Genomic DNA, 54,956 nt, shown 5'->3' with positions numbered 1-54,956 from the left:
GCGGCTGCTGCGCGGCGTTACGGCGAGCAGCTCAGCGGTTGCGGGGGCATCGGCCTGCAGCTTCTGGGGCTCGGCAGCAATGGACATGTTGGTTTCAACGAGCCGCCTTGCCCTCCCGATCAGCACTGTCATGAGGTGCAGCTGACCTCTGCCACCCGGCAGCAGAACGCGGTTCTCTTCGATGGTTGCGTTGAGGCTGTTCCCCAGCGGGCTATTACCCTTGGCCTGTGGGAGATCCTCGAGGCCGCTGAGATTCATCTTGTGGTGACCGGCGCTGCCAAGGCCGGCATCCTCAAGCGGCTGCTGGCTTTAAGCGAGCCGGATCCTGCGCTGCCCGCCAGCTGGCTGCTAACCCATCCAAATGTCTGGCTCTGGTGCGATGCAGCGGCTTTAGCTTGAGCAGCCGAGAGCAGTGGCGATGAGCATCGACCCCGTGGAACGGCGCCTTGAGCAGAGTTTTGAGGCGGAACGCTGGACGCGCTTGATTCAGGACTGTCAGGACTTAGAGCAGCTGCGCGAGATGGCCCTGGCTTTGGTGCAGCAGTTGGCCCAGCAGAAGGCAGCCAGTGCCTGGATGGCAACCCGAGCCTCGGAATCGGAGAACGCCAAGTTGGAGATGCTGGCGCGGCTGATTCGACAGCAACCCGATGGAACGGGGGAGGCGGCGGCTGGGACCCCCTGAGGAATCCCGCCGCCGGTTGTGGCGGGTCTTCAGTGTTCCTTTTGCCAGCGGCTCAGGTGTGATGGGGAGAACTTGTGGCCGTGTTTGGCGCCGACCTTGACCACGCAGGAGTTGTCCTTGCCGCATCGCTGCACCTCATCGCGTAGTGAGTCGTTGCTCTGCACCCGCGACATGAACGTCTCCAGCTGTTTCATGGACATGGCGATCCTCCAGAAGGGATGCCTTCTGCCTAGCGCTGGCATCGCCCTGGGCTCACGGGCACAAGCTTTGGTGCGGATTTGCTGACGATGAACTTTAAGGAGGCTCAGTCGAGCTCTATCCCTTCGGCTAGGTCAAGGTTGGCGCTGACGCTGCGCACATCGTCGAGCCCATCGAGTGCATCAAGCAGCTTGAGGCAGCTGCGGGCGGTGTCGGTATCACTTACCGAAACGCTGGTCTGGGCGGACCAGTGATGGCCCCACTCCCGCACATTCCAGTCAGCACATTGCAAGCCGTCCTGAAGGCTCTCCAAGGCCTCGTACGGACCATGCACCATCACGGTACTGTCCAAGAGCTCATAGCCATCGGCGTCCATCTCCAGGAGGCTTTCCAGCAGCCGTTCCTCGTCCTCGCGGCCGGCGTTGAGGATCACTTCGCTGCGGTGCTCAAACAGATAGGCCACGCAGCCGTTTTCCCCAAGGTTTCCCCCGTTCTTGCTGAAGGCCAGTCGTAGATCTGCAGCGGTGCGGTTGCGGTTGTCAGTGAGCGCCTCCACCAGCACCGCCATTCCGCCGGGGCCATAGCCCTCGTAGCGCACCTCCTCCAGTTGAGCTCCATCACCCGCCTTACCTGAACCTTTGGCGATGGCGCGATCGATGTTGGAAGCGGGAACCCCTGCGGCGCGGGCTTTGCTGATGGCCGTCCGCAACTGAAAATTCCCGGCGGGATCGGCTCCGGTACGGGCCGCCACCATGATTTCTCGCCCCAGCCGGGTGAACACCGCACCTCGTTTGGCGTCGACGACGGCCTTGGTGCGTTTGATCTGGGACCATTTGCTGTGGCCAGCCATCTCGTCAGGGCAGGGCGGGATGCGCTCGGAGAGTACTAACCAAAAAGGTGGTTTCAGCCTGCTGCATCGAACACCACCTTGGGACGCAAAAGACCTTCGCTCTCGCGGTGGCCGATGCCGGCCATGCTCCCATCCGCGTTGCACACCACTACCGCCTCTCCAGCACCGGGATCCATCGCGATGCGACGGCCGCAGCGCCAGTCGTTCTGTTCGGCTTCGCTGAGATCACGCCGGGGCAGGGCCCCCAGGGCCAGAAGCGGGGACAGGGGATCGGGCGGAGCAGCATCTCGTTCCGGCAGCGGATGGGCCTGGTGTGCATGGAACCCCAGGGCCTGGGTGCGGCGCAGCGAGGCCAGACAGCCTCCACAGCCGATGCTGGCCCCCAGATCCCTGGCAATCGAGCGGATGTAGGTGCCAGCGGAGCAGTGCACCTCGAGGCTCAGCTGCCCCTGGGCCGCATCCCACTGCAGCAACTCCAGCCGGTGCACGGTGACGGCCCGCGGCGGAAGGTCCATGGCTTCACCGCGCCGGGCCCTGGCATGGGCCCGTTCGCCATCCACATGGACGGCGGAGACCTGCGGCGGACGCTGCTCAATCGCGCCACGAAACGCGTCCAGGCTGCTGTTGAGCTCGGCCTCATTGAGGGAAGGCCAGTCCTGCTGCTCCAGCAGCTCTCCATCCAGGTCGTCACTGCTGGTGCGTCTGCCCAGTTGGATCACACCGGTGTAGGTCTTCTCCCCGGGGAGGTAGGGAAGCAAACGGGTGGCCGGCCCCAGGGCGATTGGGAGAACCCCAGTGACGGCAGGGTCGAGGGTGCCGCCATGGCCCACGCGCTTGAGCCCGTAGCTTCGGCGCAGGCGGCTAACGCAGGCATGGGAGGTGAGGCCTGCGGGTTTGTCGATCACCACGAAGCCGAAGGGGCCCTTCACCGGAGCTGGAGCGGGATGCCCTGACTGTTGCATTCCGGCGGCTGCGTAGGTTGGCCGCGCCCTGAAGCCCATCCATGCCCCAGCTCCGCAGCAGCACGGATGTGGACGTCTCCGCTTTCCTGGCGGACGGTTTGGGCATCAAGCAACACCTCAGCCATTATCTCGACCTGACGCTGGAGCAGCTCGAGCAGCGTCTGCCCAGCAGCACCGACGACTTGGCGGACTTGCACCCGGGTGCGTTCCGGCCGGAGGACGCCACCGCCTTCTATGAGGACACGGTGGGCACTGGGCACCTGCTTGAGCTGGCGGCCTGGCATCTCTCCAGTGCGGACTACATCGCGGACACGCTGCGGCTTCAGGGCATGGCGGTGCAGGGCCAGGTGCTGGATTTCGGCGGTGGCATCGGCACCCATGCCATCTCGGCTGCGGCGCTACCGGAGGTCGATCACGTTTGGTTTGTTGATCTCAATCCCCACAACCAGGCCTTTGTGCGGCAACGGGCAGAAAGCCTGGGTCTGGCGGACAAGCTTTCGGTGCATCGTGATCTGAGCAGCCTGGGCGATGTGCGTTTCGATTCGGTGGTCTGCCTCGATGTACTTGAACACCTGCCGGATCCCTCGGCGCAGTTATTGGAGTTTCACCAGCGCATGGCGCCCGGGTCCATCGCCCTCCTGAACTGGTACTTCTTCAAAGGGCATCAGGGGGAGTATCCCTTCCATTTCGATGATCCGGCCTTGGTGGATGAGTTCTTCCGCACCCTGCAGGTCCAGTTCCTGGAGGTGTTTCACCCTCTGTTGATCACCGCCCGTCTGTACCGGTGTTCCTGAGGCGGGGCGACAAAAGGGGGCATTAAAAAAGCCTCAATGCCAACAGGCATTGAGGCTTTGGATTGATGCTGGTTTGAAAAACTCAGACCGCTGCAGTGATGTTGATGCGCTTGCGGTTGCGTAGGCCGCGGCGGATCGATTCAAACTTCACGATCCCATCGGTCAGAGCAAACAGGGTGTCGTCCTTGCCTTTGCCGACATTGACGCCGGGCAGAACGGAGGTGCCGCGCTGGCGGATAAGGATGGATCCGGCGGTGACGGTTTCGCCGCCGTAGGCCTTCACGCCCAGGCGTTTGGCGTTCGAGTCGCGGCCGTTACGGGTTGAGCCTGTGCCTTTTTTATGTGCCATGAGAAGAGATGCTGGTGGGGCGGTTGATGGAGCGAGGGGGGAGGTCAGCTGATGGCCTTGCCGCCCACGGAGATGGACTCAACCATCACCCGGGTGAGTTCCTGCCGGTGACCATTCTTGCGGCGGGTTTTCTTTTTTGCGCGCATCTTGTAAACGATCACCTTGGGACCGCGGCGATGGGCCATCACCTTGAGTGACACGGTGGCATCTTTGACGTAAGGCTGGCCGAGGGTGGTGCCCTTGCCGTCCTTTACCAGGAGCACGTTTTCAAGCTTGATGGTGTCGTCCACCTCGGCCTGAAGCCGATCGATGTCGTAGTAGCGGTTGGGCTGCAGCCAGATCTGGGTGCCCGACGCCTCAACGATGGCGTAGGTCCCGCTCTGTTCCTCGGCTGGTTTGGTGTCGGCCATAAGGTGAAAAGACGCGTTCAGGCTCGGCGAACCGATTCAGGCCTGACCCGCAATCGAAAGACAAACAAAGATCTTCGTCTCTGACGCGCCCCATCGTCAAGATTCAGATGCTTCGACGTTGCGGATGTACGGATGGCCAGGCCGGCCCTCACTGTTGCTCTCATGCTTGCTAGCCCAGCTTTGGTGGAGGCCTGCCGCCCATGGCTGCCGGCCAATCGTTATGAGTCTGTTGTTCTGACTGTTGATCCTGAAGAGACCCTGGCGGCTGTTCTCGGCCCCAGGAAGGATGATTTTGACGCTGTGGTGCTCGAGCAGAGCCTGCTCGATGCTGAGGCCAAGGAACAATTACTGGCGGCGGGTCTGCTCTTCCCCGCCGTAATCGTTGGGGATCTGAAGGGGCAGGTGGATTACCACCCCGAGGAGTTGCATCTGCCCGAGGACCAGCTGGCCCAGCTGGGATACAACGTTGACGCTGCCATTTCGCGTTTTCTGCGCCAGAGTCGGGTCGATGGACGGCAGGACGACAGCAGCTCTTCCCCCCGTGCCGTCAGCAACCTCTCCGATCGCCTGCAGGAGCGACTTGGTTACCTCGGGGTCTTCTATAAGCGAGATCCATCCCGCTTCCTGGGCAGCTTGCCCCCCGAGGAACGACGGGATCTGCTGCTGTCACTCCAACGCACCTATCGGAACCTGCTGGCGAGTTATTTCAGCGATCCGGCCGCGGCCAATCAGGCCTTGGAAAGCTTTGTGAACACCGCTTTTTTCAGTGATCTGCCGATTACCCGCACCGTTGAGATCCACGTGGATCTGATCGATGAATTCTGGAAACAACTGAGTTTGGAGGGTCACAAACATGACTTTCTTCAGGATTACCGCCTTGCGCTTCTCGACGTGATGGCCCATCTGTGTGAGATGTACCGGCGTTCCATTCCGCCGGACCTTCCTCTATCGGGCACGGCCTCCAGCCGTGTACGTCGCTCGATGGATCAGCTCGATGCCTCGGAGGAGTCGTCATGAGCCCACGCAAGACCTACATACTCAAGCTCTACGTGGCGGGCAACACGCCCAACTCGATGCGGGCGCTGAAAACCTTGCGCAACATCCTTGAAACCGAATTCCGGGGCGTCTATGCCTTGAAAGTGATTGATGTGTTGAAAAATCCGCAACTGGCGGAGGAGGACAAAATTCTGGCAACGCCAACGTTGTCCAAGATTCTTCCCCCGCCGGTGCGCCGCATCATTGGTGATCTCTCGGATCGGGAACGGGTTTTGATCGGTCTCGATCTTCTCTACGACGAGCTTTCCGACACGGCTCTCAACTCGAGTTTGATCGACGCTGTCGATGAGGAGACCGACACGACTATCACTTCGGATCCTTAAGCGACATGGTGCGCTCCAGCACGGTTCAACTCCCGCTCACTACGGTCAAGTCATAGGTGGTTGTCATGCAGTTCCCTCCGACCAGCGGTCAGCCTCAGATGCAGGTTCAAAAGCTCCCGACGGGGATCGAGGGCTTTGATGATGTGTGCCAGGGCGGCCTACCGATCGGTCGCAGCACGCTGATCAGCGGCACGTCCGGCACCGGAAAGACAGTGTTCTCTCTCCACTTCCTTCACAACGGCATCAAAGATTTCGACGAACCAGGGATCTTCGTCACCTTCGAGGAATCGCCCCTAGACATCCTGCGCAATGCCGCCAGTTTCGGTTGGAACCTGCAGGAGATGGTCGAGCAGGACAAGCTATTCATTCTTGATGCCTCGCCAGACCCCGACGGCCAGGACGTGGCTGGCAGCTTTGATTTATCGGGTCTGATCGAACGAATAAATTATGCCATCCGCAAGTACAAGGCCAAGCGCGTCGCCATTGATTCGATTACTGCGGTGTTCCAGCAATACGACGCAGTCTTTGTGGTGCGTCGTGAAATTTTTCGCTTGATCGCCCGGCTTAAGGAAATTGGCGTCACCACAGTGATGACCACCGAGCGCATCGACGAGTACGGCCCGATTGCCCGTTACGGCGTTGAAGAATTTGTTTCCGACAACGTGGTGATCCTTCGCAACGTGCTCGAGGGAGAGCGGCGTCGACGCACTGTTGAAATTCTCAAGCTGCGGGGCACCACCCACATGAAGGGCGAGTTCCCTTTCACCATGGGGACACACGGCATCAGCATCTTCCCGCTGGGGGCCATGCGCCTCACCCAGCGGTCGTCCAACGTGCGGGTCAGCTCTGGTGTGCCCCGTCTGGACGACATGTGTGGCGGTGGTTTCTTCAAGGATTCGATCATCCTCGCCACCGGAGCCACAGGAACGGGCAAGACGATGCTCGTCTCCAAATTCATCGAAGACGCCTGCCGCAACAAGGAACGAGCGATCCTGTTTGCCTATGAGGAATCGCGCGCCCAGCTGCTGCGCAACGGCACCAGCTGGGGCATCGACTTCGAGCAGATGGAGCAGGACGGTCTGCTCAAGATCATCTGCGCTTACCCCGAATCAACGGGCCTTGAAGATCACCTGCAGATCATCAAGACGGAGATCAGCCAATTCAAGCCATCGCGGATGGCGATCGACTCCCTCTCTGCCCTGGCTCGTGGTGTGAGCCACAACGCCTTCCGTCAGTTCGTGATCGGGGTGACCGGTTACGCCAAGCAGGAGGAGATCGCTGGTTTCTTCACGAACACCTCCGAGGAGTTCATGGGCAGCCACTCGATCACCGACTCTCATATCTCCACCATCACCGACACGATCCTGCTGCTGCAGTACGTGGAGATCCGCGGGGAGATGGCCCGGGCCTTGAACGTGTTCAAAATGCGTGGCTCATGGCATGACAAGGGCATCCGCGAATTTGTGATCACGGGCAATGGTCCGCAGATCAAGGATTCCTTCTCCAACTTTGAGCGGATCATTTCCGGTGTGCCCCATCGGGTGACCACCGATGAGCGCAGCGAGTTGTCGCGAATTGCCCGTGGTGTGTCGACCGAGGACTGACCTAGAGCTCGACGGTCTCGGCGATGGCATTGCGGCTTCGTCGTTCCGCCTGCAGTTGCAGCTCATCCTTGTCGGCTTCTGCTAGCGGAAGCTCAAACCAGAAGGTGGTGCCGATCTCAGGCTCGCTCACCATTTGCACTAGAGCACCGTGCTTCTCGAGGATGCCCCTCACGATCGAGAGACCCAGTCCGGTGCCCACTTCCGTGTGAACGGCATTTTCCACTCGGAAGAAACGATCGAAGATTCGTTCCTGATCGGAGCTACTGATGCCGCAGCCCGTGTCTGCGATCTCCACCCTCAGCTTGGGCAGCGGTGAGGTCAGGGCGCAGGTGGGTCCGTCATTTCCAGTGATCGCTGTCCCCTCTACTGAACAGGTGTCGGGCCAGGGATAGGCCCGCAGCGCCAGGGGGCCACCGGGTCGGCTGAACTTGAGGGCATTGCCAATCAGGTTGTCGAGCACCTGGAGCAGAAGGTCCCAGTTGCCCAACACTTCAGGCAGATCCTCGGGAGCATCGAGAACCAGTTCCACCTGGCGATCCTCCGCATTCAGCCGGTAAGTGCGCAGGGTCTGCTCCATCGCTGGTCGCATGCTGATCGGTTCGAACTGCAGGGTTCGACCCGACTCCAGCCTGGAAAGATCCAGCACATCGTTCACCAGCCGGGTGAGCCGATCGGTTTCATCGTTGGCAACCCCAAGAAACTCTTTCTGCTCATCGGGGCTGAGCTGGTCGCCGAGGTCGTGCAGGGTTTCTACATAGCTCTTGATGTTGAACAGCGGTGTGCGCAGTTCATGGGAGACATTGCTGATGAAACGGCTCTGGGCTGCATTCAGCTCCACCTCGCGAGTGAGGTCCTGGATGGTGACGGCGATGCCTTTGAGGGTTTCACCACTGGCATCACGCACAGCCTGCAGAACAATGCGCAGGGTGCGGGCTGGTTCCCCCACGCTGCAGCGAAGGTCTTCACTATCTGAGCCGCCACCGAGCAGGGCATCGAGTGGGCTGTGCAGCTCGATCGCCAACAGTTCGGGCAGTTCCCCAACTAGCTCCTTGCTTTCCAGGCTGCGCCCTTCCCAGCGGAACAGGCGCCGCGCCGTTGGATTGGCCAGCACGATGCGGCCGTCGGCATCGAGCAGCATGGCGCCATCGGCCATAGTGGCGATCAACGATTGCTGCTTCACTTGCGCGGCCGTGAGCTCTTCGATGTTGGCTTCGTCATAGGCCTCGAGCTGGGAGGCCATGGCGTTGAAGCCGGTGAGCAATTCCCCCAGTTCTCCTCCCACCGGCAGGTCAACCCGGGCACCGAAGTTGCCGGAGGCGACGGAGCGCACCCCCCGCAGCAGTTCCTTCACCGGTCGGGTGATGGTGAGGGCATTGAACACCGCTCCCAGGATCACCAACACCCATATTGAGATGAACACCGCCACGGTCACCTCCCGGGTGAGGGCGGCACTGGCCAGGGCGGTTTCGTTCGGGTTCACCCCGAGGCCGAGAACGCCGTAGTAATGCCCCCCCCGGATCAGGGGGACGAACACATCGGTGACGGCACCCTGGGGCGTGAGATGTTGTCGCACCAGGGGGTTCTGGGGGCGTCGACGCAGCTCATCGGGCAGTTCCAACCGTCGGTTGAGACGGAGCTCGCCATCGCCACTGCTGGGGGTTGCGCTGATGGGTATTCCTAGGTAAACAACGCCTTCGGGATCGGCGAAAAAGATGTAGCGGACGCTGCGGCTGGAGCGCCAGAACTTTTCGGCGACGTTGGCCAGCTCACGGTCCTGGCCCTGCGCCACAAGCTCGGTGACGTTGCCGGCTAGTAGCAAGCCCAGATCCCTGGCGTAGCGGGTGTCGTTCATCACGGCATCGCGCTGAATCCCGTTCAGTGCGAAGAAGGTGATACCCGTCATCATCAAGCTCACCACAAGCGTGGCAATCGCCAGCAGCTTGGTCTGAAGAGTGAATTCCGCCCACCAGGCGGTGATGCGGTCCCAGAGGTTCTGGTCTTCCCCTGGCGGTTTGCCATTGGGGGGAAGTGCCCAATCAGCGATCGCTGCTCCGCTGCTGCTGCTCATCCTCCCGAGCGCACCTGATGGCCTATATCTCGACGGTAGGTGATTCCGGCGTAATCCAGCTGATTAAGGCCGTTGTAGGCCCCGGCAAAGGCTGCATCGAAGTCATCGCCCTGGGCGACGACGGCCAGCACCCGGCCCCCTGCGGTGAGCAGGTCGCCGGAGCTGTCGCGGCGGGTGCCGGCATGAAACAGCTGATGGTTTGGGCTGGGGGCAAGGGCGATGCGAATCGCATCGCCCTTGCGGGGAGCCTCCGGGTAGCCTTCTGCAGCCGCCACAACGCAGGCACTGCAGCATTCGGCAATGCTCAGTTGCGGGGCCAGATCGAGGCGGCCCAGAGCACAGGCCTGCAGCACGGCTCCAATCTCAGGGCCAAGTAGAGGCATCAACGTCTGGCATTCGGGATCCCCGAAACGACAGTTGAACTCGATCACCTGAGGGCCATTGGCCGTGATCATCAGGCCGGCATATATCACCCCACGGTAATCAATACCGCGTTGGCGCAGGGCCTTGAGGGTGGGCTCGAGCACGATGCGGCGTACCTCCTCCAGCCCCTCGGCATCCAGAAGTGGGGCGGGGGCATAGGCGCCCATACCTCCAGTGTTGGGACCGCGATCGCCGTCGTTTAGCCGTTTGTGGTCCTGCGCCGGTGGCAACAGCACCATCCGCTCCCCATCGCAGAGGGCGAAAACCGACACTTCAGGGCCCTCCATCCGCTCCTCTAGCACCAGCTGGGAGCCCGCAGCACCGAAACGCCCTTCAAAGGCTTCGCGGATGGCGGTTTCCGATTCCTCCACGTTGTTCGCCACCGTGACGCCCTTGCCGGCGGCCAATCCATCGGCTTTGACCACCAGAGGACGTTGGACCTCCTGCAACACCGCCAGCGCTTCGGCTTCACTGGTCACCGCCCAGTGGCCAGCAGTGGGGACCCCCGCCTCTTGCATCAGCTGCTTGGCCCAGGCTTTGCTCGCCTCTAACTGGGCACCCTCCGCTCCAGGGCCGAACACGGCGAAGCCCGCATCACGCAGGGCATCGGCGACGCCATCTGCGAGAGGAGCTTCCGGACCCACAACCACCAGGTCGACGGCGTTCTGCTGGCAAAGCGCAATCAACCCAGCGCTATCGGTTTCGCCCACCGCCAGGGTGCTGCCTTCAGCGCCACCGTTGCCAGGGGTGATCCAAACCGTGTCTAGGTCTGGACAACGGCCCAGGGCCCAGGCCAGGGCCTGTTCCCTGCCGCCGCCGCCGACGACGAGGGCACGTTGGAGCATGGGCAGCGTGTTGGGACGGGTGGACGAAATGGCCATGGTTGCGGGAGGAACGGTTTGGGCCTCGTAGGTTTTCCTTTGTAGAACGCAGCCCGCCATGGGGAACCCCCTTTTCCCCTTCGCCCTCACCCTTCTGGCTGTTGTCACGTCAGCCCCTGATCCCCAGGTGATGCGCGAGGAACCTTTTCAGACCGCGCTGGCCTCCATGGATGTGGCCGCAGAGGAGCAGGCCTGTCTCGCCCCCCGCATCGCCAACTCCGATGGCCGTCGCCAGGCCTTGCGTGATCGGCTTTTGGCGCTCCATCCTGTCATCGATTCGTTGGAGCTCGTGCTGGAGAACGCCGAAGCCCTGATGAGCTGCGGTGCCCCCGAAGCTGCGGCGGTGGTGCTCAACCGCTACAGCCCCCGGCCTGGCGATGAACGGAGAAAGTGGTTGTTGTTGCGCTGGCGGGCTGCCGCCGCTGCTCAGGATCATCACCAGGCGGCTTTGGCGCTGCGCCGTTTGGTGGATGGCAACCTGACAGCCCTGGACGCGGCTCTATTCCCTGATCAGTCGTTGCCGGATCAGGAAAATGGGCTGGATCAGTTGGCTTTTCATGAAGCGGCTTTGGGCCGCAACGCTGTGGCTGTGGAGGTGCAGCTGCTGGGGGACCTGAAGGGCCTGCAGGGGGCGAAACGACTGGCGCGCGCGGCGCAATGGCTCGATACGGATCAGTTCGAGCAGGCGGATCAACTGCTGGAAACCGCTTTGGATCAAGCGGCGGCAGCGGCGGCCTGGGGACTGGCCATGGACCTGCTCCATCAACAGCTCCAACTGCAGTTGGAGGCTGGGGGCGATGGCGAGCGGCCGCGGCAGCGGATGCTGCGGCTCGCCACCGTTCTGAATGACCGCTATGCGATTCAGCAACTGCATCCAGAGGCCGAGCCCGATCCGCTGCTGCGTTCACCTCGGGATCCCGGAGGCCATGCTGATGTAAGACCGTCAGCCGTTGCACCGTCGCCATGACGCCCGATCACGGAGAGCTGCTCTACGAAGGCAAGGCCAAGCGGGTTTTCGCCTCCACGGATCTAGACCGGGTGCTGGTGGAGTTCAAGAACGACGCCACCGCCTTCAATGCCCAGAAGAAAGCTCAGCTAGACGACAAAGGTCGGCTGAACTGCCAAATCTCAGCGCGGTTGTTCGAGCTGCTTGAGCGTGAGGGGGTGCCGACCCATTACTGCGGTCTTGCCGGGGAGACCTGGATGCTGGTGCGTCGGGTGGAGATCATTCCCCTGGAGGTGGTTCTCAGGAACACCGCCACCGGATCGCTGTGCCGTCAGACGCCGATCGCGGAGGGCACAGCCATCGAACCCGCCCTGTTGGATCTTTATTACAAGGACGATTCTCTTGGCGATCCGCTGCTGACTGAGGCGCGCGTGCAGCTGCTGGGGGTTGCGGACCAGGCGCGACTTTCAGCGATTGAACAACTGGCCCGCCGGGTGAATGCGGTGCTGCTGCCGTTCTTCGAGGGACTTGATCTGCAACTGGTGGATTTCAAGCTGGAGTTGGGGCTTGCATCGGATGGAACACTCCTGCTCGCCGATGAGATCAGCCCTGATACCTGCAGGTTCTGGGATCGCCGCAATAGCAACGTTGAGGACCGGATTTTGGACAAGGACCGCTTCCGCAAGGATCTCGGTGGTGTGATGGAGGCCTACGGGGAGGTCCTCAAACGGGTCCAAGGCAGCTGCCCCAATCCCAGCAACTGCCTGTAAGGTCAGCGCACGTTTTTGTGGCTTCGGCCCAGCCTGCGTCTAGATGACCCGCCGTTCGTCCCGCCGCTCTTCGGTTGCCGTTCGTCAAACGGTTCTGGGTCTGATGCTCGGGATCCCCCTTGCGGTTCCGCCAGGGATGGCTCAGGAGGCCACTCCTGCGAACCAATCCGTTGAGGCGGAAAAGTTCGTGGTACAAGACACCGTTGAGAAACAGCCTCGGGTGCTGATCTCCGAGGTGTTGATTGAGGGCATCGAGGGCCACCCGGAAGAACAACGTCTTCAGATTTCCACTTACGACGCCATGCAGGTTCTTCCGGGGATGCGTGTCACCCGCGAGGAGCTCCAGAACGATCTGAATGGCATTCAGGCCACGGGCTGGTTCTCTGATGTGCGGATTGTTCCTCAGAATGGACCGCTCGGGGTTCAAGTGGTTGTTCAAGTGGAACCCTTCCCTCCGCTGAGTGCTGTTGAAATCAGTGGCGACGATGGGGATCTCCTCTCGGATGAGGTGATTAAGGAGACGTTTGCCTCCGATTACGGCCGCACGCTCAACCTCAATGATCTGCAGCAGAGGATGAAGTCCTTGCAGTCCTCAGTGGCCGATCGGGGCTATTCCCTGGCTCGGGTGTCCGGTCCAGAACGGGTCAGCCCTGAGGGTGTGGTGACGCTAAAACTGCGCCAGGGCAATGTGTCTGGTGTTGAGGTCAAATTCCTCACCCAAGATGGTGATGACACCGATGAGAACGGCAATCCCATCCGAGGTAAGTCCAAGGAATGGGTGGTCACAAGAGAGGTTTCGATCCAACCCGGTGATCCTTTTAACCGCAACCAGCTGGAGCGGGACATTAAACGGTTGTACGGAACCCAGCTATTCAGTGATGTGAAGGTGACGTTGCGGCCAGTGCCCGAGCAGCCTGGCGATGTTGTGATTGTTCTTGGCATTATTGAGCAGTCCACTGGACAGCTCTCCGGCGGTCTTGGCTACAGCCAAAGCCAGGGTGTGTTTGGCCAGATGCAGCTGCAGGAAAGCAATCTTTTCGGTCGAGCCTGGAATCTGAGCACCAACATCACTTATGGCCAGTACGGCGGACTGGCCAACGTCAGTTTTACAGATCCTTGGATCTATGGCGACAAGCACCGCACCAGCTTTCGCACGTCGCTGTTCCTGAGTCAGCAAGTGCCTCAGGTGTTCCAGAGCGATGACAACGGCTACATCCGTACTGCGAAGGACTACGCCGACAACGGCTCCAACAAGGCCTATGAGACCGGCCGCAGCTATGGATTCACCGATGGAGATAAGGCTCCGGACGACGTCAACAAGGCCGACAGCGAGTACCCAAACCGCACTTGGTATGACTATGAGGGCGACACGGTGGTGCTGCGCAGGACCGGTGGCAGTTTCTCCTTCTCCCGCCCGTTAAACGGAGGCGATCCTTACAAGGACGACAAGTGGAATGTGCTGGCCGGCATGTCCTTTGCTGAGGTGCGGCCAGTCAACTTTGCAGGAAGTACTCGGCCTTACGGCGTCTCCACCAACAACCGTAAGGATGGAGTGGTCGACGGTGATGCCGTGATTTGCGTGGCGTACAACTGCGCCGACAGCAACACCCTTGTGGGACTTCGTGTTGCCACCACTTACAACAACTTCAACAACCCTCGTAATCCCACAAGCGGCAACTTCTTTACGGCTGGTACCGAGCAGTTCCTCGGCATTAACAATGACTCCCCCACCTTCAACCGGTTGCGGGCGAGTTACACCCAGTTCTTCCCCGTGGACTGGCTGAAGATCCACAAGGGTTGCCGTCCCAAATCCGGTGAGCAGGCCGATTGCCCCCAGGCCATCGGTGTGCAGTTCAAGGGGGGCGCGATAATGGGCGAAGCGCCCCCGTACGAGGCATTCTGCATGGGTGGATCCAACTCCATTCGGGGTTGGTACGACTGCGATCTTGCAGTGTCCAAGGCCTTTAGCGAACTCACGATCGAGTACCGCTTCCCGTTGATCAGCATCTTCTCCGGTGAGGTGTTCATGGATGCCGGTACTGATTTCGGCACCCAAAAAGATGTGCCGGGCCAGCCCGGCCTGCTGCTGGATAAGAGCGGCTCCGGTGTTTCCGTGGGCACCGGCGTGATTGTTACAACGCCAGTTGGACCGCTCCGCTTGGAAGTTGCCAGCAAAGATTTCGCATCTGATTGGCGCTTCAACCTGGGCGTGGGCTGGAAGTTCTAGTGACCAGCTGGCCTCAGGACTACTCTGCTGCCTGGACATTGGGGTCGGTGACATCACGCTCTGGAGTCGGCCTCCATAGCGGAGCTGAGTCCACGGTGGAGCTTCGGCCGACGGATCAGCCGGGGTTTCACATGCATTTGCCAGGGATGGAGCAGCCGATCCAGCTACGGCCGGATCAGGTGCGCGACAGCCCGTTGTGCACAACCTTGGATCTGGGCTCCAGCACGGTGGCCACTGTCGAACATCTGCTGGCGGCCCTGGCTGGTTGTGGGCTCAGCCATGTGGAGATCGGTCTCAGCGGCCATGAAGTTCCTTTGCTGGATGGTTCAGCCCTGTGCTGGGTAGAGGCCATCTCCGCAGCTGGTTTGGCTCCTGCAGCGACACCGAGGCCGGCTCCACCGCGGTTGGAAAAACCCCTGCTGCGCACCCGCGGCAACAGTGTGATCACCGCCACCCCGTCGGATCGCTTTGGTGTTGTGGGCATCATCGATTTTTCGCAGGCGGCCATCGGCCGTCAGCAGTTCGCCTTGGAGCTCACGCCCCAACGCTTCGTCGATGAGATCGCTCCGGCACGCACCTTTGGTTTCCGGGAGCAAGTGGAGCAGCTGCGTGCTGCCGGTTTAATCCAGGGCGGAGCCTTGGACAATGCCCTGGTCTGTGACGGTGATCAGTGGATGAATCCACCGCTGCGGTTCGAGGACGAACCGGTGCGCCATAAGCTCTTGGATCTAATCGGCGACCTGGCCCTCGTCGGTTTTCCCCAGGCACAAATTCTTGTGTACAAGGGATCCCATGGTCTTCACACCGATCTCGCAGCCGCTTTGTGACTGAATCCACCACCCCAGATGTCGTGCTCACCAGCGAACAGATCGCCGGCTTGCTCCCGCACCGTTACCCCTTCGCTTTGGTGGATCGGGTCATCGCCCATGAGCCCGGAGTTTCGGCCACGGCAATTAAGAACGTGACCATGAACGAGCCCCAGTTCCAGGGGCATTTCCCAGAGCGTCCACTGATGCCAGGGGTGCTGATTGTCGAGGCGATGGCACAGGTGGGTGGTCTGATCGTTACCCAGATGCCCGATCTGCCGAAGGGACTGTTCGTTTTTGCCGGTATTGACGGGGTACGCTTCCGGCGCCCTGTGGTTCCTGGAGATCAACTGGTGATCAGCTGTGAACTGCTCAGCCTCAAGCGCAAACGCTTCGGCAAGGTCAAGGCCGAGGCCACAGTGGACGGTGATTTGGTCTGTTCCGGGGACTTGATGTTCTCCCTGGTGGGCTGAGCGGGATGTCGCAGCAAAAGGCGTCACAGCAGATCCACCCCATGGCGGTGGTGGACCCAAAGGCCGAGCTAGCTGCCGGCGTGGTGATCGGCCCTGGTGCGGTGGTTGGCCCCGAGGTGGTGATCGGAGAGAACACTTGGATTGGTCCCCATGCCGTTTTGGACGGACGGCTGACTCTTGGTCGCGACAACAAGGTGTTCTCTGGTGCTTGCCTAGGTCTTGCGCCGCAGGATCTCAAGTACCGAGGTGCCAATACCGAGGTGTTAATTGGTGATGGAAACACGCTGCGGGAATGTGTGACGATCAACCGTGCCACCGAAGAGGGTGAGGTGACCCGCATCGGCAATGGCAACCTGCTTATGGCCTACTGCCACCTGGGCCACAACTCCGATTTGGGCGACAACATCGTCATGTCCAATGCCATTCAGGTGGCGGGCCACGTTGTGATCGAAGATCGTGCCGTGATTGGTGGTTGTCTGGGAATTCACCAGTTCGTTCACATCGGCGGGATGGCGATGGTGGGCGGCATGACCCGCGTCGACCGAGATGTTCCCCCCTACTGCCTGGTGGAAGGCCATCCTGGCCGGGTGCGGGGTCTGAACCGTGTAGGGCTGCGGCGCAGTGGCCTGTCTGTCAATCACGAAGGCGCTGAACTCAAGCAACTTCAGGAGGTCTGGACCCTGATGTATCGCTCTGAACTGGTGATTGCCGACGCGCTTCAGCGGGCCCGCAGCCAGCCGTTGCTGCCGGCGGCTGAACACTTTTGCCGGTTCCTTGAAGCCTCCACCAGTCAGGGCCGACGCGGGCCGATGCCGGTGCAGGGGCGCTGATGGTTCGGCTGCTGATCAGCACCGGTGAGGTCTCCGGTGATCTGCAGGGCAGCCTGTTGATTCGCGCCCTTCGGTTTGAGGCGGACCGACGGGGGCTTGAGCTTGAGGTGCTGGGCCTTGGTGGGCCGCGCATGGAGGCGGCGGGAGCGGTGTTGATCGCCGACACCGCTCCGATGGGGGTGATCGGCTTGTGGGAGGCCGTCCCGTTGATTCTTCCCACGCTGTGGCTGCAGGCCCGGGTCGATGGGCTGCTGAAGGACCGGCCCCTTGATGGGCTTGTGTTGATTGATTATGTCGGGGCCAATGTGCGTCTGGGCACACGGCTGCGGAGACAGCGGCCCGCGCTGCCGATCATCTACTACATCGCCCCCCAAGAGTGGGCCTGGCGCTTTGGCGATGGCAGCACCACCAGTCTTCTTGGGTTCACCGACAAGATCCTGGCGATCTTCCCGGCGGAGGCCGAGTTCTATGCCGCCCGCGGTGCGGATGTGAGCTGGGTGGGCCATCCTTTGTTGGACAGCTTCCAGAACCTGCCCGATCGCGCCAGCGCCCGCCGCCAACTGGGTCTGGACCCAAAGGCGCCGGTGCTGTTGCTGCTGCCGGCCTCGCGGCCCCAGGAGTTGCGCTATTTAATGCCACCGTTGGCCCAGGCGGCGGCCCTGTTGCAGCAAAGCCACCCTGATCTTCAGGTGCTTCTGCCCGCTGGGCTTGCTCAGTTCGAAGCGCACCTGGCTGTAGCGCTGGAGAAGGCCGGCGTGCGCCATGGCCGGGTGATTCCCGCCGCTGAAGCCGATGTGCTGAAGACCACCCTCTGTGCTGCGGCGGATCTCGCCTTGGGCAAATCCGGCACGGTGAATCTGGAACTGGCCCTGCAGGGGGTTCCTCAGGTGGTGGGGTACCGCGTGAGCCGACTGACGGCCTGGGTTGCCCGCCACGTGCTGCGCTTCCAGGTTGATCACATCTCCCCGGTGAATCTGTTGCTCAAGCAGCGGTTGGTGCCGGAGCTGCTGCAGGACGAACTCACTGCCGAAGCCCTGGTGGAGATGGCGATTCCTCTGTTGACTGCTACCCCTGAGCGCCACGCCATGCTGGAAGGGTATGAGCGGCTGCGTGCCACGCTGGGTGCTCCTGGGGTGACCGAGCGGGCTGCCAAGGCAATCTTTGATCAGGTGCTCGGATGAAACGAACACTGCTGCTGTTGTTCACCTGCCTGATGCTGCTCAGCTGGCCTCAACAGGCCATGGCTGAGTTGCAGACGGCGGTCTTTGCCGGTGGCTGTTTCTGGTGTCTGGAGCACGACCTGGAGGATCTGCCGGGGGTGCGTGATGCCGTGAGCGGCTACAGCGGCGGGCAGCTGGAGCGCCCCACGTACCGGCAGGTGAGTAGTGAAACCACCGGTCACCAGGAAGCGGTGCAGGTGCGTTTTAATCCGGATCAGATCAGCTACGCGGAGCTGCTGCGCAGCTACTGGCGCAATGTGGATCCACTGGATGGCGGCGGTCAGTTCTGTGACCGCGGCGATTCCTATCGGCCGGTTATTTTTACTGATGATGACGCTCAGGCTCAGGCCGCTGAGGCAAGTGCGGAGGCGGCGGCCATCGAGCTCGGACAACCACGGTCTGCTTTGAAGGTGGGTCTCAAGCCGTCGGCTCGCTTCTGGCCAGCCGAGAGCTACCACCAGAACTACGCGGAGAACAACGCCGTGAAATACAACTTTTATCGGTTCAGCTGCGGTCGTGACCGCAGGCTCGACAGTGTCTGGGGCGACAACGCTCGTTCCGGTAACGCCTGGGGGAATTAGAGTTCAGTTCCTGTTGCCTTAAGGCCTCAGCCCTCCTACGCAATAGCCGAGCAACAGGCCAACAGCTCCTCCGATGGAACCAGCTGTCAGTTGCATGCGTTGAGTCGAGCTAAGCCGGTCTGCGAATACCAGTACTGCTGAGACAACGAACAGCAACAGCACTGTGACCAGCAAGGCATCCAGCTATGTGTTGCCTGACGTTCCATTCTGTCCACCACCTCGTTTCACAGGTGGTTTCCCTCCGGACGGGGCGTTCGCATCGAGTTCACGCTCAATGCGGTTGAGTTTCTGTGCTGCATTGGATCGATCCATGCCTCGAGGATTTCAGCCTCAATCCTCTGCAGAGCGCCCCCGGATGCGCGAACGGTCGCTCAGCTAGATGATCATTCGCGTGATCGCCCATGCGAGGGCGACACCCAACAGGATCGAGAGCAGTGACTCCACGGCACAGCACTTGAGCAAACCGGTAAGTGCCGGATGCCCCTCAATATGTCGATGTGATCAAGGAATGCCTGGGAACTGTTGCGATCAGTCGCTTTCTTTGGCGTCCTTGTTCTTGTCTTTTGCTGGCTGTGTTGTGGCCTGAGGCTTGGATGCTGTCTTGCAAGCCAAAGAGGCTTCCAGGCGCTGCAGCTGCGCTTCCCGCAGTGCATCTGAAATGCTGAGAGTGCGGTCAGTCATAGGTGGCGTTCTCGACAGCGGCAGCCTCATGGCCTGGTGCCATCCAAAGGGGGCCTGCAGATCTGAGGACCGCCGAAACCTAGACGCCCATGGATCCACGTCCAGGGAGCAAAAGTGCTTACGTCAGTGTCTGGCAACACACCCGCACCCAAAAGCCAGTGCGATCCACGGGTTGCCAAGCCTGGACCGCCATGGCTATGAGTACAGAAGTGCTAGTTCATGGTCGGCGTATGTCGGTTGATCACAGCAGCCCGCGGTGAAGGCGGAAGCTCCATTCCTCCATGTCCGCCCAGGGCACTTTGTGATCGTTGGTGGAGACCAGCTCGACCAAGGGGATTGGTGGATGGGGCAGGTGATCTTCTGTGAGGGGAGCGCGCGTCACCCCAGGCTTCCGTCTCTCTTTCAGGTGGCTGATGTGGATACGGGTGTCATCACGTGGATCAATGCCGATGCTATTTCTGACGTGATCTGGTCGATGGATGGATGGCCGGCCAGTGCGCTCGTCCGTGAGGAGTGCTGATTAAGGGGCGGTGTGTGCCCGCGTCGACAACGCGTGGGTGAAGGTTGTCCCGTAAAGGCGGTTCAGCATTGCTATAGAACGTCCCCCCCCCCCCCTTTTTTTTTCGAGGGGGGGCGCAGACGCTCCAAGCCACGGAACGGGGACTTGGATTTCTTCGAGGAACTTCCAAGGACGGCACTTCTTTATCGAGGTGGTGCCTACGCAGCGGCGGCATCAGCACCCAAGGCCAGCGTTGAGCTGACCTACCGACGCGAGCACAACAACACCTGCCGGGAGGTGGTCGCGCGCGACGTGCACCCCACCCTTACCTATCGAAGCGTCTCTTACACCAAGAAGGCCGAGGCTTCTTTCAGGCCTTGCCCCTGCCATTGGCGGGGGCCGCTTGCTGGATGGCTGACCACGATCCAAGCGGGATTTCGTCATTGTGTGAGAGATAGATTCAAAGCCCTCCAGTGGGAACGGACCTCGTCGCCATCGTGATCTCCTCGGTGTTTCTTGGGGTGGGATTCGTGATTGCCAAGTTCTTCCCGGAAGCCGCGTTGTTGGCGGCGGTGTTCTTAGTGGGGCTGGCGATTCTCAATATCGCCCTTGTCCTTGTGGCCTGATGTCCAAAAAAAGGGTGTTCCCTAGGCACCCCTGCGTTCGACGCGTTGCCCCTTCACCGAAAGAAGCCCCCGAGTGAGGGCCTTGGCTTCCATGGCTGGTCGTCGCCACCACGACAAAACGGTTCTGGTGTGAGGGACCCAAGAAAAAGGAGTCGTCCTCTGCGGACGCTTCCGTCGCGTTGACAAGGGTCGCACTATGAACATGTTCATAGTGAACTTTCTCCATGCCAAATGTCCGCGAGATGGTCAACACCCATCTGCCTCTCACGCTCAAGTTAATCAACAGCGCCGCTCTTGTCGCGATCGCGCTCTCGACCCTCTGCGCAGCGGGTTCTCTGCGCGAGATGTCAGGCAGGTCAGCTGCTCCAGCGGCTGTGACTAACGTCAATTGAGCTCGATACCCCTGGAGCGATACGAGGTCTCGCTCCAGGGGGTCGATCCGGCCGTTATTTGATCAAATCCGGTCGAATTCCTTAAGAAATTAACACTCAACCTGTTGAAAAGATTAAGCGCGGCAACCTGAGTGATTCAGCAAGTTCTCAGTGAACAGACGGGTTTCCAGCCATCGACCAAAATTTAAGCCACGCTTAGGATCAAGGGGTGAGAGGAGGGTTGTATGTATTTGCTGACCATTAAGGATGGTCTTGGCACCCGTCATATCGGTCCCTACGCGTCGCCGAAGCATGCGTCGGATGATCTCGATCGGGTTTTGGAAACTTGCTCCGAGCGAGCAAGGTGGCAGATCCATGCGCTTGAAACACCCGACCGTTCCCTTGAGCTGCAAGCGGTTGCATCCTGAATTGGGCGCGTCCCGATTAGCCCTGACGTCGCCCCGGAAAACCTCGGGTCAGCCCGCTGTCGACCATCAAGCCGATTCCGGCGTTGATGCAGATCAGGCTGAGAGTTCCGTACCAGAACCAGGGGCCTCCATCCTTGCCCAGCATCTGAACCACCTTGCGGCTCACCGCTTCGCCGAATAGGCAGAGCCCTACTGGGAGCAGAAGCACCCCCAATTGGGCCTTGATGTACCAGCGCACAGGGGAGCGGCTCATGACTGGGCCAGCACCCAGTTCACCAGGGTGCGCACCCCGTAGCCGGTGGCACCAGCGGGATTGACCCCTTTGCCCTTGTCGCTCCAGACCGGTCCGGCGATGTCGATGTGGGCCCAAGCGGTGTCTTTGGCTACGAACTCCTTGAGGAACAGGGCGGCTGTGATCGAACCGCCTGGCCGCGGTCCGGTGTTCTTCATGTCGGCCAGCAACGACTTCAATCCATCCCTGTAGGACTGCCGCAGTGGCATGCGCCAGAGGCCTTCACCACCTGTCTGAGCAGCGGCATCGAGGGCATCCGCCAGGTCGTCATTGTTTGACCAAAGCCCGGCTATTTCATCACCCAGGGCAATGACGCAGGCTCCGGTGAGGGTGGCCAGATCCACCACGGCATCAGGCTTCTGCTCGCAGGCGTAGAGCAGCGCATCGGCGAGGGTGAGGCGGCCTTCGGCGTCGGTGTTGTTGATCTCGATCGTCATTCCGTTGGCGGCCGTGACGATGTCACCGGGGTGGACAGCGGAGCCGTTCACCATGTTTTCGCAGGAGGCCACCACCATGTGCACCTCAACGCCGGCTGGCTTGAGTTCAGCGATGCTGCGCATGGCACCGAGCACAGCGGCACTGCCGCCCATGTCGAACTTCATCATGTCAATCTGGGCAGCCCCTACCTTGAGGTTGTAACCGCCGGAATCGAAGGTGAGGCCTTTGCCCACCAGGGCAACGCGCCGTTTCACTTCGCCCTCGGGGCGATAGATCAGGTGGATGAACTTGGGGGGAAGATCGGAGCCCTGGCTTACGGCCAGGAAGGCGCCCATACCCTTGGCTTCACAGTCGCTGCGCTCGAGCACCTTGAGCTCAAGGCCGTGATCTCGGGCCATGCCAGCGGCCGTGTCTGCGAGGGCTGCTGGGGTGATCACGTTCGGGGGGGCAGCCACCAGCTCCCGGGCCAGTTCCACACCGGCGCAGGTGGCATTGACCGCAGTGAAGCCGCTGGCGGCGGCGGGATCGAGGTCGATCAGCTCCAACACATCTGGGATCCGGCGCGGGTCTGGCTCCTTGCAGAAGCGCTGGTCTTTGTAGAGGCAGAGCCGCACCGCTTCAGCGCAAATGCGGGCGGCTTCTGTTGCATCGGTTCCTGTCCAGGGCAAGTGCAGGCCGAGGTTGCCCTCACAGCCGATGGCGGCCTTGGCAGCCCGGGCGGCGGCGCCGCGCAGGCGGTCGGCATCGATTCCATCGCTCTCGCCCAGGCCCAGCACCACCAGGCGCTGCGGGCCCCCACCCAGGGGCGTGATCACCAGCTGGTCCCCGAGCTTGCCTTTGAACTCCTGCTGCTTGAGAGCATGGGTGATGCCGGCAAAGCGTTGTTCCAGGGCTGTTGCCATGGCATCAACATCGCCCTGGGCCAGCCCCACCGCCAGCACATCGCCGTTCCACGCGTGCAGGCCGGTGGAGGACAGGGAGAAGCGCATGGGTGGACGCATCACAAAGGATGAGAGTAGCGATCCCGCGTGCTGGCTTCGGCTTAGAGCTCTGCGGTGAAGGGGGTGGCCCAGCGTTGGCGGGTTTCCTTGTTAAATGGCGGCCACCAGCGTTGGATCAGCTGTTGTTCTAAGGCTCGCCGGGCCCGGGTGGCCCGGGGCACATCGCAGCTGAAGCGGATGCTCAGCTGAGCGCTGAGCTCACAGCGCTGCAGGGCTTCGCTGTAGGCGGCTAGGTAGGCCTTGCAGTCGTGATCGCCTTTCCAGCGGCGCTCGGCGGCAAGGGTTTCGCCCACATAAAGCAGAAGCGGGTGCTCCAGCTGGGTTGGCCTGTCCATCACCAGGTAGATCGCTGCTCCGCGATGGGAGGGTTCCGGCCAGCGCCAGAAACTCATCGTCAGGGGTGTCAGGGCCAGCGGATCGATGGCCGCAGCAGCGTCATCGGGGTCGGAACCGAATAGATCCCCTTGGGTTGCTTCGGCGCTCTTCCCGCGGAATAGCGGCGCCTGATGGGCATGCAGACGCTCCTGCCAGGCGAGCAGCTGCTCCCGTTGCAGGGGCAGGTCAGGCCCGTTGCTGAAGGCCAGTGTGCCGGTGGAGAACAGATCCCCCTGCATCAGTGCAGCGGCAGGCTGGGCCCGGCGCGTCGGCTTCCGAAACTTACCCGGCCGATCAGGGCTTCAACGCTGCTGGCGGGTAGGCAGAGTCGCTCTTGCAGATCAGCCAGGTTCTTGAAACCGGCCCGTCGGCGCTCCCGCATCAGGTTGGCCAGTCGTTGTTCCGGCCAGCCGAGCAGAGTCAGCTGATCGGCGCTGGCGTTGTTGATGTCGAGGGGAGCAGCCTGGGGCTGCTGTGGAGCATCACCGTGCCACTGGAAGAGGAGATGGGGTGTCCAGAGCTTGCTCAGATCGCTCGGCAGCTCTAGCAGTCGGAACAGATCATCGGCGCAGGCGAATTGCACACCCCCCTGTTGCAGCCGCACCATCAGATCGGCTGTGTCCTGACTGCAGCCCGGCAGTTGCAACCACTGATCGCGGCTGGCGCGATTCACATCCATCACCCAGGAGGGAGGCTCGGGGGTGATCGGTAATGGCAGAGCTTGTGGTGGACGGGCTGTCGCCGGCAGCTGCCCAGTGGCCTGAAGCACCCGCCTGGCTAGGGGATCTAACCAGTGGCTGCGGGGCATGCGGCTCAGCAGAGATGGGCCGACATTAACGAGGGTGCTGGGGCTTCGTCAGCGCAGCTTTCGCACGAGATCCTTGCAACCCCCCTGTTCGTCGATGTAACTGAGCATTAGATCGTCGTAGCCGGAAGCGGTTTTCACCTCGTCCCGGTTAGTGTCAACAACCTTCTTGCTGAGCAAGAAGAGGTTGGAGATTTCTTGTGCCTGGGCGGATTTCATCAGTTCGGTTTCGATCAGGCAGCGGGCATTGGTTTCTGCGGTTGAAACCCAAGCTGTGGTGCGCTTGCTGGCGGCGTAACCTGCCTGTTGAACGAGGCTGCTGACGCTGAGAACCACCAGTGCTGCGGTGGCGGCGCGTTGGACAATGACGTCAGGATCCTTGGACTGGCCTCAGAATGGACCTTCAGGGTGAGGGGGGTCCAGCGGGGAATCGGCAGCGGTGGATCCACCAGGTTGCGCTGAAATGCGATCAGCACAGCCTGGTTGCGGCTTTTGGCATTGAGTTTGCGCAGCGGTGCTGTGACGCATTGTTTGGTGGTTTCGATAGAGAGGTGCAGCTGATCGGCAATCTCCTGATTGCTGAGGCCCTTGCAAAGACCGCGCAGCACCTCTTCCCCGCAGGCTCAGCACGTCGCTGAGGGGATGGTCGATTTTTCCTGAACCGCGGTCGTGGTTCGCCACCCCGGCAATCACCCTTTCCATGTGGCTGCCATCGCTCTCCATGGCGCGCAGAACGCTGAGCAGGCCGCCTTTGCCGATCCGCTCATGGCTGCAGAGCCCCTCGCATTGCGCCTTGGCTGCGGCGTGAATTGTGCTCAGCAACGGGCGCTGAATCAACATCAGGCAGCGCGGGGAGGGCTGGCGTGCCTTGGCGGCTGCTACCAGAGAGGGGCCCTGAGCGCGCTCGAGCTGGTCGCTGCAGATCAGCAGATCAGCGGCCGTGCTGCTGAGGCAGGCGAGGGTTTCCGCTTCGGTGCTTGCGGCCCCCACGAGGGAGCCGATGCCAGCGAGGTTGTGAACCAGGCCGCTGATTAAGAGGCGATCAGCGGTGGCGACCACGATGCGACGCCCCTTCAACAAGGGCCGGTGGCGTTGAGGAAGCTCACGCATCGCGGCCAGCTGAGGGGTGAAGTCCACATCCTGTAGGCAGCCCGAATCTCACCATGAATCGGATGCCGCCAGAGGGCGGTGATGTTCAGCAAGACCGTACAAAAGGCTTCAGTGCAGGCCAATGCAAGGTGCGGCGATCACCCCCGTTGCCAGTTGCGAATTCTTGGCAAACTTTGCCAAAGCAGTGATTAACGCCGACGATGGCTTTCTTCGATTCCGACATTGTTCAGGACGAAGCCAAGCGCCTGTTCAGCGACTACCAGCAGCTGATGCAGCTGGGCAGTGAGTACGGAAAGTTCGATCGAGAGGGAAAGAAGAAATTCATCGAGACGATGGAGGAGCTGATGGGCCGCTACCGAGTGTTCATGAAGCGCTTCGAGCTCTCGGAGGATTTCCAGGCAAAGCTCACCGTGGAGCAGCTGCGCACCCAGCTCAGTCAGTTCGGCATTACCCCCGAGCAGATGTTCGAGCAGATGAACTCCACACTCGAGCGGATGAAGGCCCAGATCGAGCAGCCCCCCTCCAGCTGAAACAGCCCGAGCTGAACCAGCACTCGTACGATCGCCTGAGCCCGCTTGTTGCGTCTCCCCATGCCGGACTCCACCCCGTCTTTGCCTGATTGGCTGTCCCGGGGCATGGCCGACCTGTTCCCGGCCGGAGAACCCAGTGATGCGGATCAGGCCTTGGCGGCCCGGTTGGCCCACGCCGAAAAGGAAGGGCGTCCGCTGCGGGTGAAGCTGGGCATCGACCCCACTGGCAGCAACATTCATTTGGGTCACAGCATCCTGTTCCGCAAGTTGCGGGCCTTCCAGGACGCGGGCCACACGGCGGTGCTGATCATCGGTGACTTCACCGCCCGGATCGGGGATCCCACCGGCAAGAGCGCCACGCGGGTGCCGCTCAGCAAAGAGCAGGTGGCCGCCAACGCCTCCACCTACCTGCGCCAGTTGGGGCAGGACCAGCCCAAGAAAACCGCGCTGCTCGATTTCGAGACCCCTGGCCGGTTGGAGGTGCGTTACAACTCCGAGTGGTTGGAGGGCATGGACCTGCCGGCAGTGATCGGCCTGCTCGGCAACGGCACTGTGGGCCAGATGCTGGCCAAGGATGACTTCTCCAAGCGCTACGGCAGCGGCACTCCGATTGCCCTGCACGAATTTCTTTATCCGCTGCTGCAGGGCTACGACTCGGTGGCGGTGAACGCTGATGTAGAGCTGGGCGGCACCGACCAGAAATTCAACGTGGCCATGGGCCGCGATCTGCAGCGCCACTTCAACAAGGGCACCCAGTTCGGCCTACTGCTGCCGATCCTGGTGGGTCTCGACGGGGTGCAGAAGATGAGCAAGAGCCTCGGTAACGTGGTGGGCTTGGAGGAAGATCCGCTCTCGATGTACTCCAAGCTGGAGAAGGTTGGCGATGGGGCGATCGATGACTACGTCATGTTGTTGACCGACCTAGATCTCGCTTCGTTGCCGGAGAACCCGCGCGAGAAGCAGAAGGTGATGGCCCTGGTGGTGACCGCCAGCCGCCATGGACTGGCAGCGGCGCAAAAGGCCCAGAGGGATGCCGCTACCCTGGTGGGAGGAAGCGGTGATGCCGCCGCGGATGTGCCCGAGGCCTCCCTGGCAGAGGTGAACTTTCCGGCCAAGGCCTTTTATCTGTTCAGTGCTGTGGGGATCTGCGCCAGCAGCAGTGAGGCTCGCCGCCAAATCAAAGGTGGTGCTGCGCGCCTGGAGGGGGAGAAGATCATTGACCCCAACCGGGAGTTCGCCTCAGCGGCGGAACTGGAGGGCAAGGTGCTGCAGCTGGGCAAGAAGACCTTCCGGAGGCTTGTTGCTTGATGGAGAACCTGCATCCTGCCGATCGGATCATCGTGGCGCTCGATGGCATGGTGCAAGAGCAAGCGCTGCGCTTTACGAACCAAGTGGAGGGGCTCCGCTGGGTGAAGGTAGGCCTGGAGCTGTTCGTGCAGGCAGGGCCTGAGGTAGTGGGTCAATTGCGCGCGCAGGGGCTGCGGGTGTTTCTCGACCTTAAATTTCACGATATCCCCGCCACCATGGCAGGCGCCTGCCAGCGGGCAGCGGCGCTGGGGGCCGAACTGATCACGGTGCATGCCTGCGCCGGCAGCGAAGCACTCAAGGCAGCCGAGGCCGCGGCGGTGGACGGTGCCCAACGTGCTGGTCAACCCACCCCCACCCTGTTGGCGGTGACGGTGCTTACCAGCTGGGAGGAGCATCAATTGCAACGGGAACTCGCCATCACCCAGGCCATCGCCGGACGGGTGCGGGCGTTGGCGCAGTTGTCGGCGACCGCTGGCATCGGTGGTTGCGTCTGCTCACCTTTGGAGGCTGCTGCATTGCGGGCGCAGCACCCAGAACCGTTCGCCTTAGTGACACCAGGCATTCGCCCCAAAGGTGCTGCGGTGGGTGATCAGGCCCGGGTGATGGGGCCCGCCGAGGCCATTACAGCGGGCGCCAGCCAGCTTGTGATCGGCCGGCCGATCACCAAAGCCGCAGACCCAAGCGCTGCTTTTGCACTGTGTTGCAAGGAGCTTCAGTCGACGCGCCTCATTGGGTTGGGTGACGCTGTTGCTTAAGGGCTTAGCTCAGGCCCTTGGTCTTCTCTCCGATCTTGGGTTCAGTGCCTGCCAGCAGCCGTTCGATGTTGCTGCGATGGCGCCAAAGAACCATCAAGCTCGCCATCAACGACACCACCACATAGGCGCTACTGCCGCCTGAGAGCAGCATCAATAGCGGCAATCCGATGGCGGCCACCACGCTGGACAGCGACACGATCCGGAAGATTGAGATCACCGCCATGAACAGGCCAAAGCAGGCCAGCCCCACCGGCCAGGCCAGGCCTAGAAACATGCCCAGGCCGGTGGCTACCGCCTTGCCGCCCTTCCAGTTCAGCCACACCGGCCAGATGTGGCCAGCCAGCGCCGACCATCCCGCCAGCACCTGCAGCCAGTCGTTCAAGCCAACGCTCTTCGCTAGCAGCACCGCCAGGGCGCCTTTGCCCACATCAATTAGGAAAACCACCAGGGCTGGGCCCTTGCCCACGTTGCGCAGCACGTTGGTGGCGCCGGTGCTGCCGGAGCCGCAGTCCCGTAGGTCGATGCCCTTGAGCAGGCGACCTGCGAGGTATCCGCTGGGTATGGCTCCCAGCAGGTAGCCGATGGCCAGGAGCAGCAGTGAGGTGAAGGTTGTTTGGATCACAGCAGGTCGTCGTCGTCGAGGCGTTCACCTGGTCCGGCTGCGAAGGCCAGCCAGAGGGGGAACTGAAGCACAGGAATGGAGATGCTGCGCTCGGCCGCATCGATCAGGATCAACGGCACCTCGCCCCGCTCCTCCAGCCGGTCGGCTCGCTCTACCAGGGCTTCTGGTCGCTCGAACAGCACGATGCCGCTGCTGGGGCCGAAGTCTTCCCGGCCTAGGCCGAGAGCATCCTGGAGCCCGCGCCGCCATTCGCCGAGCCGTTCAGGGCCGCCGGCCAGCACCAGGCACTGGAATTGATCGCCGTAGAGCTCGCCGATCACCGCGATCAGGGCTGCACTCACCAGAATGTTGCGTGGCCGGGTGCTGCGGCTGGGTTGGGCGCCGCGTCCGCCTTGATTGAAGAACCAGTCCTCCAGCAGGGCCATATCGCGCGCATCGATGCTGCGCCTCAGATTCCAGGGGTCGGCGTAGACGTCGGGCTGCTTGAGGAAGCGCTCCAGTGTCTGGCGGATCAGCTCTTCGTCGGGACGGAAGGTGTCGGCCACCACTGGCGGCGGAGTGATCTCACCGGGCTTCTCCGGCGCAGCTGTGTTGTCTGCAGCTTGATCAAGGGGGGAGGGCCGCACCACCATCGGCTGCACCACCAGCTCCAGGTTTTCCACGCTCTGCACCAGGTCCTGTAGGGCGCCGCCTAGGTACTCCTGAAAGCCCTTTACGCGGCGGGCGATGGCGTCGGACTGGCCGGCGAAGTTGGCCTTGAGTTCGGACTCGAGTTGCTCTTTGCGGGAGGTCAGCGCGGTGATCTCCGCCTGCAGTGCATCACGGCGGTCTTGCAGATCCTTGAGGGCTAGCTCCAGCACGGGGTTGGCTTCTGCTAAAGCAGATTCGGTGATGGTTTGGCCGTTGGATTCTGCTGGGGCCTGCTTCGGTTCAGGCGCCTGGGGGGTCGGGTCGGTGTCGTCGGGCATTGCGTCAGCTGCCGTGCTCTCCATCCCTCCATTCCAGCCGACCAGACCGCAGAAAAACAGGTGGCATCACAACTGCGACAGAGGTGCACGAAATTGCATGGATATCTGTACGAAATCGTCGCGAAATTGTGCTACTAGTCGCTTTTGCGTGTGTTGTATTCCGGGTCGTCTTTCGGTACTTCCAGAGCTCCCACCCGCAGTTCCAGCTGTTCCCTCAGCTCCTTGGGGCTGAACAGGATCGGCAGAAAGTGAATGCTATGGGTCTCGCGGAAATAGAAAAGGCCTGGTAGCCCAGGGGCGAACAGCCGCCAGCTCAGCCATTGGTCGTAGGGGAAGCGCCGTAGTTCGCGGCCGTTCTGCCATACGATCAGATCGTCTTCCTTGAATTCCAAGCGCAGGCTTGCGCTCTGGATCAGCAGGAACAAGCCGAACAATGTCACCACCAGCGTGGGCCAGGGGGTCAGCGGCAGAGGCAACAGCGCCAGGCCAAGGGCTACCACCAGCAGCGGCAGCCGTACGTCCGGCTTGAGGGTGACGGGGGCGGGGGTTGAACTCATGCTCCGAACAGCACCTGGGTGAGAACAACATCCATCAGGGCCACAAGGATCAGGATCATCACCACCGCGCCGGTGGTGCTGGTGCCCACTTCCTTGGGTCCGCCGCGGGTCGTCAGTCCCCAGCCGCAGGCCACCGTCGCGATGATCATTCCGAACACTAGGGCCTTCACCAGCATGAACGGCAGGTCCAGCGGGGCCATCCAGGTGCGCACCGAGGTCCAGAACACCGCCGGGGGGATGTTGTAGAGGGCTGTGCTGGTGAGTTGGCCAGACCACACAGCCATAAGGAAGAAGAAGAAGCACTGCACCGGTGCCATTACCAACATCGCGATCATCCGGGGCACCACCAGGTACTCCACAGGGTCGGTGCGCAGCATCGTGATCGCGTCGATCTGTTCGGTCACCTTCATCGTGCCCAGCTGGGCGGCGTAGGCGGTGGCCACCTTGCCCGCTAGCAGGCAGGAGGTGAGCAGGGGGGCGATCTCCCGCGCCAGGCCGATCGCCAGGATGCCGCCCACCGTTGATCCCGCCCCCTGGCGGGTGAGTTCTGCGGCCACCTGAATGTTGAACACCGAGCCGGCGGCTACCGAGATGATCAGCACGATCAGCACGCTCCCCGGGCCTGCGTCGAGCATTTGCTCAAACAGCTCCCCTCGATCAATGCGGCCGCGCAGAGTGGCGGCCACGGCCTGGCCTCCGATCAGCAGGCTGGCGCCCAGGCGTTTGATCGAACGGGGCGTGTTCATCCGGCGGCCTTCTGCAGGTGGGCTCCACGGTCAGGCCAGCCTCGCATCACCACAAGGCCAAGCAGCACCAGGATGGCGGGAATCAGACCCATGCAGAGCCGGATTGCCAGCAGGGCTGAAACTGGCTGTTCGATGAAACTCAGCGCCCCACCGCAGTTGCCTCCCTTGGCGGAGATGTAGCCCGTGAGCGAGAGCAGGCTGCCGAACACCGACATGGTGAGGCCGATGATCAGCTTCTGGCCGAACACCATCCAGGCGGTGTAGAGCCCGGCGGGTTTGCTCGGGTCAGCGTCGATTGCATCGGGCAGCAGAGACCAAGGGATCAGATAGGCGGTGGCGGCCCCCACCCCTACCAGGGCAATCAGCCCCACCAGCGGCAACAGCTGCAGCAGGCTGGGATCTGCCGCCAGTGGCGGGAACAGCATCGAGAGCAGGCAAGCGCTGATCCACAGCCCCGCGCCCCAGCGCAGGGTGGCCACCCGTCCGATGCGGTTGCAGAGGTTGCTCCAGAGCTGAAGGCCAAGCAGGGCAGCGATCTGAAAAGGCAACAGGATCCAGGTGGAAAGGTTGGCGGGCACATGCACCACCTGCACTAGCCAGATCAAGGCCACCACCTGCATCAGTTGCAGGCCGAACCAGAGCAGCAGGTACAGCCCCAGTACTTGGCGGAAGCGGGGGTTGGCCAGCACCCGTTTCAGCTGCTGCATCGGCGCTTCGTTGTTGGGCACCGGCCGTTGGGCCCGCTTGGCGTAGGGGGCCAGCCCCCAGCAGCAGAGCAGTGTGGTGGTGGCAGCGATGCTGCCGGTGATCCGGCCCATGGCCAGGTAGCCCCCGCCCCCATCGGTGAGCACCACCGAGGCCACAATCAGTCCGCTCAGGCCGGCCAGGATGGAGCCGGTGAACCGTGCCGCATTCAGGCGGGTGCGAATGGCGGTGTCGGGCGTGAGCTCGGTGCTGAGGGCGGCGTAGGGCAGGTTGACGCTGGTGTAAGCGGTCATTAGTAAGACCGCCATGACGGCGTAGTAGATCGTGCGCTGCACTGTGTTGCCCGGTGGCACCCACCACATCGCCGCCAGGCTGATGCCCAGCGGTAGGGCTGCCGTCAGGATCCAGGGCAGGCGCGGGCCCCAGCGGCTGCGGGTGTGATCGCTGAGCCAGCCGATTAACGGGTCATTCAGGGCATCCCAGACCTTGCTCACCGTGAGCAGGGAACCAGCGATGAAGGCCGGCAGGCCTACGGCGCAGATGAAAAAGGGGAAGAGATAGAAGCCCAGCTGGGTAGCGGCAAGTCCGGTGCCGGCGTCGCCCAGGCCGTAAGCAAGCATCAGCCTGCGGCGGGATCCCTGCAGGGATGCGTCGGTCGGTGTCACGCGGAGGCTTCGGGCAGGCGGATTGCCATAATGAATGCGTGCTTACGTCACCACCAGCCCATCAGGTGGTTTGTTTGTACTAAGCGGGTGTTGTGTAATGGTAAGACCTCAGCCTTCCAAGCTGATGACACGGGTTCGATTCCCGTCACCCGCTCTGATCACAATCGAAGGCCAGTCGTTTCCTCTTCGGCAAGCAGCAGCACGAAACTGCGGCTCTGCAGCGGAATCTCCACTCCGCTGAAGTTGGCCGGTTCTGCTGGGAAATCCTTGGGACTGGGCAGGGAGGTGTCGATCAACCGTTTCCAGGGCGAGGCCGGAACCGGCAACTCAAAACTGAGGCTTTCCTTGTAGGCGTTGAAGCCCATCCAGAGCAGGGCACCGCGGCTGCCGCTGTGGAGGCTGGTGGCGGTGGTGCGACTCCAGGCCGCCCAATCGGGTTTGGCCAGGTTCACCCCGTGCCATTGACGCCAGAGATCGCTTCGCTGCGCCGATGGTTGCTCCGCTGATTTGCGGTTGCTTTCCCGCGGCGGTATGAGTGGATTGAACAGTTGCGGTAAGGCCTGGCGTAGCCGCAGCAGGCGCTGCAGAAATTGCTTTAGTTCCACGTCGCAGTGGTCTTCATCCCAGACCATCCAGCCCAGAGGGCTGTTCTGGCACCAGCTGTTGTTGTTGCCCCCCTGACTCCGGCCTACTTCATCGCCCATCAGCAGCATCGGCACGCCACGGGCCAGCAGCAGCGAGCTGAGCAGGTTGCGTTGCTGCCGCCGCCGCAGGGATTGCACAAGCGGGTTGCTGCTGGGCCCTTCTATGCCGTGGTTCCAGCTGTTGTTGTGGTTCTCGCCATCGCGGTTGTCTTCGCCGTTGGCCAGGTTGTGCTTGCGGTTGTAGCTCACCAGATCCACCAGGGTGAAGCCGTCATGGGCGGTGATGAAGTTCACCGAACGCCCCAGGGCCACGGGCTTGCCCTCATAGAGATCGGGGCTGCCCTTGAACCGCTGGGCCAGGGTCCAGGTGGTGTGGTCGTCACCCTTCCAGAAGCGCCGCACCCCGTCGCGGAAATGACCGTTCCAGGTGCCGATCCGCTTGGCGGGAAAATCCTCCAGCCGATACAGGCCTCCGCAGTCCCAAGGTTCGCTGACCAATTTGAGGTCGCTCAGCTGCGGGTCGGCCTCCATAGCTGTGAATAGGGGCGGCTCGTCTAGGGGGTTGAGTTGATCGCCGCGGCTCAGGGCGATGCCTAGGTCGAAGCGGAAGCCATCCACCCCCAGCTCCAATGCCCAGCAGCGCATCGACTCGAGGATCAGCCGGGTGCTGATCGGCGCATTGGCGGCGATTGAGTTGCCGCAGCCGCTCACGTCCTGATAATCGCCGTCGTCGTTTTGCTGGTAGTAAACGTTGTCGGCACAGCCGCGCCAGCTCAGCGTTGGGCCATGGCGGTTGCCCTCGGTGGTGTGGTTGTAGACAACATCCAGCAGCACCTCGATGCCGGCGTCATGGGAGGCGGCCACCAGTTGGCGCACTTCATGTCGGGCCAGTAGCGGATCGCCGCTGCTGCAGTAGCCGTGGTGGGGTGCGAACCAGCTAATGGGGCTGTATCCCCACACGTTGTCGCGCCCCGGGGGGGCATCGGCCGGGTCGAAACAAAACACCGGCAACAGCTCAACTGCCGTGATGCCCAGCTCCTTGAGGTAGGGCAGCTTCTCGATCAAGCCGAGGTAGGTGCCGCGGTGCTCTGCGGCGACCCCTGCATCCTCGCGGCCGGTGAAGCCTCCCACGTGCAGCTCGTAGATCACCGTGCGTTGCCAGCTGTGGCGTGGGCGCGGATGGGCCTGAAAATCGAACAGGTCCCGTTCGCACACCACCGCCTTGAGGCAGGCATGGGCGTTGGGTGAGGGTCCGGTGGCCAGCACCCGGTCGTAGACGTTCCAGCCACTGATGGCCCGTGCGGCGGGGTCCAGCAGCACCTTGGAGGGCTGGAAGCCATGCCCCCCCGGCGCTAGCGGCCCGAAGACCCGGTAGCCGTAACAGCAGCCTTCGCCGAGTCCTTCGACCTCGACGTGCCAGTAGTCGCCTGAGCGGTGACGTCGACCATCCAGTTCGATCACCCGCTCCGGACTGCGCTCGTTGCTGTTGCTGTACAGCAGCAATTCGATGCGGTCGGCCCCGGGAGCTGCCAACACGAAGTTCACCCCTCGGTTGGTGAGGCTGCTGCCCAATGGCCAAGGAGAACCGGGGTGAATGCCACTCAAGGCATGTTGGTACATCTCGACTTCAAACTAGTGGTTTGGTCCGTTGTTTGAACCAATGGCGATGACCACCACACTTGAAGCCGGTCGGCCGCCGCACCAGCTGCGCGACGACCTCTGGTTGTTTCCACCCAATCGCGACAGCCAGGGCGGCAGTTCCTGGTGGCTCGATCTCGAGCCCGAGCCCGTGCTGGTGGACTGTCCGCCGTTGACGGAGGCCAGCCTCGCTGCCCTGCGCCAGCTGGCGGGAACCCGCAAGCCAAGGATCCTGCTCACCAGTCGTGAAGGGCATGGGTGCCTGCGTCGCGTTCAGGAGCGCTTGGGATGGCCGGTGCTGGTGCAGGAACAGGAGGCGTATCTCCTGCCCAATGTTGAGCCGTTGGAGACCTTCTCCGAGGAACACACTACGGTGAGCGGTTTGCGGCTGTTGTGGACGCCGGGTCCGACGCCGGGGAGCTGTGTGGTGTTCGCTCCGGCACCAAATGAGCTGTTGTTCTGCGGGCGTTTGCTGACGCCATGGGCTCCAGGGCAGCTCGCACCGATGCGCCATGCCCGCACATTTCATTGGCCCAGACAGCTGAACAGTGTGGCCAAACTCAGGGCTTGGATTCCTTCAGATGCCAGTCCCCAACTACTTTCTGGGTCTGCGCTTGGTGCCTTGCGTGGGGAGCGGCTCGTGTCCTTCAGCGGTTGGAGCGATGTTGCGGACAACTGCTAATGCGTTGCGGCACAACACGTTTCGCTTGCAGCAACCGGTTGCTCTCCATACGATTGGGCCGCTTGGGGAAGGCAGCGGCGAGCCCACGACGCCGTATCTGAGCCGTCTCCCGCCCCCCGACTCTTTCTAACCAATGAACAAAGCTGATCTGGTGAATCTGGTGGCTGCTCGCACCGAGCTCACCAAGACCGACGTTTCCATGGTTGTCGACGCCGCCATCGACACGATCATCGATTCCGTGGTGGAAGGTAAGAAGGTGTCCATCCTGGGTTTCGGGTCCTTTGAACCTCGTGAGCGCTCCGCCCGTCAGGGTCTGAACCCCAAGACCGGTGAGAAGATCGCGATTCCCGCCAAGCGCGTTCCCGCCTTCACCGCCGGCAAGATGTTCAAAGATCGCGTTCAGGGCTGATCAACGCCACAACCTCGTTCTCCAGGCGACCCAGTGGGTCGCCTTTTTTGTTGGCTGTTCCCACGATGGTTGTTCCGGTGCATCTGCAGCAACATCTGGATGCAGGGCGTGCCTTGGCTACCGCCGGTGGCTATCGCGGCCGTTTCGCCCCATCGCCAACGGGGGTGCTCCACCTCGGCAACCTACAAACGGCTCTGTTGTCATGGTTGGCGGCACGTCATGCCGGTGGTGCCTGGTTGCTGCGCATTGATGACCTCGATACGCCGCGCAGCCGCGCCGGTGCCATCGAGGCGATCCAAAGTGATTTGCGCTGGCTGGGCCTTGAGTGGGATGGCCCGGTGCTGCTCCAGAGCGAGCGGCGTGGCATTTACTACTCCTGGTTGTCGTGGTTGCGCCGCTCCGGACGTTTGTTCGCCTGTCGCTGCTCCCGGCGGGAACTTGCCGATCAGCCGATCTACTCCGGCTTCTGCCGGATGGCTGGGCATAGCTGGGGCTGGCAAGAACAGCGGCTTCCCAGTTGGCGCCTACGGGTTGCCGACCACGATCCCCACGGCAGTGGCGATGTGGTGCTGCGGCGAGCCGATGGCTTCATTGCTTACCAGCTAGCCACCGTGATCGACGAACTCAGTTTCGGCATCACCGACGTGGTGCGTGGTGCTGATCTGCGCGAGGCCTTGCCAGCCCAGCGCAGCCTGTTCGCGGCCCTAGGTGAATCTCCTCCCCAGTTCCGCCATGGGCCGCTGCTTTGTGATGCCAGCGGCCAGAAGCTGTCCAAGCGTGAGGCCAGCTCAGGCCTGGAATCGCTCCGCACCGCAGGGTTGGATGCGGCCGCTGTGATCGGGCGATTGGCCTCAGGTCTTCAGCTGCTTGAACCTGGGACACGTCTCAGTGCACCAGAGTTGCTTGAACACTTGACGCAGCAGAAGATCAATGCAGTGATTTCTTAAGGAACACTTCGGGATCGGCAGCGGGATTTCGCCCCACACTGAATTCATTGTCTGATCCTTTGGATCATGTGCACGTGCACCGTCTGTGGTGGGAGTGGAATGCAGCGGGTGTCTGGGGATCGCTTCCGAACATGCATTGTCTGTCTTGGAACTGGTCAGCTCAGTTCGGCGGTGCAATCCGCAACGTTGAACCATCAGCCCCTCAGCACCACAGGTCTGGCCAAACTCAGCTGTCCGAACCGTCCCCTGGCTTGATCTTCAGCCCAGGGGAGTCTTTTGATCGTTCTGGATCACGAAGTAGGTGGCCGTCGCCACAACTATCAATAGCGGCACCGCGGTGAACAGCAGCAGGGCAATGGCGGTCCAGTCGGTGTACACGGTGCGTTTTTTAGTCGAGGTTGAGGCATCATCTCAGCAAAACGCCCTCCTGAGCTCTGATCGCGCGCTCCGTCACAGTCCTACTGGTTCTTGGCATGGCAGTTCCTGCGGTGCGGGCTTTTCCATTGGCAGCCTTTCAGGCCCGAGCAAAGCGTTGCCTTGAGCAGGGCCATCCTCAGGTGTGCGAACAAGCCTTGATTGAGGCGGAGGCGCTGCAGCGACAGGCGTCGGCTCTTAGTGCATATCCGTGCCAGACCCTTTTACTGGGCGTCCAGGCGGATTTGGTGATGCAGCAGCTGCAGGCGGGCCGCGGCGCCCAGGCCATTGCGGACCTACGGGCTGCGACCCGCGGCTGCGCTGGGCTCTGACGTATCCCGTTATTGCCCGACAATCACCGGCGGCGTGCTCCCCCCGCGAATGGGTGGAACCACCTTTGTTTTTCCGTCCCACTTGTCAAGGAACAACTTGTAGAGAACGCTGTCATTGAGCGAGCGGGTCAAGGTCTGAAACTTCAGGGCCTCTTGCTCGGCGATCTGAACCTCTGTTTTGGCGCGCAAAAGTTGCTGTTGAGCGATTTGCTTCTGCTCGATTGCTGCTCGGTATTCCTCAGCAATCTTGAGGCCAGTGATGTCCAAGCCTTTGACAGCTACATAGTCGAATTTGCTCAGTTCATTGGAGACGCTTTCTTGTACAAGGGTGGAAATGTTGTTCCAGTCGGTGGCGATGGTGTCAAGTTCATACTTTGAGAACACCGACTTCAGAGATTTCAGCAGTGATGGCTGAATCACCCTTGCGTAAATCGCAGAGTCATCGGTGGCAATCGTGCTGTAGATCCTGGGGGCTTCCCCTGGCTTGACCGCATATTTCACTGTGGCTGTGGCTTCGATCACCTGCAGGTCTTTGGTGAGCGTTGAGAATTTTTCGGGGATGACCTGTGTTCTGACGCTGAAATTGTGGGTCGACTGAATGAACGGAAGTTTGAGGTTCAGGCCTGGCTCTCTTGGGGTGTTAGAGACTTTCCCTAGGGTGGTGATAACGCCAACTTCGCCGGCGGGAACAACGAACACACTGGAGAGAAAGGCGATGCCGCTAATGAAGATGGTGGTCATGCCAACCACCGTTTTGGTGATTTGCTCCTGCTGGGGGTTGGATTGCATGCTGCTGGCTTGAATCGATACTTAGAACAGTAGTTATTCGTTGTTGATTATCAGAGAAAGGTTTCTAATGATATCTGGGCTGGTGCACCAGCGATTGTGGTGTTCTTGCGAAGTCAGCTTCTCCGTTCCCGGTGCATCCAGCTGATCCAGTCCGCGGAAATCTCCTGGGGGCAGACCGCCTCGCATTCGAGGTTGCTGCTGCAGCTGCCGAAGCCCTCTGCCTCCATTTGGCGTTGCATGGCGTCGGCGCGGCGGGCCCGTTCCGGTTGTCCCTGCGGCAGCTGCCCCAGGTGCGCCAGCTTGGCGGCCACGAAAAGGCTTGCTGAGGCATTTCGGCAGCTGGCGACGCAGGCGCCATAACCGATGCAGGTTGCTGTGCTGAAGGCGCTGGTGGCCTGCTCCCGGCCCACGGGCATGGCATTGTCGTCCGGAGCCTGGCCGGTGCCCGTTGAGCAGTAGCCGCCGGCGGCGATCAGCCGGTCGAATGCGGAGCGGTCCACCATCAGGTCTTGGATGGGGGGAAGGCTTTGGCTCGCCATGGATCCAGGGTCAGCTCCGAACCATCGGTGAACTCCCGCAGGTAGAGCTGACACACCGATGTGGCTGCTCGAGGGCCATGGGCCTGGCCATTCACCAGGAAGCCACAGCTGCCGCAGATGCCTTCGCGGCAGTCGTGCTCGAAGCTCCCCGGCCGTTCTCCTGAGCTGATCAGTTGTTCGTTTAGCTGATCGAGAGCCTCAAGCATTTGACCGCGGTGGCTGCGCAGCTCAGCTGTATTTCCAGCACCCCGATTTCGTAGCGTTTTGGCGGTAGTGAAGCTCAGATGCATGGCTGTGGTGGCGGCCAAGCAGACTTCTAAAGTGGTTAGCCACGGCTGGCGATGCAGGGCCGTGGCGTAATGCTCGAACTGCACCGGCGCGATCAGGGCGGGTAATAAACCGGCCAGATGAACCACAAGAAACAGCACCAGCAGCAACCCGCTGAGGGCTGATCCAATGCCCATCAGGGTTATCAATCCCAGAACACAGGATTCCGGTTTGGACAATACTGGCCGTAGTCGAGTTGTCTCGGCATCAGGTCTTCACTGATTCCCACGCAGATCGTATTCAGGGGCATCGAAAAGCTGCTGCCGTCTTGATCGAAAGGCCCTTCGACATAGGCCCCCGATGTGCTGAGCAATCAGGAACCCGAAGAACAGCAGACTTCCCGTAAGCGCTGAACCCTGGCTTTCAAATGACAGCAGCAACTGGGTTCTGAATACCCAATTGATGACGCGAACGAAGAGGTCGTAGGGCGGTGGAATCGGGGTGATCGCGGATGTTTCGTACCAGCGCCTTGTTGAAGAAGCGATGATGACGCCCTGGTTAAAACGCCAGCTCAAACTTTGGTCGCGAAGAGTATTGGTGCTTCTGAATCCGGAGGCGTCTGAAGTATTGGCTGATGTAGATCTGGAACATTGAATTATTCCCTGGAATGGCCTTCTCAGCGGCCTGATCGCGCTAGGTAATGATCTCTGCTTGTTAGCAAGGCTGAGGACTCTATGTATAAATTAATTCTGCATTGAATCAGGTGGATCTATGCAAAACTGATAAAGCCGATGACCTGACTTGAACAGGCGACCCACGCTTTACGAAAGCGTTGCTCTACCGGCTGAGCTACATCGGCGACAACGGCAATTTAACATTTGCTCTGAATCCGACTTGGACGTTTGTCCGAAAATCAGCGCTCCAAATCCCGCCTGGATCCAGCTTTGCGGGAACGTTTGCTCAAAGAGTCACAGACCCCCTGGCGTGGGCTCAGACGGCTGGTCTGGTTTGCTCTCTTTGCCTCCGCTGGGCTCGGCTTGTTCACGATGGCTTTCCGTGCTTCCGCCGGCGGCACTGTCGACCTTTCTGATTTCGGGATCCAGGGCGGTGCTCTCCTGCTCTTCTCCGGGCTGCTCTGGTTCGACCGGAACAGAGGCGGTAGCAGCGACGGTTGATTCCGAGGGGGCTGGTGGCTTGGAGTTTTGTTCTTCATCTCCATCGGCATCATCCGCACCTTTGTCTTCAGATTCGTCGTCTTGGGCCTCTGCATCGACGGGGTCCGGTGCTTCGGCCTCAGCCTCGTCATACACGTCAGCTGGCACCGGATTGATGGTTGAGCGCTCTTCGTCTGGATCTTCGTTTTTAAAAGTGTCGTCGTCGCTGACGTTTTCAGTGCTGGCTTGATCAGTGCTGTCGTCCGTCTCAGACTCGGCGACTTCCACATTCATGGCCGCATCGGCCCCTTGCTTACTCGGTTCTACTGCAGGCTCCGGCCATTCCAGGGCGGGGAGGTTGAGCAATTGCAGGCCAAGGCTGGTGCGTTGCGTTGCAACAGCGTCAGCAGGAAAAGCTAAATCGGCAGGGGCAACCGTTGCACCCGACGCCAACAACAGTGTCGCAGCTTGAACCAGCTGCTGCACTTGCCAGACCATCAAGGCTAGAAGCGGACTCACCAGCAGCAGGGTGACCAGGCGGGATTGCCCCGAAACCGGGGAAAACTCACTCGCCAGCACGGCTGAATCATCTAACCACCAGAGGACAGGCAGCAGGATGACTGCGGTGATACTCACGGCGACCCGACTGCTCAGGGCGCTGTGCGATGCACTGATGCGGAGTTGCTCTCTGTTGCGGCTAGCCAGCGGCTGACGCACCAACAGGAGTGACCCCCAGTCGGCGGGGCGTCGCCACAACGCGACGGCTGGGGCCAATACCCCGACGCCCCAGATCAGAAATCGCTCCACACCAGGCACGGGGCCCGGATCCGCACCGGCCAGGACCAGGCGGATCAGCAGCAGCTCCAGGGGGATGGCTCCAAGAGCCAGGCACTGAAGCCAGAGCAGGGGCTCGCTGCGGGGCTGCACGATCGCTTGCGGGGTTAGGTGGTGAGTTTGCGGCGTTGAGTAACCATCTTGAAGGCTTCAATGCGATCGCCTTCTTCCCAGTTGGCGAACCGATCGGTGCCGACACCGCATTCGAAGCCCGTGGCCACTTCTTTGACGTCGTCCTTGTTGCGACGAAGAGAGTCGAGGTCGCCCTCGTAAACCACCTGTTTACCGCGGTGCACCCGCACCCGGCAGTTGCGATGAAGCTTGCCGGTGGTGACGTAACAGCCAGCCACGGCGCTCTTGCCGATGGTGAAGACGGCGCGCACCTCGGCTTCGCCCAGGGCTTCCTCTACCAGTTCCGGTTCGAGCAAACCTTCCATCGCCATCTGGATGTCTTCCAGAAGCTTGTAGATCACGTCGTAGTCGCGTACATCCACCCCGGTGGCATCCGCGGCTTTCTTGGCGCCGGAGGCCATGGAAGTGTTGAAACCCACGATCACTGCGCCGGAGGCGGCTGCCAGGTCGACGTCGGTTTCGGTGATCTCGCCAGGTGCCGACAGCAGCACCCGAACCTGCACCTCATCTTTGGGCAGCTGCTCGAGCGATCCGAGGATGGCTTCCACAGAGCCCTGAACGTCGGCTTTGAGAATCAGGTTGAGTTCCTTCAGCTCACCATCATTCGCCTGGCCGGACATGGCTGTGAGCGAGACGCGTCGTGACGCCATCTGCTGAGCTAGACGGGTGGCACGCGCATCGGAGGCACGATCGCCTACAACCGCCCGGGCTGATTTCTCGTCGGGGTACACCTCGAACTCATCACCGGCGGTGGGCACCTCGCTGAAGCCAAGAGCCTCCACAGCGAAGGAGGGACCAGCTTCCTTGAGGCGTTGGCGGTTGTCGTCCACCATGGCGCGCACCTTGCCCAGCACTGGACCAGCGGCGACCACGTCGCCGGTCTTAAGGGTGCCGTTCTGCACTAGCAGCGTGGCCACGGGGCCTTTGGCCTTGTCGAGGTGAGCTTCGATCACTGTGCCGCGGGCCAAGCGGTCCGGGTTCGCCTGCAGGTCTTCCACTTCGGTGACCAGCAGCAGCATTTCCAGCAGCTTGTCGATGTTTTCGCCCTTGATGGCGCTCACCGGCACCATCACCACATCGCCGCCCCAGTCTTCAGCTAGCAGGTTTTGCTCCGACAGCTCCTGCTTCACCCTTTCGGGCGATGAACCTTCTTTGTCGATCTTGTTGATCGCTACCACAATCGGCACTTCCGCGGCCCGGGCGTGGCTGATGGCTTCTAGGGTCTGCGGCCGTACGCCGTCATCGGCGGCCACCACCAGCACAGCCACGTCGGTCACCTTGGTGCCGCGAGCTCGCATGGCGGTAAACGCTTCGTGGCCAGGAGTGTCCAGGAAGGTGAGCTTGCGTTGTTCGTTGTTGTGCTCGATCTCAACCTGATACGCACCGATGTGCTGGGTAATACCTCCAGCTTCACCCGCAGCGACGCGGGCCTGACGGATGGCATCCAGCAGGCTGGTTTTGCCGTGGTCGACGTGGCCCATGACGGTGACCACGGGCGGACGCCGGATTAGGTGAGCCTTGTCTGCCTCTTCGATCATTTCGACGGTCTTCTTGGCCGCCTCTTCCACATCGTCCTGCAGCACAGGCACGCCGAATTCGTCGGCGACGGCCTCGATCGTGGGCATATCCAGGGTCTGGGTGACCGTGGCGATGATCCCTTTGAAGAACAAGGATTTGATGATTTCTGAGCTTTCGACGCTCAGCATGTCCGCCAGTTCCTGCACCGTGAGGTTGTCCTCCGGCACCACGATCATTTCGGGCCGCACCTGCTTGGCTTCCCGTGCTGCCCGCAGTTCCATGGCACGCCGGCGCTGACGCTGACGGGCGGTTTCCTTCTTGCGCTTACGCATCGCCGCCACCGGTTTTGGTGCGGTGCGCTTCTGCGATTTGGGCTTGGCGGGACGAGCCAGGCTCGCCGACAGAACCATGTTCTCCTGTTCGCCGGCGAAGCCGCCGGTCTGTGCCGCCAGGGAATCATCGTTCTCGCCGATGATGTGCACCTTCTGGCGCTGCTTCTGCGGCGAGCGGCTGCGCAGAGCATCGAGCCGGGCGCTGTCATCCCAGTCGGGCCGACCAGGGCGCCGCTGTCCTCCAGGCCCGCCGGGACGGAAGCTGGGACGGCGGGGTGCCGAGGGAGCATTCGGACGCGCTACAGGCGGGGTGGCCGTTCCTGCTCCAGCACCGGCTTTGGTGGGCGCATCGGGACGGCGGGGTGCCGGTGCCGCCGGCCTGCCGACAGGCTTCTGCAGCTGCATGAGCTCACCGGGAGCCACCGGTTTGCGCATTCCAGCGGGCATGCCGGGACGTCCAGGAGCTCCCGGACGGGTGGGCGCTCCAGGACGACCGCTGCCGTCGCGACGAATCGGCTTGCCGACCAGTTCCAGGGTGTTGCCGCCGCGGGGAGGCATCCCTGGGCGACCCCCCTGTCTGGTGGGGGCTCCTGGACGGCTTGGACCCCCCTGGCGTTGAGGCACGCCTGTGCCAGCAGGACGGCGGGGCACAGGTTTGCCCACTAGTTCAGGCCTGGGGGTTGGTCGTGAAGGTGCTCCGGGTTTTGCAGGAGCGCCGGCACGGGTTGGATTGCCGGGCCGAGATGGGGCGCCAGCGCGGATGATTTGCGGCTTGGGCTGACCTTGACCCTGGCCAGGGGTGGGCCGTGCTGGACTTCCAGCCACAGCGGGACGCGGCGCCGGGCGAGCTTGTGTAGGCCGCGGCGTGGGTGCCGTGGGTTTGGCAGCAGCCTTGGGCTTGCTCACCAGTTCCGGTTTTCCCGCAGCTGGCTTGCTGATGACCTGCGGCTTGGCTGCGGCAGGCCTTGGCAAGGGCTTTGCCGCCGTCGGTCGCGCCGGGACTGCAGGTGGTTTCTGAGGCGCGGCGGGCCGGGCAGGAGCTGCCGACGATTTCGCCGGGGCAGGGGCCGGCTTGCTGATCACCGGTTTGGGCGTGGCCGCTGCGGGAGGTTTCGGGGCCGCTTGTGGTTTGGCCGCCACTTGGGGCTTGGCGACCGGTTTGCTCACCGCTGGGGTGGGTTTGCTCGGGGCGGCAGGAGCTGCTTTTTGCACTGAGAGGATGGCCTTCCCTTGTGCGGGTTTTGCAGGGGCCGCGGCAGCGGACGTCGCACCATTCCGGCCTTTCCCAAGCAGAGAACGGATTTTTCCTGCTTCAGCGTCACTGATCGAGCTGCTGTGGCTCTTCGCAGCAATCGAGAGCTTTTCAGCCGCATCCAGCACGTCTTTGTTCTCAAGGCCGAGGTCCTTGGACAGCTCGTAAATTCTGACTTTGCCGCTGCTGGTCATTCAGTTCGGGTCTCCGATCGGTCCGGGCATGGAATGCCGCGGTGGCCACTCACAACGTGGGGCCAATGTTCAGTCTGCCTCAGCGGATTCACCAACGCTTTGGTTAAGCCGCTGTTTCAACACCGCAAGCACTGTTTCGGGCACCTGACAACGCAGGGCTTTATGCAGACGTTTGCGACGGGTCGCCTCCTCAAGGCAGTTCTCCTCGCGGCAGAGATAGGCCGAACGGCCCATCCCCTCATCGAGGAGAACTCCGTCCTGATAGTCGCGGATCACCCTCCACAGTTGGCGGCGATCCAAGAGTTGGCGGCAGGCCACGCAGCGACGCAGGACGGGACGGTCACTCACCGGACCTGCTCCTGATCGGCATCGGTATCGGCTTCAACCGTTGCGTCCGTAGTTTCAGCTTCGGTTTCGGAGCCAGCTTCCAACTCAGAGGGCTCCTCGTCCGAGAACTCCTGCTCGGGCTGCTCCTCGCCGTACTCCTCCTCGTCTTCGGGCAGCGGATACAGCTCCCTCAGGCGTGCATCTTCTTCCGCTCGAGCGGCCTGTTCGACGGCCAGCCTTTCTTCTGCTTGCTGTTGGAGGGCTTCCTCTTCCTCCCGCTGGGAGATCAGCTCCGCTACCACGGCATCCTCTGCCTCTTGGTCGTATTCGGTGGAGTTCTTGATGTCGATCTTCCAGCCGGTGAGTCTGGCGGCCAAGCGCACGTTCTGGCCTTCGCGGCCGATGGCCAGGCTCAGCTGGTCGGGGGGCACCAGCACGTGGGCATGCTGGCCCACTGGATCCACCAGGCGAACCATTTCCACCCGAGCTGGGCTGAGTGAATTAGCGATGTACTGGCCCGGATCTTGGGACCAGCGAATCACGTCGATTTTTTCTCCACGCAGTTCGTTCACCACCTGCTGAATGCGAGAGCCGCGGGCGCCAATGCAGGCGCCGACTGGGTCCACCTCGCGTTCGATGCTGTCGACGGCAACTTTGGTGCGAGGACCCACTGAACGTGAGGGCGGATTGGCTTCACGGGCCACGGCCACGATCCGAACCGATCCTTCCTGGATTTCGGGAACTTCGTTCTCGAACAGGTAAACCACCAAGCCGGCATTGGAGCGGCTGACGAACAGCTGCGGTCCCCGGCGGGGAACTTCGCTCACTTCCTTTAAGAAGACCTTGAAGGTGGCGTTGGCGCGGTAGTTGTCGTTGGGCAGTTGATCGCGCCGGGGGAGTTCTGCTTCCACTTCCGGACGGCCTAGGCCTGAGCTGACCGCCATGATCACCGACTGGCGTTCGAAGCGGATTACTCGGGCCGTCAGTACCGGATCCTCTAGATCAGCGAATTCCTCCTGGATCATTCGGCGCTGCTGATCCCGCAGCTTCTGGGCCAGCACTTGCTTGGTGGTGGCGGCGGCCATGCGGCCGAAATCCTCTTTCTCCGGGGTGACATCCAGCACCACGGTGTCACCCACCTGGGCGTCATCGGCCACCTGCATCACCTCGGCGATCGCGATCTGGTGGTCTTCACTCTCCACCTCATCCACAATGATCTTGCTGGCGAGAACCCGGTAGCCCTCCTCCTCAAGGTCGAGGCCAACGTCAAAGTTGCTGAAGTACTCCTCATCAAAGGGATCTTCGCTGATTCCGAGATAAAGAGTGCGCCTGTAGCGCTCGTAGCCCTTCAGCAGGGCCTCCCGCAGGGCCGCTTCCACCACCTGGGGCGGAAGCTTCTTCTCTTCACTGATGTCGTCGATCAGGTTGCTGAGGCCGGGAAGCAGAACAAGAGCCATCGCTTTGGGTTAGGAGAAAAGAAGGGAGCGGTTTCAGGGGGGTGAACGCTGGGTTCAGCTGCCTGGACTCGTGAGGCGGACACCGATCACGCAATCCCGAGGAATACGTTTGATTCGCCCGCGAATGTTGATCTGCAGCGTTTCGGCGTCGCGTTCGAGCAAGAGGCCCTCCAGACGTTGCTCGCTGTCGTCCTTGTCGCGGTGATCAACCTCAACGGGGAAACCGCGGAAGGTTTCAAAGTCGCGATCGCTGGACAGCTGGTCGCCGATGCCTGGACTGCTGATCTCCAGAACATACGCGTCAGTGAGCAGGGAAGAGGCCTCAAGGGCATCCCCCAATACCCCGCTGAAACCCGCGCAGTCATCGAGGCTCACATCCGCTCCATTGCTGTGGCGGATCTGCACTTCCAGGGTCATTGGGCTCATGTGGGTGAGCAGCTGAATGCCGCAAAGGGCAAAGCCTTTGCTGGCGGCCACCTCGGTGGCCAGCGTTTCGAGATCTGGAAGCAGAGGATGAGGCAACGCGAACTGAGGGCGGACGTCGGCCCGACGCGCATTTCAGTTGTGACCAATCTCCCGCAGGGAGATGCCCGTCGGACACATCATCAATGTACGGGACCGTCTACCCGCTGTCAGGTGTTGCCCAGTTCGGCTGGTGCATCTGGGAAAGCATCGCCTGGCTGCCGCTGGAGCCAGAAGCCCACGCATGTGAAAAACTGCGTTTGCTGATTTGTTAGCGGCAATTGCCGAGCATGTCTCCGCATCGCAAAAGGCGTTGTGAGATTGCGTTCGATTTGGAACAAGGCCCGCTTCTCTGGCTGGATCCGATAAAAAGAAGGCAATTCACAGGTCTTGCGTTGCGGTACGCCCTGCGTCAACTCTTGGCCGTGTTGGTGGCCGCTGCCGTCCTCGTCGGTGCTGGACCGTCCGTCCAGGCTCTAGAGCACAGTTTTGTGGCCGATGCCGTTCAGCGTGTGGCCCCTGCGGTGGTTCGGATCGACACCGAACGCACCGTGGAACGTCAGCCGTTTGATCCCACGCTGCTCGATCCCCTATTGCGGGATCTGCTGGGGGACCCTCCCGCGGCACCGGAACGGGAACGAGGTCAAGGCTCCGGTGTGGTGATTGATGCCAAGGGGCTTGTGCTCACCAACGCCCATGTGGTGGATCGGGTGGAGTCTGTCAGCGTCACCCTGGCCGACGGTGAACAGCGTGATGGCCAGGTGGTGGGCACCGATGTGGTGACGGACCTGGCCCTTGTACGTCTCGAGGGCGATCAACTGCCGCCACGGGCTCCCTTGGGTGATTCGGAAGCCATGCAGGTGGGCGATTGGGCGATCGCCCTCGGTACCCCATTCGGATTGGAACGCACGGTGACCCTGGGCATCGTCAGCAGCCTGCACCGCAACATCAACAGTCTTGGCTTCGCCGACAAACGGCTGGAACTGATTCAGACCGACGCCGCCATCAACCCCGGTAATTCCGGCGGGCCGTTGGTCAACGGTGATGGCCAGGTGATTGGCATCAACACCCTGGTGCGGTCGGGCCCTGGGGCAGGACTCGGTTTTGCCATCCCGATCAACCTGGCCCGCCGGGTGGCAGATCAGCTGCAGCAGCAGGGTGAGGTGGTGCATCCGTATATCGGTCTGCAACTGGTTGCTCTTACACCGCGCATCGCGCGCGATCACAACAAGGACCCCAATGCCCTTGTGCAGCTGCCAGAACGCAGCGGTGCCCTGGTGCAAGCTGTGCTTCCCGATGGCCCTGCCGAAAAAGCAGGACTGCGCCGCGGCGATCTATTGATCAATGTTGAAGAGCGTGACATTCCCGACCCTCAGGCGCTGCTCGAGGTGGTGGATGCCGCTGCTATCGATGTTCCCCTGCCCTTGAAGGTGCTACGGGCGGGTCGCGAGCTGACCCTTTCCGTCAAACCGGAACCCCTGCCTGGGATGGCCTGAAACCCTTGCTACGGTCGCGCCCCTAAGGACGTGACCTGATGGCTGATCTTCAGACCCAGATGAAACAGGCGGTGGCTGACGCCGCTGTTGAACAGATCAAGGACGGCATGGTGCTGGGCCTAGGATCAGGTTCCACCGCAGCGTTGATGATTCAGGGCCTAGGGGCCAAGCTCGCCAGCGGCGAACTTAAAGACATCGTTGGTGTGACCACCTCCTTTCAAGGAGAGGTGCTGGCCGCGGAGCTCAACATCCCACTGCTCAGCCTCAACGCCGTCAGCCGGATTGATTTAGCCATCGATGGTGCCGACGAAGTCGACCCTGGCTTCCAATTGATCAAGGGCGGCGGCGCTTGCCACGTGCAGGAAAAACTCGTGGCGGCACGGGCGGATCGTTTTGTTGTGGTAGTGGACTCCACCAAACTGGTGGACCGTCTCAACCTCGGTTTTCTGCTGCCGGTGGAAGTGCTGCCAGGGGCCTGGCGCCAAGTGAAGCAGCAGCTGGAAGCCCTCGGATGCAGCGCTGAGCTACGCATGGCCCAGCGCAAGGCCGGTCCTGTGGTTACCGATCAGGGCAACCTTGTGCTGGATGCCAAACTTGAAGGTGGTATTGCCGATCCAGTGGCTTTGGAACAGATCATCAACAACATCCCCGGTGTGTTGGAGAACGGCCTGTTCGTCAACATTACCGATGAGGTGTTGGTCGGCGAGATTGCCGATGGCGTGGCGGGTGTCCGCAGCCTGGAGCAGCGCCTCAGCTGAGGCGCCGCCGCACTGATTCAGCGTGGCTGTGCAGGCCTTCACTGGTGGCCAGCTCCTGCAAAGCTGAACCAGTTGCTTCCAGCGCAGCCCGGTTGAAACCGATCAGCGATGTGTGACGCATGAAGGTCTCAACGCTCAGGGCCCCGCTGAAGCGCGCAGCTCCACAGGTCGGCAGTGTGTGGTTTGGGCCTGCCAGGTAATCCCCCACAGCTTCTGGGGACCAGGGACCCAGGAAAATGGCTCCGGCGTTCTGAATGCGATCCGCTAGAGGTTCGGGCCGCTCCACCAGCAGCTCCAGGTGTTCGGGGGCGAAGCTGTCGCTTAGGCGGGCACAGCTCTCGAGGTCGTCGCAGACCACCACCAGCCCCCAGTCCCGCAGAGCGGCTTCGCAGATCTCCTGGCGGGGGTGATTGGCCAGTTGTTCGGCCACCGCAGAGTTGATCCCGTCGGCCAATGCAGGGTCGGTGGTGATCAGCACCGCCGCCGCCAGGGGGTCGTGCTCCGCCTGCGCCAACAGATCCGCCGCCACCTGGTCGGGCTTAGCGGAGTGGTCCGCGATCACCAGAACTTCGCTTGGTCCCGCCAGGGAATCGATTGCCACCTGGCCGTACACCGCCTGCTTCGCCAGGGTCACGTAAAGGTTGCCGGGGCCACTAATCACATTCACCTTGGGCACGCTTTCGCTGCCATAGGCCATGGCGGCGACAGCCTGGGCACCTCCGAGGCGGAACACCGTTTTCACTCCGGCGAGGTGGGCCGCTGCCAGCACCACGGGGCTAACTGCACCACTCCGTCCTGCGGGGGAGCAGATCACCACGTCCTTCACGCCGGCGACCCGAGCTGGCACCGCATTCATCAGCACGGTGCTGGGGTAGGCCGCGCGTCCTCCGGGCACGTACAGACCTGCCCGCTCTACCGGTCGCCAGCGGCGCCCGAGCTGTTCGCCGTGGGGGCCCGTTACCGCTAGATCGGCGGGACGTTGGCGTTGGTGGAAGTCGGTGATGCGGCGATGGGCCAGCTCCAAGGCGTCCCGCAGGTTGGTCGGCAGCGAATTCCAGGCATGTTCGAGGGCCTCGGGGGAAACCGCCATCGGTTCTGGACGGAAGCCATCGAACCGTTCGGTGAAATCGGCAATGGCCGCATCGCCGCGGTCGCGAACCGCCGCAAGAATGGTTTCAACCCGCTCACGGGCTTCACCTTGCTGGATTTGTGTGGTGCGGCTACATAACCGTTGCAGTTCTGTCTGGGCCTGTTCCAGATCCCGCACGATGCGAAGGGGAGCAACGGCCGGTTGGCTCACAGACAAAGGGACGGTGGGAGATTTCGGTCAAGTTAGGACTCCACAACGCAGGGAAGGGGTCCTATCAAGGAGTAACATGTTGGATTGTTCGCAACGTTGAAGCCTCAGTGGCCAATAACAAGTCAGCCAAGAAGCGGATTGAGATTGCTGAGCGCAACCGTCTGCGCAACCGCACCTACAAGTCGTCGATGCGCACCCTGATGAAGCGCTGCTTCGCCGCTTGTGATGCCTACAGCGTGACCCCTGGTGATGAAGCCAAGGCCAGCGTGCAGATCTATATGCGTGCCGCCTTCAGCAAGATTGACAAGGCCGTGAAAGTTGGTGTGCTGCACCGCAACAACGGTGCCAATCAGAAGTCCCGCCTCAGCGCGGCCGTGCGCAAGGTACTCGAGCCCGCCAGCTGATTCGGTTCCAACCGGCAGAATGGGCCGAAAGCGCGTTTCGGCCCAGCTGTGTCCCCCACCCCGACGTTGATTGACAGCCACTGTCACATCGTCTTTCGCAACTTTGATGACGACCTCGATGAGGTGGCCTCACGCTGGCGTGAGGCTGGGGTTGGTGCTCTGCTGCACGCCTGCGTTGAACCCTCTGAAATTCCGGCGATCCGCGCCTTGGCTGATCGGTTTCCGGAGATGCGTTATTCCGTCGGCGTCCATCCACTGGACACCGAGCATTGGAGGGATGACACGGTGGCTGTGCTGCGTCGGGCGGCCCTCGAGGACGATCGGGTGGTCGCTATCGGTGAACTCGGACTCGATCTGTTCCGTGACAAGAATCTGGAGGAGCAGCTTGCTGTGCTGCGTCCTCAATTGGATCTAGCGGTGGAGTTGAACCTGCCGGTGATCATTCACTGCCGGGATGCAGCCGAGCCGATGCTGGAGGAACTGCGGGCCCGCAAGGCGCAGGGCAGTTGCCCTGGAGGGGTGATGCACTGCTGGGGCGGCACCCCTGATGAAATGCACCACTTTCTCGATCTCGGTTTCTACATCAGCTTCAGTGGCACTGTCACCTTCCCCAAGGCGGAGCCCACCCACGACTGTGCCCGTCAGGTGCCGGAGGATCGTTTCCTGGTGGAAACAGATTGCCCTTTTCTGGCCCCTGTGCCCCGCCGCGGCAAGCGCAACGAGCCGGCCTTTGTGGCCTCCGTTGCAACGCGGGTGGCCGAGCTCCGCGGCGTGGATCTCGACAGCGTGGCCTGCAGTAGCACCTCCAACGCCCGGCGTTTGTTCGGACTCCCTTAACTGGGGTTTCGGGAGAGTCGAGTCCATATGTAAGATGTTGTATTGGCTGGCCAGGCGCAGGAATTTCTCTTGTGCGTGGTGCCTGAAGCGTCCATTTCCTTCCGGTGCATTTGTCGTCGTCAGCTGATCTGACCCGCGATTTCTGAACAGCAGCAGCGGCGCTGACGGTTCCGTACTGGAAACCGTCAGTGCCGCTGCTGTGTCGAATCGTCTTGTCGGGTGAGCTTTTGCCGCCAATCCAGTCCTCCCCAGTCCCTTCGTCCTCTCTGCCGGTCCCCGCATGAGCAGCAGCGCGATTCAGGTCGCCAAGACCGCCACCTACCTCCCTGATCTGGTGGAGGTGCAGCGGGCCAGCTTTAAGTGGTTTTTGGATCAAGGTCTGATCGAGGAGCTGGAAAGCTTCTCTCCGATCACGGATTACACCGGCAAGCTGGAGCTGCACTTCATCGGTAGCGAGTACCGGCTAAAGCGCCCCCGCCATGATGTGGAAGAGGCCAAGCGTCGCGATGCGACCTTCGCTTCTCAGATGTATGTGACCTGCCGCCTGGTCAATAAGGAGACCGGTGAGATCAAGGAGCAGGAGGTGTTCATCGGCGAATTGCCGCTGATGACCGAGCGCGGCACGTTCATCATCAACGGCGCTGAGCGCGTGATCGTGAACCAGATCGTGCGTAGCCCGGGTGTCTATTTCAAAGATGAAATGGACAAGAATGGTCGGCGCACCTACAACGCCAGCGTCATCCCCAACCGGGGTGCCTGGCTGAAGTTTGAGACAGATAAGAACGACTTGCTCCACGTTCGTGTGGACAAGACCCGCAAGATCAACGCGCACGTGCTCATGCGTGCCATGGGTCTGTCTGACAACGACGTGCTCGACAAGCTGCGTCACCCCGAGTTTTATAAGAAGTCGATTGATGCCGCGAACGACGAGGGCATCAGCTCGGAAGACCAGGCGCTGCTTGAGCTTTACAAGAAACTGCGTCCAGGTGAACCCCCCTCAGTGAGTGGTGGTCAGCAGCTGCTGCAGACCCGTTTTTTCGATCCCAAGCGCTACGACCTCGGTCGGGTCGGCCGCTACAAGATCAACAAGAAGCTGCGTCTCACCATCCCCGACACGGTGCGCACCCTCACCCATGAGGACGTGCTCTCCACTCTCGATTACCTGATCAACCTGGAGCTTGATGTCGGCGGCGCCAGCCTCGATGACATCGACCACCTCGGCAACCGCCGCGTGCGTTCCGTGGGTGAACTCCTGCAGAACCAGGTTCGTGTGGGTCTGAACCGTCTCGAGAGGATCATCAAGGAACGGATGACCGTTGGAGAAACCGATTCGCTGACCCCAGCACAGTTGGTCAATCCCAAGCCTCTCGTGGCAGCGATCAAGGAGTTCTTCGGCTCCAGCCAGCTGAGCCAGTTCATGGACCAGACGAACCCTCTGGCTGAGCTCACCCACAAGCGCCGCATCTCGGCTCTTGGACCTGGTGGTCTCACCCGTGAGCGTGCAGGCTTCGCCGTGCGTGACATTCACCCCTCCCACTACGGCCGTCTCTGCCCGATTGAGACGCCGGAAGGTCCCAACGCCGGTCTGATCAACTCCCTGGCCACCCACGCCCGGGTCAACGAGTACGGCTTCATCGAAACTCCGTTCTGGAAGGTCGAGAACGGTGTCGTCCTGAAGGATGGCGATCCGATCTACCTGTCTGCAGACCGGGAAGACGAAGTGCGCGTTGCCCCTGGTGATGTGGCCACCGAGGACGACGGCAGGATCACAGCCGATCTGATTCCTGTGCGTTACCGCCAGGATTTCGAGAAGGTCCCTCCTGAGCAGGTCGACTACGTCGCCCTCTCACCGGTGCAGGTGATTTCCGTGGCAACGTCCCTAATCCCCTTCCTGGAGCACGACGACGCCAACCGCGCCCTGATGGGCTCAAACATGCAGCGTCAGGCTGTGCCGTTGCTGCGTCCCGAGCGTGCCCTGGTGGGTACCGGCCTGGAAACCCAGGTGGCCCGCGACTCCGGCATGGTGCCGATTTCCCGGGTGAATGGCACTGTCACCTATGTGGATGCCAATGCCATCGTTGTTCAGGACGAGGACGGCAACGACCACACCCACTTCCTGCAGAAGTATCAGCGCTCCAACCAGGACACCTGCCTGAACCAGCGCCCGATCGTTCGCTGTGGCGATCCGGTGATCGTCGGTCAGGTGATGGCGGATGGCTCGGCCTGTGAAGGCGGTGAGATCGCCCTGGGTCAGAACGTTCTGATCGCTTACATGCCCTGGGAGGGTTACAACTACGAGGACGCGCTGCTGGTCAGCGAGCGTCTGGTCACTGACGACCTCTACACATCGGTTCACATCGAGAAGTACGAGATCGAAGCGCGTCAGACCAAGCTCGGACCCGAGGAAATTACCCGCGAGATTCCCAACGTCGCTGAGGAAAGTCTCGGCAACCTCGACGAGATGGGCATCATCCGCGTTGGTGCTTTCGTTGAAAGCGGCGACATCCTCGTTGGCAAGGTGACGCCCAAGGGCGAATCTGATCAGCCACCTGAAGAAAAGCTGCTTCGCGCGATCTTTGGTGAGAAGGCCCGCGATGTGCGCGACAACTCCTTGCGTGTGCCCGGCACCGAGCGTGGCCGCGTTGTGGATGTGCGCATCTACACCCGTGAACAGGGTGATGAGCTGCCCCCCGGCGCGAACATGGTGGTGCGGGTTTATGTGGCCCAGCGCCGCAAGATCCAGGTCGGCGACAAGATGGCCGGCCGCCACGGCAACAAAGGCATCATCAGCCGCATCCTTCCCCGGGAGGACATGCCCTATCTGCCCGACGGCACCCCGGTCGACATCGTGCTCAATCCCCTGGGTGTGCCGAGCCGGATGAATGTGGGTCAGGTGTTCGAGTTGCTGATGGGTTGGGCGGCGTCCAACCTGGATTGCCGCGTGCGCATCGTTCCCTTTGATGAGATGTACGGGGCTGAGAAGTCCCAGCAGACCGTCGAGACCTTCCTCAAGGAAGCCGCCAAGCAGCCCGGCAAGGGTTGGGTGTACGACCCTGAGGATCCCGGCAAGCTGCAGTTGCGTGATGGTCGTACCGGTCTGCCCTTCGATCAGCCCGTGGCCGTGGGCTATTCCCACTTCCTCAAGCTGGTTCACCTGGTGGACGACAAGATCCACGCCCGTTCCACTGGCCCCTACTCCTTGGTCACCCAGCAGCCCCTGGGCGGTAAGGCACAGCAAGGCGGTCAGCGTCTGGGTGAGATGGAGGTGTGGGCACTTGAGGCCTATGGCGCCGCTTACACCCTGCAGGAACTGCTCACGGTCAAGTCCGACGACATGCAGGGCCGCAACGAGGCCCTCAACGCCATCGTCAAAGGCAAGCCGATCCCCCGCCCCGGTACGCCGGAATCCTTCAAGGTGCTGATGCGCGAGCTTCAGTCCCTGGGTCTAGACATCGCCGTCTACACCGATGAAGGCAAGGAAGTGGACCTGATGCAGGACGTGAACCCACGTCGCAGCACCCCCAGTAGGCCCACCTACGAATCCCTCGGCGTCGCGGATTACGACGAGGACTGACGGATCAACGAACGAACCGATTCCCCGCTCCTTCTTCCTTAACCGTCAATGACCAACAGCAACCTCCGCACCGAGAACCACTTCGATTACGTCAAAATCACCCTCGCATCACCCGATCGGGTGATGGAGTGGGGACAGCGCACCCTGCCCAACGGCCAGGTTGTCGGTGAGGTCACCAAGCCGGAGACCATCAACTACCGCACCCTCAAGCCCGAGATGGATGGGCTGTTCTGCGAAAAGATTTTTGGCCCTTCCAAAGACTGGGAATGCCATTGCGGTAAGTACAAACGGGTGCGTCACCGGGGCATCGTTTGTGAACGCTGCGGTGT

58 protein-coding genes, 2 tRNA genes and 2 pseudogenes (2 of these 62 only partly in view) are annotated in these 54,956 nt (G+C 61.5%); 33 read left to right on the top strand and 29 right to left on the bottom strand.

Annotation, left to right across the window (positions count from 1 at the left end; genetic code table 11):
• Both FZX09_RS08095 and FZX09_RS08090 read left to right on the top strand, forming a co-directional pair.
• Positions 1 to 399, top strand: partial view of a glucosamine-6-phosphate deaminase gene (locus FZX09_RS08095; RefSeq protein ID WP_226401864.1) — the 3' portion only. The gene continues 369 nt to the left of window position 1, outside the view; 399 of the gene's 768 nt are visible here — the last part of the coding sequence; its start codon lies beyond the left edge, outside the window; its stop codon occupies positions 397 to 399.
• A gap of 19 nt (positions 400 to 418) precedes the next feature.
• Positions 419 to 682, top strand: a complete 264-nt coding sequence (locus FZX09_RS08090) for a hypothetical protein (RefSeq protein ID WP_226401862.1) — start codon at positions 419 to 421, stop codon at positions 680 to 682.
• 29 nt (positions 683 to 711) lie between these two features.
• Here the strand turns inward: FZX09_RS08090 and FZX09_RS08085 are convergent, their stop codons facing one another.
• From FZX09_RS08085 to truB, 3 genes are all read right to left on the bottom strand, one after another.
• Positions 712 to 882, bottom strand: a complete 171-nt coding sequence (locus tag FZX09_RS08085) for a Nif11 family protein (protein ID WP_186513834.1) — start codon at positions 880 to 882, stop codon at positions 712 to 714.
• 104 nt (positions 883 to 986) lie between these two features.
• A complete protein-coding gene (locus FZX09_RS08080) occupies positions 987 to 1,730 on the bottom strand; it encodes a YebC/PmpR family DNA-binding transcriptional regulator (RefSeq protein WP_226401860.1) in 744 nt (247 codons plus the stop codon).
• Between the two features lie 53 nt (positions 1,731 to 1,783).
• Positions 1,784 to 2,692, bottom strand: a complete 909-nt coding sequence (truB, locus tag FZX09_RS08075) for a tRNA pseudouridine(55) synthase TruB (RefSeq protein WP_226401859.1) — start codon at positions 2,690 to 2,692, stop codon at positions 1,784 to 1,786.
• A 41-nt stretch (positions 2,693 to 2,733) separates the two neighbouring features.
• Here truB and FZX09_RS08070 point away from each other — a divergent pair, with 41 nt between their 5' ends.
• Positions 2,734 to 3,486: a bifunctional 2-polyprenyl-6-hydroxyphenol methylase/3-demethylubiquinol 3-O-methyltransferase UbiG gene (locus tag FZX09_RS08070; RefSeq protein ID WP_226401858.1), complete on the top strand. Its 753-nt coding sequence runs from the start codon at positions 2,734 to 2,736 to the stop codon at positions 3,484 to 3,486.
• Positions 3,487 to 3,568: 82 nt separating this feature from the next.
• Here the strand turns inward: FZX09_RS08070 and rpmA are convergent, their stop codons facing one another.
• On the bottom strand, positions 3,569 to 3,835 hold the full coding sequence (gene rpmA, locus FZX09_RS08065; RefSeq protein ID WP_114989469.1) for a 50S ribosomal protein L27: 267 nt from the start codon (positions 3,833 to 3,835) through the stop codon (positions 3,569 to 3,571).
• A gap of 44 nt (positions 3,836 to 3,879) precedes the next feature.
• A complete protein-coding gene (gene rplU, locus FZX09_RS08060) occupies positions 3,880 to 4,245 on the bottom strand; it encodes a 50S ribosomal protein L21 (protein WP_226401857.1) in 366 nt (121 codons plus the stop codon).
• A gap of 132 nt (positions 4,246 to 4,377) precedes the next feature.
• Between rplU and FZX09_RS08055 the strand changes: the two genes are divergently transcribed.
• The 3 genes from FZX09_RS08055 to kaiC all read left to right on the top strand — a co-directional run bounded on the left by FZX09_RS08055 (position 4,378) and on the right by kaiC (position 7,228).
• Positions 4,378 to 5,262 carry a circadian clock protein KaiA gene (locus tag FZX09_RS08055; RefSeq protein ID WP_226401856.1) on the top strand — a complete coding sequence of 295 codons (885 nt, stop codon included), beginning with the start codon at positions 4,378 to 4,380 and terminating at the stop codon, positions 5,260 to 5,262.
• The gene (kaiB, locus tag FZX09_RS08050) at positions 5,259 to 5,624 is read left to right on the top strand and encodes a circadian clock protein KaiB (protein ID WP_226401855.1); all 366 of its coding nucleotides are present in this window, start codon (positions 5,259 to 5,261) and stop codon (positions 5,622 to 5,624) included. Before FZX09_RS08055 ends, kaiB begins: the two co-directional genes overlap by 4 nt.
• A gap of 65 nt (positions 5,625 to 5,689) precedes the next feature.
• On the top strand, positions 5,690 to 7,228 hold the full coding sequence (gene kaiC / locus FZX09_RS08045; protein WP_226401854.1) for a circadian clock protein KaiC: 1,539 nt from the start codon (positions 5,690 to 5,692) through the stop codon (positions 7,226 to 7,228).
• A gap of 1 nt (position 7,229) precedes the next feature.
• Here kaiC and FZX09_RS08040 read toward each other — a convergent pair whose 3' ends face one another.
• Entirely contained in the window at positions 7,230 to 9,296 is a 2,067-nt protein-coding gene (locus FZX09_RS08040) for an ATP-binding protein (RefSeq protein ID WP_226401853.1), read from the bottom strand.
• Positions 9,293 to 10,600, bottom strand: a complete 1,308-nt coding sequence (gene purD, locus FZX09_RS08035) for a phosphoribosylamine--glycine ligase (protein ID WP_226401852.1) — start codon at positions 10,598 to 10,600, stop codon at positions 9,293 to 9,295. The genes FZX09_RS08040 and purD overlap by 4 nt, the downstream gene beginning before the upstream one ends.
• A gap of 58 nt (positions 10,601 to 10,658) precedes the next feature.
• On the opposite strand from purD, the gene FZX09_RS08030 reads away from it, so the two are divergent.
• Genes FZX09_RS08030 through msrA form a run of 8 tightly spaced genes read left to right on the top strand, consistent with a single transcriptional unit; the run spans position 10,659 to position 18,453 of the window.
• Positions 10,659 to 11,567: a hypothetical protein gene (locus FZX09_RS08030; RefSeq protein ID WP_226401851.1), complete on the top strand. Its 909-nt coding sequence runs from the start codon at positions 10,659 to 10,661 to the stop codon at positions 11,565 to 11,567.
• Complete coding sequence (gene purC / locus FZX09_RS08025; protein WP_226401850.1) at positions 11,564 to 12,316, top strand: phosphoribosylaminoimidazolesuccinocarboxamide synthase; 753 nt, start codon at positions 11,564 to 11,566, stop codon at positions 12,314 to 12,316. Before FZX09_RS08030 ends, purC begins: the two co-directional genes overlap by 4 nt.
• A gap of 43 nt (positions 12,317 to 12,359) precedes the next feature.
• Positions 12,360 to 14,543, top strand: coding sequence for an outer membrane protein assembly factor (locus tag FZX09_RS08020; RefSeq protein WP_226401848.1), 2,184 nt, complete (start codon positions 12,360 to 12,362; stop codon positions 14,541 to 14,543).
• Positions 14,543 to 15,370, top strand: a complete 828-nt coding sequence (gene lpxC, locus FZX09_RS08015; RefSeq protein WP_226401846.1) for a UDP-3-O-acyl-N-acetylglucosamine deacetylase — start codon at positions 14,543 to 14,545, stop codon at positions 15,368 to 15,370. Before FZX09_RS08020 ends, lpxC begins: the two co-directional genes overlap by 1 nt.
• The gene (gene fabZ / locus FZX09_RS08010) at positions 15,367 to 15,822 is read left to right on the top strand and encodes a 3-hydroxyacyl-ACP dehydratase FabZ (protein ID WP_226401844.1); all 456 of its coding nucleotides are present in this window, start codon (positions 15,367 to 15,369) and stop codon (positions 15,820 to 15,822) included. The genes lpxC and fabZ overlap by 4 nt, the downstream gene beginning before the upstream one ends.
• A 5-nt stretch (positions 15,823 to 15,827) precedes the next feature.
• Entirely contained in the window at positions 15,828 to 16,652 is an 825-nt protein-coding gene (gene lpxA, locus FZX09_RS08005) for an acyl-ACP--UDP-N-acetylglucosamine O-acyltransferase (protein WP_226401842.1), read from the top strand.
• Positions 16,652 to 17,833 carry a lipid-A-disaccharide synthase gene (lpxB, locus tag FZX09_RS08000; protein WP_226401840.1) on the top strand — a complete coding sequence of 394 codons (1,182 nt, stop codon included), beginning with the start codon at positions 16,652 to 16,654 and terminating at the stop codon, positions 17,831 to 17,833. Before lpxA ends, lpxB begins: the two co-directional genes overlap by 1 nt.
• Positions 17,830 to 18,453, top strand: coding sequence for a peptide-methionine (S)-S-oxide reductase MsrA (gene msrA, locus FZX09_RS07995; protein ID WP_226401838.1), 624 nt, complete (start codon positions 17,830 to 17,832; stop codon positions 18,451 to 18,453). The genes lpxB and msrA overlap by 4 nt, the downstream gene beginning before the upstream one ends.
• A 528-nt stretch (positions 18,454 to 18,981) precedes the next feature.
• On the opposite strand, the gene FZX09_RS07990 is transcribed toward msrA, so the two are convergent.
• Positions 18,982 to 19,134 carry a hypothetical protein gene (locus tag FZX09_RS07990; RefSeq protein WP_226401836.1) on the bottom strand — a complete coding sequence of 51 codons (153 nt, stop codon included), beginning with the start codon at positions 19,132 to 19,134 and terminating at the stop codon, positions 18,982 to 18,984.
• A gap of 256 nt (positions 19,135 to 19,390) precedes the next feature.
• On the opposite strand from FZX09_RS07990, the gene FZX09_RS07985 reads away from it, so the two are divergent.
• From FZX09_RS07985 to FZX09_RS07970, 3 genes are all read left to right on the top strand, one after another.
• Complete coding sequence (locus FZX09_RS07985; protein ID WP_226401834.1) at positions 19,391 to 19,654, top strand: DUF3104 domain-containing protein; 264 nt, start codon at positions 19,391 to 19,393, stop codon at positions 19,652 to 19,654.
• Between the two features lie 452 nt (positions 19,655 to 20,106).
• Positions 20,107 to 20,259, top strand: coding sequence for a hypothetical protein (locus FZX09_RS07975; RefSeq protein ID WP_226401830.1), 153 nt, complete (start codon positions 20,107 to 20,109; stop codon positions 20,257 to 20,259).
• A 616-nt stretch (positions 20,260 to 20,875) separates the two neighbouring features.
• Positions 20,876 to 21,058 (top strand): hypothetical protein, encoded by a 183-nt coding sequence (locus tag FZX09_RS07970; protein ID WP_115010059.1) that lies wholly within the window; start codon positions 20,876 to 20,878, stop codon positions 21,056 to 21,058.
• Between the two features lie 16 nt (positions 21,059 to 21,074).
• On the opposite strand, the gene FZX09_RS07965 is transcribed toward FZX09_RS07970, so the two are convergent.
• Genes FZX09_RS07965 through FZX09_RS12070 form a run of 6 tightly spaced genes read right to left on the bottom strand, consistent with a single transcriptional unit; the run spans position 21,075 to position 24,577 of the window.
• The gene (locus tag FZX09_RS07965; RefSeq protein WP_226401828.1) at positions 21,075 to 21,311 is read right to left on the bottom strand and encodes a hypothetical protein; all 237 of its coding nucleotides are present in this window, start codon (positions 21,309 to 21,311) and stop codon (positions 21,075 to 21,077) included.
• Positions 21,308 to 22,777: a leucyl aminopeptidase gene (locus tag FZX09_RS07960; protein ID WP_226401826.1), complete on the bottom strand. Its 1,470-nt coding sequence runs from the start codon at positions 22,775 to 22,777 to the stop codon at positions 21,308 to 21,310. The genes FZX09_RS07965 and FZX09_RS07960 overlap by 4 nt, the downstream gene beginning before the upstream one ends.
• A 53-nt stretch (positions 22,778 to 22,830) precedes the next feature.
• Complete coding sequence (locus FZX09_RS07955; protein WP_226401824.1) at positions 22,831 to 23,403, bottom strand: GIY-YIG nuclease family protein; 573 nt, start codon at positions 23,401 to 23,403, stop codon at positions 22,831 to 22,833.
• Positions 23,403 to 23,972, bottom strand: coding sequence for a hypothetical protein (locus FZX09_RS07950; protein ID WP_226401822.1), 570 nt, complete (start codon positions 23,970 to 23,972; stop codon positions 23,403 to 23,405). The genes FZX09_RS07955 and FZX09_RS07950 overlap by 1 nt, the downstream gene beginning before the upstream one ends.
• A gap of 48 nt (positions 23,973 to 24,020) precedes the next feature.
• A complete protein-coding gene (locus tag FZX09_RS07945; protein ID WP_226401984.1) occupies positions 24,021 to 24,305 on the bottom strand; it encodes a hypothetical protein in 285 nt (94 codons plus the stop codon).
• On the bottom strand, positions 24,203 to 24,577 hold the full coding sequence (locus FZX09_RS12070) for a response regulator transcription factor (RefSeq protein ID WP_370624215.1): 375 nt from the start codon (positions 24,575 to 24,577) through the stop codon (positions 24,203 to 24,205). Before FZX09_RS12070 ends, FZX09_RS07945 begins: the two co-directional genes overlap by 103 nt.
• Before the next feature lie 61 nt (positions 24,578 to 24,638).
• Here FZX09_RS12070 and FZX09_RS12065 point away from each other — a divergent pair, with 61 nt between their 5' ends.
• The 4 genes from FZX09_RS12065 (at position 24,639) to pyrF (ending at position 27,672) form a co-directional block, all read left to right on the top strand.
• Positions 24,639 to 25,004, top strand: a complete 366-nt coding sequence (locus tag FZX09_RS12065) for a hypothetical protein (protein ID WP_370624214.1) — start codon at positions 24,639 to 24,641, stop codon at positions 25,002 to 25,004.
• A gap of 275 nt (positions 25,005 to 25,279) precedes the next feature.
• A complete protein-coding gene (locus FZX09_RS07935; protein ID WP_115131845.1) occupies positions 25,280 to 25,609 on the top strand; it encodes a DUF1825 family protein in 330 nt (109 codons plus the stop codon).
• A gap of 60 nt (positions 25,610 to 25,669) precedes the next feature.
• Positions 25,670 to 26,917 carry a tyrosine--tRNA ligase gene (tyrS, locus tag FZX09_RS07930; protein ID WP_226401820.1) on the top strand — a complete coding sequence of 416 codons (1,248 nt, stop codon included), beginning with the start codon at positions 25,670 to 25,672 and terminating at the stop codon, positions 26,915 to 26,917.
• A complete protein-coding gene (gene pyrF, locus FZX09_RS07925) occupies positions 26,917 to 27,672 on the top strand; it encodes an orotidine-5'-phosphate decarboxylase (protein ID WP_226401818.1) in 756 nt (251 codons plus the stop codon). The genes tyrS and pyrF overlap by 1 nt, the downstream gene beginning before the upstream one ends.
• Positions 27,673 to 27,676: 4 nt before the next feature.
• Here the strand turns inward: pyrF and plsY are convergent, their stop codons facing one another.
• The 5 genes from plsY to FZX09_RS07900 form a co-directional block, all read right to left on the bottom strand.
• Complete coding sequence (gene plsY / locus FZX09_RS07920; protein ID WP_226401815.1) at positions 27,677 to 28,294, bottom strand: glycerol-3-phosphate 1-O-acyltransferase PlsY; 618 nt, start codon at positions 28,292 to 28,294, stop codon at positions 27,677 to 27,679.
• Positions 28,291 to 29,286 carry a DUF3086 domain-containing protein gene (locus FZX09_RS07915; protein WP_226401813.1) on the bottom strand — a complete coding sequence of 332 codons (996 nt, stop codon included), beginning with the start codon at positions 29,284 to 29,286 and terminating at the stop codon, positions 28,291 to 28,293. Before FZX09_RS07915 ends, plsY begins: the two co-directional genes overlap by 4 nt.
• A gap of 110 nt (positions 29,287 to 29,396) precedes the next feature.
• Positions 29,397 to 29,819 (bottom strand): DUF3119 family protein, encoded by a 423-nt coding sequence (locus FZX09_RS07910; RefSeq protein WP_226401811.1) that lies wholly within the window; start codon positions 29,817 to 29,819, stop codon positions 29,397 to 29,399.
• Positions 29,816 to 30,565 (bottom strand): ABC transporter permease, encoded by a 750-nt coding sequence (locus FZX09_RS07905; protein ID WP_226401809.1) that lies wholly within the window; start codon positions 30,563 to 30,565, stop codon positions 29,816 to 29,818. Before FZX09_RS07905 ends, FZX09_RS07910 begins: the two co-directional genes overlap by 4 nt.
• The gene (locus FZX09_RS07900; protein WP_226401972.1) at positions 30,562 to 31,890 is read right to left on the bottom strand and encodes an MFS transporter; all 1,329 of its coding nucleotides are present in this window, start codon (positions 31,888 to 31,890) and stop codon (positions 30,562 to 30,564) included. The genes FZX09_RS07905 and FZX09_RS07900 overlap by 4 nt, the downstream gene beginning before the upstream one ends.
• A gap of 128 nt (positions 31,891 to 32,018) precedes the next feature.
• Here FZX09_RS07900 and FZX09_RS07895 point away from each other — a divergent pair.
• A tRNA-Gly gene (locus FZX09_RS07895) sits at positions 32,019 to 32,089 on the top strand.
• Positions 32,090 to 32,093: 4 nt separating this feature from the next.
• Here FZX09_RS07895 and FZX09_RS07890 read toward each other — a convergent pair.
• Positions 32,094 to 34,199: a glycogen-debranching protein gene (locus FZX09_RS07890; protein ID WP_226401807.1), complete on the bottom strand. Its 2,106-nt coding sequence runs from the start codon at positions 34,197 to 34,199 to the stop codon at positions 32,094 to 32,096.
• A gap of 40 nt (positions 34,200 to 34,239) precedes the next feature.
• On the opposite strand from FZX09_RS07890, the gene FZX09_RS07885 reads away from it, so the two are divergent.
• From FZX09_RS07885 to FZX09_RS07870, 4 genes are all read left to right on the top strand, one after another.
• Positions 34,240 to 34,899, top strand: coding sequence for an MBL fold metallo-hydrolase (locus tag FZX09_RS07885; protein WP_226401805.1), 660 nt, complete (start codon positions 34,240 to 34,242; stop codon positions 34,897 to 34,899).
• Positions 34,900 to 35,032: 133 nt separating this feature from the next.
• Positions 35,033 to 35,308: an HU family DNA-binding protein gene (locus tag FZX09_RS07880; protein ID WP_006850925.1), complete on the top strand. Its 276-nt coding sequence runs from the start codon at positions 35,033 to 35,035 to the stop codon at positions 35,306 to 35,308.
• 65 nt (positions 35,309 to 35,373) lie between these two features.
• The gene (gene gluQRS / locus FZX09_RS07875; RefSeq protein ID WP_226401970.1) at positions 35,374 to 36,255 is read left to right on the top strand and encodes a tRNA glutamyl-Q(34) synthetase GluQRS; all 882 of its coding nucleotides are present in this window, start codon (positions 35,374 to 35,376) and stop codon (positions 36,253 to 36,255) included.
• Positions 36,256 to 36,728: 473 nt separating this feature from the next.
• Positions 36,729 to 37,001 carry a hypothetical protein gene (locus tag FZX09_RS07870; RefSeq protein ID WP_226401803.1) on the top strand — a complete coding sequence of 91 codons (273 nt, stop codon included), beginning with the start codon at positions 36,729 to 36,731 and terminating at the stop codon, positions 36,999 to 37,001.
• A gap of 9 nt (positions 37,002 to 37,010) precedes the next feature.
• Here FZX09_RS07870 and FZX09_RS07865 read toward each other — a convergent pair whose 3' ends face one another.
• The 3 genes and pseudogenes from FZX09_RS07865 to FZX09_RS07855 form a co-directional block, all read right to left on the bottom strand.
• Positions 37,011 to 37,742 (bottom strand): prohibitin family protein, encoded by a 732-nt coding sequence (locus FZX09_RS07865; RefSeq protein WP_370624213.1) that lies wholly within the window; start codon positions 37,740 to 37,742, stop codon positions 37,011 to 37,013.
• Between the two features lie 161 nt (positions 37,743 to 37,903).
• Positions 37,904 to 38,619, bottom strand: a pseudogene (locus tag FZX09_RS07860) (succinate dehydrogenase/fumarate reductase iron-sulfur subunit).
• Positions 38,620 to 39,382: 763 nt separating this feature from the next.
• A tRNA-Thr gene (locus tag FZX09_RS07855) sits at positions 39,383 to 39,455 on the bottom strand.
• 43 nt (positions 39,456 to 39,498) lie between these two features.
• Between FZX09_RS07855 and FZX09_RS07850 the strand changes: the two genes are divergently transcribed.
• The gene (locus tag FZX09_RS07850; RefSeq protein WP_226401799.1) at positions 39,499 to 39,771 is read left to right on the top strand and encodes a DUF3493 domain-containing protein; all 273 of its coding nucleotides are present in this window, start codon (positions 39,499 to 39,501) and stop codon (positions 39,769 to 39,771) included.
• A gap of 345 nt (positions 39,772 to 40,116) precedes the next feature.
• Here FZX09_RS07850 and FZX09_RS07845 read toward each other — a convergent pair.
• The 5 genes and pseudogenes from FZX09_RS07845 to rimP form a co-directional block, all read right to left on the bottom strand.
• Positions 40,117 to 40,677 (bottom strand): annotated as a pseudogene (locus FZX09_RS07845) (low-complexity tail membrane protein); the annotation flags it as partial.
• A 14-nt stretch (positions 40,678 to 40,691) separates the two neighbouring features.
• Positions 40,692 to 44,012, bottom strand: a complete 3,321-nt coding sequence (gene infB, locus FZX09_RS07840) for a translation initiation factor IF-2 (RefSeq protein ID WP_226401797.1) — start codon at positions 44,010 to 44,012, stop codon at positions 40,692 to 40,694.
• A 69-nt stretch (positions 44,013 to 44,081) separates the two neighbouring features.
• Entirely contained in the window at positions 44,082 to 44,360 is a 279-nt protein-coding gene (locus FZX09_RS07835) for a YlxR family protein (RefSeq protein ID WP_226401795.1), read from the bottom strand.
• Positions 44,357 to 45,796 (bottom strand): transcription termination factor NusA, encoded by a 1,440-nt coding sequence (nusA, locus tag FZX09_RS07830; RefSeq protein ID WP_226401793.1) that lies wholly within the window; start codon positions 45,794 to 45,796, stop codon positions 44,357 to 44,359. Before nusA ends, FZX09_RS07835 begins: the two co-directional genes overlap by 4 nt.
• 54 nt (positions 45,797 to 45,850) lie before the next feature.
• The gene (rimP, locus tag FZX09_RS07825) at positions 45,851 to 46,318 is read right to left on the bottom strand and encodes a ribosome maturation factor RimP (RefSeq protein ID WP_226401791.1); all 468 of its coding nucleotides are present in this window, start codon (positions 46,316 to 46,318) and stop codon (positions 45,851 to 45,853) included.
• A 368-nt stretch (positions 46,319 to 46,686) separates the two neighbouring features.
• Between rimP and FZX09_RS07820 the strand changes: the two genes are divergently transcribed.
• Positions 46,687 to 47,754 carry a trypsin-like peptidase domain-containing protein gene (locus tag FZX09_RS07820; protein WP_226401968.1) on the top strand — a complete coding sequence of 356 codons (1,068 nt, stop codon included), beginning with the start codon at positions 46,687 to 46,689 and terminating at the stop codon, positions 47,752 to 47,754.
• A gap of 38 nt (positions 47,755 to 47,792) precedes the next feature.
• Positions 47,793 to 48,512: a ribose-5-phosphate isomerase RpiA gene (rpiA, locus tag FZX09_RS07815; RefSeq protein ID WP_226401789.1), complete on the top strand. Its 720-nt coding sequence runs from the start codon at positions 47,793 to 47,795 to the stop codon at positions 48,510 to 48,512.
• On the opposite strand, the gene hisD is transcribed toward rpiA, so the two are convergent.
• On the bottom strand, positions 48,505 to 49,812 hold the full coding sequence (gene hisD / locus FZX09_RS07810; RefSeq protein ID WP_226401787.1) for a histidinol dehydrogenase: 1,308 nt from the start codon (positions 49,810 to 49,812) through the stop codon (positions 48,505 to 48,507). The genes rpiA and hisD overlap by 8 nt on opposite strands.
• 107 nt (positions 49,813 to 49,919) lie before the next feature.
• Here hisD and rpsT point away from each other — a divergent pair, with 107 nt between their 5' ends.
• The 4 genes from rpsT to FZX09_RS07790 form a co-directional block, all read left to right on the top strand.
• On the top strand, positions 49,920 to 50,216 hold the full coding sequence (rpsT, locus tag FZX09_RS07805) for a 30S ribosomal protein S20 (protein WP_226401785.1): 297 nt from the start codon (positions 49,920 to 49,922) through the stop codon (positions 50,214 to 50,216).
• A 48-nt stretch (positions 50,217 to 50,264) separates the two neighbouring features.
• Positions 50,265 to 51,053, top strand: coding sequence for a TatD family hydrolase (locus FZX09_RS07800; protein WP_226401783.1), 789 nt, complete (start codon positions 50,265 to 50,267; stop codon positions 51,051 to 51,053).
• Positions 51,054 to 51,333: 280 nt separating this feature from the next.
• On the top strand, positions 51,334 to 54,627 hold the full coding sequence (gene rpoB, locus FZX09_RS07795) for a DNA-directed RNA polymerase subunit beta (RefSeq protein WP_226401781.1): 3,294 nt from the start codon (positions 51,334 to 51,336) through the stop codon (positions 54,625 to 54,627).
• A 48-nt stretch (positions 54,628 to 54,675) separates the two neighbouring features.
• Positions 54,676 to 54,956: the 5' portion of a DNA-directed RNA polymerase subunit gamma gene (locus FZX09_RS07790; RefSeq protein ID WP_226401779.1), read on the top strand. It continues 1,624 nt past the right edge of the window; only the first 281 of its 1,905 coding nucleotides appear in the window; it begins with the start codon at positions 54,676 to 54,678; its stop codon lies beyond the right edge, outside the window.

The organism is Synechococcus sp. MU1643 (assembly GCF_020514095.1).
Lineage (GTDB): Bacteria > Cyanobacteriota > Cyanobacteriia > PCC-6307 > Cyanobiaceae > Parasynechococcus.
Note: the sequence above shows the minus strand (reverse complement) of the source record. Positions and strands in the feature narration are given on the sequence as shown.

Coding starts and splice junctions, on each gene's coding strand:
- FZX09_RS07970 (WP_115010059.1), top strand. CDS start 20,876: ATGTATTTGCTGACCATTAAGGATGGTCTTGGCACCCGTCATATCGGT.
- FZX09_RS08090 (WP_226401862.1), top strand. CDS start 419: ATGAGCATCGACCCCGTGGAACGGCGCCTTGAGCAGAGTTTTGAGGCG.
- FZX09_RS07910 (WP_226401811.1), bottom strand. CDS start 29,819: ATGAGTTCAACCCCCGCCCCCGTCACCCTCAAGCCGGACGTACGGCTG.
- FZX09_RS08070 (WP_226401858.1), top strand. CDS start 2,734: ATGCCCCAGCTCCGCAGCAGCACGGATGTGGACGTCTCCGCTTTCCTG.
- FZX09_RS07915 (WP_226401813.1), bottom strand. CDS start 29,286: ATGGAGAGCACGGCAGCTGACGCAATGCCCGACGACACCGACCCGACC.
- FZX09_RS07965 (WP_226401828.1), bottom strand. CDS start 21,311: ATGAGCCGCTCCCCTGTGCGCTGGTACATCAAGGCCCAATTGGGGGTG.
- FZX09_RS07950 (WP_226401822.1), bottom strand. CDS start 23,972: ATGCCCCGCAGCCACTGGTTAGATCCCCTAGCCAGGCGGGTGCTTCAG.
- FZX09_RS07905 (WP_226401809.1), bottom strand. CDS start 30,565: ATGAACACGCCCCGTTCGATCAAACGCCTGGGCGCCAGCCTGCTGATC.
- FZX09_RS07955 (WP_226401824.1), bottom strand. CDS start 23,403: ATGCAGGGGGATCTGTTCTCCACCGGCACACTGGCCTTCAGCAACGGG.
- rpmA (WP_114989469.1), bottom strand. CDS start 3,835: ATGGCACATAAAAAAGGCACAGGCTCAACCCGTAACGGCCGCGACTCG.
- infB (WP_226401797.1), bottom strand. CDS start 44,012: ATGACCAGCAGCGGCAAAGTCAGAATTTACGAGCTGTCCAAGGACCTC.
- FZX09_RS07880 (WP_006850925.1), top strand. CDS start 35,033: ATGAACAAAGCTGATCTGGTGAATCTGGTGGCTGCTCGCACCGAGCTC.
- lpxA (WP_226401842.1), top strand. CDS start 15,828: ATGTCGCAGCAAAAGGCGTCACAGCAGATCCACCCCATGGCGGTGGTG.
- FZX09_RS07865 (WP_370624213.1), bottom strand. CDS start 37,742: ATGACCACCATCTTCATTAGCGGCATCGCCTTTCTCTCCAGTGTGTTC.
- FZX09_RS07935 (WP_115131845.1), top strand. CDS start 25,280: ATGGCTTTCTTCGATTCCGACATTGTTCAGGACGAAGCCAAGCGCCTG.
- rplU (WP_226401857.1), bottom strand. CDS start 4,245: ATGGCCGACACCAAACCAGCCGAGGAACAGAGCGGGACCTACGCCATC.
- rpiA (WP_226401789.1), top strand. CDS start 47,793: ATGGCTGATCTTCAGACCCAGATGAAACAGGCGGTGGCTGACGCCGCT.
- FZX09_RS07870 (WP_226401803.1), top strand. CDS start 36,729: ATGGCAGTTCCTGCGGTGCGGGCTTTTCCATTGGCAGCCTTTCAGGCC.
- FZX09_RS08020 (WP_226401848.1), top strand. CDS start 12,360: ATGACCCGCCGTTCGTCCCGCCGCTCTTCGGTTGCCGTTCGTCAAACG.
- FZX09_RS08055 (WP_226401856.1), top strand. CDS start 4,378: ATGGCCAGGCCGGCCCTCACTGTTGCTCTCATGCTTGCTAGCCCAGCT.
- nusA (WP_226401793.1), bottom strand. CDS start 45,796: ATGGCTCTTGTTCTGCTTCCCGGCCTCAGCAACCTGATCGACGACATC.
- purD (WP_226401852.1), bottom strand. CDS start 10,600: ATGGCCATTTCGTCCACCCGTCCCAACACGCTGCCCATGCTCCAACGT.
- kaiC (WP_226401854.1), top strand. CDS start 5,690: ATGCAGTTCCCTCCGACCAGCGGTCAGCCTCAGATGCAGGTTCAAAAG.
- kaiB (WP_226401855.1), top strand. CDS start 5,259: ATGAGCCCACGCAAGACCTACATACTCAAGCTCTACGTGGCGGGCAAC.
- truB (WP_226401859.1), bottom strand. CDS start 2,692: ATGCAACAGTCAGGGCATCCCGCTCCAGCTCCGGTGAAGGGCCCCTTC.
- purC (WP_226401850.1), top strand. CDS start 11,564: ATGACGCCCGATCACGGAGAGCTGCTCTACGAAGGCAAGGCCAAGCGG.
- FZX09_RS07900 (WP_226401972.1), bottom strand. CDS start 31,890: ATGCTTGCTTACGGCCTGGGCGACGCCGGCACCGGACTTGCCGCTACC.
- FZX09_RS08080 (WP_226401860.1), bottom strand. CDS start 1,730: ATGGCTGGCCACAGCAAATGGTCCCAGATCAAACGCACCAAGGCCGTC.
- FZX09_RS08085 (WP_186513834.1), bottom strand. CDS start 882: ATGTCCATGAAACAGCTGGAGACGTTCATGTCGCGGGTGCAGAGCAAC.
- rpoB (WP_226401781.1), top strand. CDS start 51,334: ATGAGCAGCAGCGCGATTCAGGTCGCCAAGACCGCCACCTACCTCCCT.
- gluQRS (WP_226401970.1), top strand. CDS start 35,374: ATGGTTGTTCCGGTGCATCTGCAGCAACATCTGGATGCAGGGCGTGCC.
- pyrF (WP_226401818.1), top strand. CDS start 26,917: ATGGAGAACCTGCATCCTGCCGATCGGATCATCGTGGCGCTCGATGGC.
- FZX09_RS07890 (WP_226401807.1), bottom strand. CDS start 34,199: ATGTACCAACATGCCTTGAGTGGCATTCACCCCGGTTCTCCTTGGCCA.
- FZX09_RS07990 (WP_226401836.1), bottom strand. CDS start 19,134: ATGACTGACCGCACTCTCAGCATTTCAGATGCACTGCGGGAAGCGCAG.
- FZX09_RS07960 (WP_226401826.1), bottom strand. CDS start 22,777: ATGCGCTTCTCCCTGTCCTCCACCGGCCTGCACGCGTGGAACGGCGAT.
- FZX09_RS08030 (WP_226401851.1), top strand. CDS start 10,659: ATGGGGAACCCCCTTTTCCCCTTCGCCCTCACCCTTCTGGCTGTTGTC.
- FZX09_RS08040 (WP_226401853.1), bottom strand. CDS start 9,296: ATGAGCAGCAGCAGCGGAGCAGCGATCGCTGATTGGGCACTTCCCCCC.
- lpxB (WP_226401840.1), top strand. CDS start 16,652: ATGGTTCGGCTGCTGATCAGCACCGGTGAGGTCTCCGGTGATCTGCAG.
- FZX09_RS07885 (WP_226401805.1), top strand. CDS start 34,240: ATGGCGATGACCACCACACTTGAAGCCGGTCGGCCGCCGCACCAGCTG.
- msrA (WP_226401838.1), top strand. CDS start 17,830: ATGAAACGAACACTGCTGCTGTTGTTCACCTGCCTGATGCTGCTCAGC.
- tyrS (WP_226401820.1), top strand. CDS start 25,670: ATGCCGGACTCCACCCCGTCTTTGCCTGATTGGCTGTCCCGGGGCATG.